The sequence below is a fragment of the Streptomyces sp. NPDC003379 genome, assembly GCF_053589195.1.
The window spans coordinates 150,321-206,805 of sequence record NZ_JBSFRK010000005.1; the positions used below are offsets into that span (position 1 = coordinate 150,321).

Sequence of the window (56,485 nt, forward strand, 5' to 3'; positions counted from 1 at the left end):
GCGGGGAACGGCGCGAGCAACCACGACGTGCCCGCGCCTGCGGGGGAGGTGGCCCGCCGCAGGCGAGTGGTGGGCGGGCGAAGCCGCCTAGGGGCGCGGGGAACGGCGCGAGCAACCGCGACGTGCCCGCGCTTGTGGGGGAGGTGGCCCGCCGCAGGCGAGTGGTGGGCGGGCGAAGCCGCCTAGGGGCGCGAGGAACGGCGCGAGCAACCCCGACGTACCCGCATCTACGGGGCGAGAAGGCCCGCCGCAGGCGAGGGAAGGGCGGGAGAAGCCCCCGCCGGGGAAGGCCGCCCCTCCACCCGGCCGGATACGGTCATGGCATGCACGACCAGCCCCCCGCACCGCCCCCCGCCGGATGCCCCTCACAGACGCCGCCCGAGGCCCAGGGGCCCGAACTCTTCACCTGGGAGTTCGCCACCGACCCCTACCCCGCCTACGCCTGGCTGCGCGAGAACTCCCCGGTGCACAGGACCACGCTGCCCAGCGGCGTCGAGGCGTGGCTCGTGACGCGGTACGCGGACGCGCGGCAGGCCCTCGCCGACCAGCGGCTCAGCAAGAATCCGGCCCATCACGACGAGCCCGCGCACGCCAAGGGCAAGACCGGCATCCCCGGCGAGCGCAAGGCCGAGCTGATGACGCATCTGCTCAACATCGACCCACCGGACCACACCCGCCTGCGGCGGCTCGTCTCGAAGGCGTTCACACCGCGCCGCGTCGCCGAGTTCGCGCCCCGCGTGCAGGAGCTGACGGACGCCCTGATCGACACGCTCGTCGACAAGCACGGCGCGGCCGAGGGCGAGGGCGAGGGCGAGGGCGAGGGCGAGGGCGAGGGCGAGGCCGACCTCATCCACGAGTTCGCCTTCCCGCTCCCCATCTACGCCATCTGCGACCTCCTCGGCGTCCCCCGCGAGGACCAGGACGACTTCCGCGACTGGGCGGGCATGATGATCCGCCACGGGGGAGGGCCGAGGGGCGGCGTGGCCCGCTCCGTGAAGAAGATGCGCGGCTACCTGGCCGAGCTGATCCACCGCAAGCGCCTCGACCCCGGCGACGACCTCATCTCCGGCCTCATCCGCGCCTCCGACCACGGCGAGCACCTCACGGAGAACGAGGCCGCCGCCATGGCCTTCATCCTGCTCTTCGCCGGTTTCGAGACCACCGTCAACCTCATCGGCAACGGCATGTACGCCCTTCTCACCCACCCCGAGCAGCGCGCCCGTCTACAGAAGGCGCTGGCGGAGGGCGACACGGGCCTCCTGGAGACCGGCGTCGAGGAACTGCTCCGCTTCGACGGGCCCGTGGAACTCGCCACGTGGCGGTTCGCCACCGAGGCGCTGACCGTCGGCGGGCAGCGCGTCGCCGCCGGCGACCCCGTTCTCGTCGTGCTCGCCGCCGCCGACCGCGACCCCGAACGCTTCGAGCGGCCCGACACCCTTGACCTCTCCCGAAGTGACAACCAGCACCTCGGATACGGGCACGGCATCCACTACTGCCTCGGCGCCCCACTCGCCCGCCTGGAGGGCCAGACCGCCCTCGCGACGCTGCTGCGGCGCCTTCCCGATCTGCAACTAGCGGCCGACCCCGAGGATTTGCGGTGGCGTGGCGGGCTGATCATGCGGGGACTGCGCACCCTGCCGGTGAAGTTCACAACCGCACAGAAAACGGCCGCCGCACGGGACTGAACTGACGGAGCGTCACGACTGTGATGTTCGCGTGATCTCCCCTGCATCGACTTGTGACAAGCGTTCGACTGCGGCTACGTTCACGTCGACTCGGGCACCCCGGTGCCCCTGTCGCCGCAATAGTCTCGTGAAAGGCAACCGCATGCTCTCCGGCAATGGTCGTCACCGACGCCCCCGCCAGGCCCCGGCCCTCATCGTCGCGGCAGGAGTCACCGGATCCGCCATCGCCATCCCGCTCCTCGGAGCCACCAGCGCGAGCGCCGCCGAGACGGCGACCTGGGACAAGCTCGCCGAGTGCGAGAGTGGCGGCGCGTGGAGCGCCAACCCCGGCAATGGTTACTACGGAGGGCTCCAGCTCTCCCAGGAGACCTGGGAGCGGCACGGCGGCCTCGACTACGCGCCGAGCGCGGACCAGGCCTCCAAGTCCCAGCAGATCGCCGTCGCCGAGAAGATCCTCGACGGCCAGGGCCCCGCCGCCTGGCCGAGCTGCGCCCCGATCGCCGGACTCACCAACGGCGGCGCCGCGGCCGACGTGGACCCGGGCGACCCGGTCGTCCCCGACTCGTCCGGTTCGACCGGCTCCGAGAAGTCCCCGGACAAGGGGAAGGGGACGGGCGAGGACGCGAACAAGGACGCGAGCAAGGACGCGAACAAGGACGCGGACAAGTCGGACGGCAAATCCTCCGGCTCCGCCGATCCGTCCGACGACGCGTCAAGCGCCCCCGGCTCCTCCAGCGGTGATGGCGACGGCGACGACGCGAGCGACACGCCCGGCTCGGACGGCGCCTCCCGAGACAAGAATCACGACAAGACGGGCAACAAGGGCAGCACGGGCAACAAGGGCACCGAGGGCGACCAGGGCAAGACGGACGGCAAGACGGACGGCAAGGGCGAGGCGGGCGACCCCGGCAAGTCCGGGCGGAAGGACAGCACTTCCCCCGGGTCCGAGGACCCGGCCACCCCCACCGACGACACCGCCTCCGGCCGCCACCGCGGCGACCGCGCGGACGAGACCGCCTCCGGCGACCGTCCCGGACGGCACGCCTCGCGCGGCGCCGACCGCACGGAGAAGCTCGCCGACGGGACGTACAAGGTCCGCTCCGGGGACAACCTTTCGGCGATCGCGGACGACCTCGACGTCGATGGCGGCTGGCGCGAGCTCTACACCGAGAACAAGAAGACCGTCGGCGGGGACCCGGACCTCATTCTCCCCGGTCAGAGCCTCGATTTGGGCGAAAAGTAAGGGAAGTTGACGAAGCGTCCGGTGGGGACTTCGCGCCGAATGTCCCTATTGGTGCAAGTGAGAGATGGGTCTCAGAAGCCCTGATCGCCTTTGAAATTCCGGCGATCCCCTGTCTACGGTCGTGACCGCTCGCCATTGGTGGGCCCCGCCGGTCGGTACGCCGAATCCTGCCAACGGCCGGACGGGAACAGTCGTCGCTTCGAGCGCCGTAGGCAGGAGCGGGGGACCCAAGGTAAGCGCCGTTGCGAAACGGCTAGGGGTGAAGGCGCCATACGAGTAGCTAGCAGTAGCTACGAGTAGCGCGCCCGGGCAACTTCACTGGCCCGAACCCGACAGCTCACCTCGCAGGCGTCGGTGAGGGGATCAACTCATGCTGTTTTCCAGCAAGGGCAAGCACCGCCGTCCGTCCAAGGCCACCCGTGTCGTCACGCTCGCCGGTGTCACCGGTGTCGCCGTGGCGGCCCCGCTGATGGCCGCCGGTTCGGCCTCCGCCGCCACCGGCGCCGAGTGGGACGCCGTGGCCCAGTGCGAGTCCGGCGGCAACTGGTCGATCAACACCGGCAACGGCTACCAGGGCGGTCTGCAGTTCTCGCCGTCCACCTGGGCCGCGTACGGCGGCACCAAGTACGCGCCGAGCGCCGACAAGGCCTCCAAGGCCCAGCAGATCGAGATCGCCGAGAAGGTCCTCGCCGGTCAGGGCAAGGGTGCCTGGCCGAGCTGTGGCGTCGGTCTCTCGGGCGCCGCGTACAACGGCGGCGGTGGCGGCTCGCAGCAGCAGGCCCCGCAGGAGCAGGCCAAGCCGAAGCCGCAGCCGCAGCAGACGCAGCAGCAGGCCGCCCCGCAGCAGACGCAGCAGGCTCCGAAGCCGCAGCCCGCGCCGCAGACCGAGTCCAAGAAGACCGTCGAGACCCCGACCGGCAAGACGGTCGAGAAGGGCGACGGCGAGTACAAGGTCAAGACCGGCGACACGCTCTCCAAGATCGCCGAGTCGCACGACGTCAAGGGCGGCTGGCAGAAGGTCTACAAGCTCAACGGCGACATCATCGACGACGCCGACTTCATCTACCCGGGCCAGCAGCTCCACCTCAGCTGACCCGCCCGCGGCCGTGCCTCGGCGGACGCACGGCCGCTCTCCCCGTCCCCACGGGCTCCCCGCCCCGGTGCGCGTATCCCCCGTACGCACCGGGGCGGGGCCATGTCCACCCGTGTCCGCCCGCCCTTCGCCCGCCGCCCGCCCTCCGGCCGCTGTTCGCTACCAGCGAGTAGAAAATGGGGGCTTACGCCCTGTTTCCCGGCCGTTTGGGCTTTCCTCCGTCCCAGGGGACGGGCGGTCGGCTGGCCGAAGGCTCCGGGCCGGTTAGGCTCAGGAGGCGCAGGGCCGAAGCGGCCCGGCGTAATCGTGTATACGCGTCACACTCCCAGAAGGAGATGCTCGTGCCGTCCATCGACGTCGTCGTAGCCCGGGAAATCCTGGACTCCCGAGGCAACCCCACGGTCGAGGTCGAGGTCGGCCTCGACGACGGCAGCACCGGTCGTGCCGCCGTCCCGTCCGGTGCCTCCACCGGTGCCTTCGAGGCCATCGAACTCCGCGACGGTGACCCCAACCGTTACCACGGCAAGGGCGTGGAGAAGGCCGTCCTCGCCGTCATCGAGCAGATCGGCCCGGAGCTCGTCGGCTACGACGCCACCGAGCAGCGCCTGATCGACCAGGCCATGTTCGACCTGGACGCCACCGACAACAAGGGCTCGCTCGGCGCCAACGCCATCCTCGGCGTCTCCCTCGCCGTCGCGCACGCCGCCTCCGAGGCCAGCGACCTGCCGCTCTTCCGCTACCTCGGCGGACCCAACGCGCACCTGCTGCCCGTCCCGATGATGAACATCCTGAACGGCGGGTCGCACGCCGACTCGAACGTCGACATCCAGGAGTTCATGATCGCGCCGATCGGCGCCGAGTCGTTCTCCGAGGCGCTGCGCTGGGGCACCGAGGTCTACCACACGCTGAAGAAGGTCCTGAAGAGCAAGGGCCTGGCCACCGGCCTCGGCGACGAGGGCGGCTTCGCCCCGAACCTCGACTCCAACCGCGCCGCCCTCGACCTCATCCTCGAGGCCATCAAGGAGGCCGGTTACATCCCCGGCGAGCAGATCGGCCTCGCGCTCGACGTCGCCGCGTCCGAGTTCTACAAGGACGGCAAGTACCAGTTCGAGGGCAAGGAGCGCTCGGCCGCCGAGATGACCGAGTACTACGAGGAGCTCGTCGCCTCGTACCCGCTCGTCTCCATCGAGGACCCGCTCTTCGAGGACGACTGGGCCGGCTGGAACGCCATCACCGAGAAGCTCGGCGACAAGGTGCAGCTCGTCGGCGACGACCTGTTCGTCACCAACCCGGAGCGCCTGGCGCGCGGCATCGAGGAGAACTCGGCCAACGCCCTGCTCGTCAAGGTCAACCAGATCGGTTCGCTGACCGAGACCCTGGACGCCGTCGAGATGGCCCAGCGCAGCGGCTTCAAGTGCATGATGTCCCACCGCTCCGGCGAGACCGAGGACGTCACCATCGCCGACCTCGCCGTCGCCACCAACTGCGGCCAGATCAAGACCGGCGCCCCGGCCCGCTCCGAGCGCGTCGCCAAGTACAACCAGCTCCTGCGCATCGAGGAGATCCTCGACGACGCCGCGGTCTACGCCGGCCGCAGCGCGTTCCCGCGCTTCCGCTCCGCGGAGTAGTGGGCACCACGTAGTCACCTACCTACGTCCCCGCACCCGGTCCCGTACCGTGTGCGGGGACGTACGTACGTATACGCGCTGCTCTGGGGAGGCGGAACCATGGCCAAGGCCGGGCCCAAGGACCGGTACTCCACCGCTACCCGCCTGCGGCTGCTGGGCGAGCAGACCGCCGAGCGTGTCTACCGCTCCCAGACCAAGCGCCAGGCGCGCCGCTCCCGGCTCACCGGCCGCGCGGCGCTCCTCGCGCTCGTGATCTGCTCCATGGTCGTCGCGCTCGCGTACCCGATAAGGCAGTACGTGTCGCAGCGCGCCGAGATCGACGACCTGCGCCGGCAGCAGGCCGAGCGCCAGGAGGACGTCGAGAAGCTGCGCGACGAGAAGGCCCGCTGGCAGGACGACGCGTACGCGGAGCAGCGCATCCGGGACCGCCTGCACTACGTGATGCCCGGCGAGACCGGGTTCACGGTGATCGACCCCGCGGCGGCGAAGAGCCGGCGCGCGGACCAGGAGGCGGCCCCGCGCCCCTGGTACTCGAACGTCTGGGACGGCGTGGACAAGGCCGACCGCCCCGCACACTGACTTACTGATCGACCCCGATGATGGAAAGACAGGCATGCAAACGCCCCCGCCGACCACTGACCGCACCGAGCCGACCGACGCCGACGTCGAGGCCTTCAAGCAGCAGCTCGGCCGCCCGCCGCGCGGCCTGCGGGCCATCGCGCACCGCTGCCCCTGCGGTCAGCCGGACGTCGTGGAGACGGCGCCGCGCCTGCCGGACGGTACGCCCTTCCCGACGACGTACTACCTCACCTGCCCGCGTGCCGCGTCCGCGATCGGCACCCTTGAGGCCAACGGCGTCATGAAGGAGATGTCGGAGCGGCTCAGGACCGACCCCGAGCTGGCCGCCGCCTACCGCGCCGCCCACGAGGACTACCTCGCGCGCCGCGACGCCATCGAGGTCCTGGAGGGCTTCCCGAGCGCGGGCGGCATGCCGGACCGCGTGAAGTGCCTGCACGTCCTGGTCGGCCACTCCCTGGCCGCGGGCCCCGGCGTGAACCCCCTCGGCGACGAGGCCATCGCGATGCTGCCCGAGTGGTGGGCCAAGGGCCCCTGCGTTACGCCGTGCGCGCCCGAGGGCGACGCGTGACCCGGGTCGCCGCCATCGACTGCGGCACGAACTCGATCCGCCTCCTGGTGGCGGACGCCGACCCGGCCACGGGCGAACTCGTCGACCTGGACCGCCGGATGACGATCGTCCGCCTCGGCCAGGACGTGGACAGGACGGGCCGCCTCGCCCCCGAGGCCCTGGAGCGCACCTTCGCGGCCTGCCGCGAGTACGCCGAGGCGATCAAGGCGCACGGCGCGGAGCGCGTCCGCTTCGTCGCCACGTCCGCCTCGCGCGACGCGGAGAACCGCGACGAGTTCGTCCAGGGCGTCCTGGACATCCTCGGCGTCGAGCCGGAGGTCATCACCGGCGCGCAGGAGGCGGAGTTCTCCTTCACGGGTGCGACCAAGGAGCTCACCGGCCGCGACGACCTGGCCAAGCCGTACCTGGTGGTGGACATCGGCGGCGGCTCGACGGAGTTCGTGGTCGGCACCGACTCCGTCCGGGCGGCCCGCTCGGTGGACATCGGCTGCGTCCGCATGACGGAACGTCACCTCGTACGCGACGGAGCCGTCGCCGATCCCCCGGCACGGGAGCGGTTCGCCGCGGTCCGCGCGGACATCGAGGCGGCCCTGGACCTCGCCGAGCGGACGGTCCCGCTCAAGGAGGCCCGCACGCTGGTCGGCCTCGCGGGTTCGGTGACGACGGTCGCCGCGATCGCGCTCGGCCTCGACACGTACGACTGGCGGGCGATCCACCACTCCCGGATCCCCTACGAGCAGGTCGCCGCCATCACGGAACGCCTGATGACCACCACGCACGCCGAGCGCGCCGCGATCCCGGTGATGCACCCGGGCCGCGTCGACGTCATCGCGTCGGGCGCCCTCGTCCTGCTCGCGATCATGGACAGGACCGACGCCCACGAGGTCGTCGTGAGCGAACACGACATCCTCGACGGCATCGGCTGGTCCATCGCCTGAGGCGCCGCCGGTCTCTGTCAAGCGGCCCGGCACAGGTCCGTAGGACCCGGCGGAGTCGCGGCGTGGGGCAGGAGTGCGGGGACGGGGTCGATGGGGCGGGCGGGGGCCGAGCGGGTTCCGGTGAAGACCATGAGCCGCAGCACCGCGAACCGGGCCACGCCGGCGAGCGCGGAGGCGGACAGGTAGACGGCCTGTTCGAGCACCGCGCCGGGCCCCGCCACCAGCTGCTGAAGGGCGAACATCGCCGCGCAGGTCACCGCGTACGCGGCCGCCGCCGAGCCGGCCGACTGGGCGTGCTGGCGCCAGGTCGCCCGGCCGCCCGCGCCGAAGGTGAAGCGGGCGTGCAGTTCGGTGGCCAGGAGCGTGGAGGCCGCGGTGATCACGGCGTTGGCCAGCGCCCAGGGGAGCCAGGAGGCGAGGGCCGCCACGGCGAAGCTGGAGGCGAGCCCCACCCCGCCGCCGCAGAGCACGAACCGGGCGAAGGCGGTGAAGGCGGTGGAGGGGCCGCCGGTGCGGGGGGTGCCCGAAGATGATGCCTGTTCCTGGCTCTGTGCTCTCTCCATGACCCCGGCCCCTTTGAATCGTCCACCCCGCGCTTTGCCCACCCTGGACTTGAAGGCCAGAGGGGCGCGCCGCCGATGGTGCCATCATGGCACACAAGTGGTGCCACTCATAGGTATTTGTGGCGCCACCGTCGTTTCTGGCGGGCTGCGGCGACAAAGTTCGTGAAGTTCTTCACAAGGAATTCGGCCCTGATGGGCAAGGTTCCGGGGCACCGAAGCCCCGAAAGAGTCATCCACGGGCCCCCCGGGGCGTCGCCGGAGTGTTCCAGGCCTGTGGTCCGCGGGCGGGGCGGTCCAGTGGTTCACTGGCGCCCGGGAATCAGAGCGGCAGCTCACAAGGGGTGGACAACGACTCGCGTGGTGCGGTGGTTCCCCTGGGGCGCCATGACCTCGGTCACGTGGGCGGCGAAGTGTAGCAGAGGCCCCCTCCATGCTTGTGAAGGGGCGCACGAGCGACCCCCGCCGGACGGGTGGATACTCGAGGCATGAGCACCACGGAGCGTCCCAGGATCCTCGTAGTAGGCGGTGGGTACGTAGGCCTGTACGCAGCTCGGCGCATCCTCAAGAAGATGCGCTACGGAGAGGCGACCGTCACGGTCGTCGACCCTCGGTCGTACATGACCTACCAGCCCTTCCTCCCCGAAGCCGCCGCCGGCAGCATCTCGCCGCGGCACGTCGTCGTCCCGCTGCGACGCGTGCTGCCCAAGGCCGAGGTTCTCACCGGCCGGGTCACCACCATCGACCAGGACCGGAAGGTAGCCACCATCGCCCCCCTCGTGGGCGAGGCGTACGAGCTGCCCTTCGACTACCTCGTCATCGCGATGGGCGCGGTCTCCCGCACCTTCCCGATCCCCGGCCTCGCCGAGCAGGGCATCGGCATGAAGGGCATCGAGGAGGCCATCGGCCTGCGCAACCACGTTCTCGAGCAGCTGGACAAGGCTGACTCCACGACCGACGAGGACGTCCGCCGCAAGGCGCTGACCTTCGTCTTCGTCGGCGGTGGCTTCGCGGGTGCGGAGACCATCGGCGAGGTCGAGGACATGGCCCGCGACGCGGCCAAGTACTACAACAACGTGAAGCGCGAGGACATGCGCTTCGTGCTGGTCGACGCCGCGGACAAGATCCTCCCCGAGGTCGGCCCGAAGCTCGGCCAGTACGGCAAGGAGCACCTGGAGAGCCGCGGGGTCGAGGTCTACCTCTCGACGTCGATGGACTCCTGCGTGGACGGCCACGTCGTCCTGAAGAACGGCCTGGAGGTCGACTCCAGCACCATCGTGTGGACCGCCGGCGTCAAGCCGAACCCGGCGCTCACCCGCTTCGGTCTGCCGCTCGGCCCCCGTGGCCACGTCGACACCCGGACGACCCTCCAGGTGCAGGGCACCGACTACATCTGGGCCGCGGGCGACAACGCGCAGGTGCCGGACCTCGTCGGCCGCAAGGCGGGCAACGAGAACGCCTGGTGCCCGCCCAACGCCCAGCACGCGCTGCGTCAGGCGAAGGTCCTCGGCGACAACGTGATCTCCGGCATGCGGGGCTTCCCGCAGAAGGAGTACAGCCACGCCAACAAGGGTGCGGTCGCCGGTCTCGGCCTGCACAAGGGCGTCGCGATGATCGTCATGGGCAAGATGAAGATCAAGCTCAAGGGCCGTCTCGCCTGGTACATGCACCGCGCGTACCACGGCATGGCGATGCCGACGTACAACCGCAAGATCCGCGTCTTCGCGGACTGGACGCTCGGCATGTTCCTCAAGCGTGAGGTCGTCTCCCTCGGTGCTCTGGAAGCGCCTCGCGAGGAGTTCTACGAGGCCGCCAAGCCGGCCCCGAAGCCGCAGGTCGCGGCCGAGCCCGCCCCGGCGGTCAAGGCCGAGGAGAAGGCCAAGGCCTCCTGACCTCGCGTCAGTGATCCACCCCGAAGGGGGCCGCCCGCCATCCGTGGTGCGGGCGGCCCCCTTCGGCGTACCCGGACAGCAAATAGGTGCCCCTGGCATCTGTTTTGCCGTTCCGTGACGCGCCGACGGGACTGCGCACGGGGTCCTGCGGTGTTTACGTGGTGTCGGACCACTCGGACCGTTCCGGGGTCGACCTCACGGAGGTGTGCGCCATGCAGAACGCCGCGCTGCGGCTGAAGGACCTTGCCGAGCAGCTCATGGGAGCTGAGCTACCGGTACGTATCCGCGCCTGGGACGGTTCGCAGGCCGGGCCCCCGGGCGCCCCCACCCTCGTCGTACGCAACCGCCGCGCCCTCCGTCACCTCCTGTGGAAGCCGGGCGAACTGGGCCTGGCCCGCGCCTGGGTCGCCGGTGACCTCGACGTCGACGGGGACCTCTACGAGATGCTCGACCGGATGGCCGAGTTCATCTGGGAGCGGGACGAGGACGCGAGGAGCGTGCCGCAGGCGCTGCGCGACCCGCGCATCCGCGCCGCCGCCCGCTCGCTGCTCGCCCTCTCCGCACCCTTCGTGCCGCCCGCGCCGCCGCCGGAGGAGATGCGCAGACGCGGCCGTCTCCATCTGCACACCAAGGGCAGCGACCGGCGGGCCATCAGCCACCACTACGACGTGGGCAACGACTTCTACGAACTGGTGCTCGGCCCTTCGATGGTCTACTCCTGCGCCTACTGGGCCTCGCCCGACTCCGCCCTGGAGGACGCCCAGCGCGACAAGCTCGCACTCATCTCCCGCAAGCTCGCCCTGAAGCCCGGCATGCGCCTGCTCGACGTCGGCTGCGGCTGGGGCTCCATGGCGATCCACGCGGCCCGCGAGCACGGCGTCACCGTCGTCGGCGTCACCCTCTCCCAGGAGCAGGCCGCCTACGCCAGGAAGCGCATCGCCGAGGAGGGCCTCACCGACCGGATCGAGATCCGCGTCCAGGACTACCGGGACGTGCGCGACGGCCCGTACGACGCGATCTCCTCCATCGGCATGGCCGAACACGTCGGCTCCGAGCGCTACTTGGAGTACGCGCACGACCTGCACGCCCTGCTGAAGCCGGGCGGGCGGCTGCTCAACCACCAGATCGCGCGCCGGCCGCAGGGCGACGAATCGGCGTACACGGTGGACGAGTTCATCGACGCGTACGTCTTCCCCGACGGGGAGCTGGCGCCCGTGGGCACCACGGTGGAGCTGCTGGAGCGCGCCGGGTTCGAGGTGCGCGACGTGGAGGCCATCCGGGAGCACTACGCCCTCACGCTGCGCCGCTGGGTCGCCAACCTGGAGGCGAAGTGGCCCGAGGCCCAGCGCCTCACCTCGCCCGGCCGCGCCCGCATCTGGCGGCTCTACATGGCCGCCTCCGCGCTCGCCTTCGAACGCAACCGCATCGGCGTCAACCAGGTCCTCGCGGTGAGAACCCCCGAGGGCGGCGCCTCGGGAATGCCGCTGCGGGCCCGGGAGTGGCGCGCGTAGTCCGTGCGTACGTACGTACGTGAAAGGGGCCCCGGACGGATCGCCGTCCGGGGCCCCTCTCCCCTCTCTCGTATCGCTACTCGCTCTTGATGGCCATCAGCGGGTTCAGCTTCGCCGCGCTGCGGGCCGGCCAGACCGCCGCGAGGACGCCGACCAGGGCCGCGATCCCGAGGAAGACCACGATCCGGCCGACCGGGACCTCCATGGCGTACGTGGTGACCGAGTTGGCGATGGTGCCGCCCGCGACCCAGCCCATGAAGAGGCCGAGGCCGACGCCGAGCACCGCGCCGAACAGGGAGATGATGACCGCCTCCAGGCGCACCATCTGCTTGACCTTCGCGCGGTCCAGGCCGATGGCCCGCAGCATGCCGATCTCGTGCTTGCGCTCGAAGACCGACATGGCCAGGGTGTTGATGACGCCGAGCACCGCGATCAGGACGGCCATGGCCAGGAGGCCGTAGAGCATGTTCAGCATCATGTTGATGGAGCCGGCCACCGCGTTGCTGATCGCGTCCTTGTCCTGGACGGTGATGGCGGGGTTGTCGCCGAGGGCATCCACGATGGCGTCCTCGGCCTTGTCGGAGGCGCCGCCCTTCATCTTCACGAGCACCTGCTTGTCGACGACCTTGGTCAGGTGCGGATCGACGACGGAGGTCGGCGCGAAGAGGCCGTTGAGCATCTCGTTGCCCTCGTAGACCCCGGCGACCTTCAGCCGGACCGTCTTGCCGTCGTCGTCGAACTTCACCGGGAAGGTGTCGCCCGTCTTGAGGCCCTCGTCCTTGGCGGTGTCCGTGTCGACGAGCGCGCCGCCGGACTTCAGGCCCGCCACCGAGCCGCTGGTGAAGTCCAGACCCACCAGCTTGCCGAAGGTCTTCGGGTCGACACCGGCGATGGAGGCGTAGGTGCCGTCGGTCTCGCCGTACGTGGTGCGCAGCGGGCTCGTCGCCTCGACGTCCGGGAGCCTGTCCAGCTTCTCGCGGACCTCGGGGGTCAGCGGCTCGAAGTTCGCCATGGAGATGCTGTAGTCGGCCTTCATGGAGCCCGCGGCCATCTTGTTGATGGCGCTGCTCATGGAGGTGGCGACCACCGTCATCGCGGTGATGAGGGTGAGGCCGATCATCAGGGCGGCGGCGGTGGACGCCGTACGGCGCGGGTTGCGCAGCGAGTTGAGGCGGGAGAGCTTGCCGGTGACGCCGAACGGCCTCAGGAGCGGGGCCGCGACGGCGATGAACGGGCGGGACAGCAGCGGCGTCAGGACGATGACGCCGACGAGCATGACGCCCGCGCCACCCGACTTCACGTAGTTGTCCTTCATGAAGAGCATCACCGCGCCGAGCGCGACGATGATCGAACCGATGGTGTTGCGGACCACCAGGCCGCGGGTGGTCGGCGTCGCGTGGACGCTGTTCATCGCGGCGACCGGCGGGATCTTCGCGGCGCGGCGGCCCGGCAGCCAGGCGGCCAGCATGGTCACGACCACGCCGATGAGCAGGGCCACGACGATCGTGGCCGGGGCGATGACGAGCGGCCCGGAGGGCAGCGAGGCACCGGCGGAGTTCATCAGGGACTCCAGGCCCACGGCCACGCCGATGCCGAGCGCGAAGCCGGTCGCGGCGGCGATCACACCGACGAGGAAGGCCTCGATCAGCACGGAGCGCGTCACCTGGCGGCGCGAGGCGCCGATGGCCCGCATGAGCGCGAGCTCCTTGGTGCGCTGGGCGACCAGCATGGTGAAGGTGTTGGCGATGATGAAGATGCCGACGAAGAGCGCGATGCCGGCGAAGATCAGCAGGACCTGGCTCATGGAGCTTGTCTGCTGCTCGATCATGTCGTCCTGCTGGGACTTGAGCTCGCCACCGGTCATCGTCGGGTGGTCCGCGGGCAGGATCTTCTCGACCGAGCGCTCCAGGGCCGCCTCGGAGGTGCCCGCGGCCGCCTTCACGTCGATCTCGTCGTACTGCGTCTTGTTGAGCTCCTTGAGCGCCGTCCGGTTGTCGAAGACGACCAGGCTGCCGCCCGCGACGACGCTGCCCTCGTCGGTGTCGAAGATGCCGCTGACCTTCGCGGTGCGGACCGGGCCGTCGGTGGAGTAGCGGACGGAGTCGCCCACCTGGTAGCCGGTGCGGTCGGCGGTACGGGAGTCGAGGGCGATGTCACCGGCGGACTTCGGGGCGGCGCCCTCGGTGAAGTCGTAGCGCGGGTCCTTGCCGTCCTTGCCCGGGTAGTAGTTGGCGCCGGTGGTGCCCCACTCGCCGCCGACCAGCTTGCCGTCCTTGTCGGCGAGCGCGGTGAAACCGGAGACGGAGCCGAGCACGGACTCGGCGCCGGGCAGCTCCCCGGCCTTCTTCAGGAGGGAGTCGGTGAGCCGGGGCTTCTGCTTCTTCTCCTCGTCCCCCGAGCCGCCGTCGGAGAGGACGGCGACGGAGACGTGGTCGAAGCTCTTCGCCGACTTGTTCTTGTAGGCGTTGCCGAAGGTGTCGGTGAAGACGAGGGTGCCGGAGACGAACGCGACGCCGAGCATGACGGCGAGCACGGTCATCAACAGCCTGGCCTTGTGCGCGAGCACGTTGCGCAGGGCGGTACGGAACATGGGAGTCAGTCCAAGTGAGGGGAGCGCCCGAAGGAGCGCGGGGAGCGCCCCTTCAGGGGCGCGGGGCTGTGACATTTGCGGCTCCGCCGCGTGGGCGCGACCAGCCACGGCGGACCCGCAGTCCGAGCGATTCAGCGAGCCGAAGTGACCGGTGAAGGCCAAGCGGCCCTAGCTCGTGCGGCCCTTCGCGTCGAAGTCCTTCATCCGGTCGAGCACGCCCTCGGCGCTCGGCCGCAGCATCTCGTCGACGATCCGCCCGTCCGCGAGGAAGATGACACGGTCCGCGTACGACGCGGCCACCGGGTCATGGGTGACCATGACGACGGTCTGCCCGAGGTCCCGCACGGAGTTCCGCAGGAAGCCGAGGACCTCGGCGCCCGAGCGCGAGTCGAGGTTTCCGGTCGGCTCGTCACCGAAGATGATCTCGGGCTGCGAGGCGAGCGCGCGGGCCACGGCGACGCGCTGCTGCTGGCCGCCGGAGAGTTCGGTGGGCCGGTGGCTGAGCCGCCCGGAGAGGCCGACCATCTCGATGACCTGCTCCAGCCACCGCTTGTCCGGCTTGCGGCCCGCGATGTCCATCGGGAGGGTGATGTTCTCCAGGGCCGTCAGGGTGGGCAGCAGGTTGAACGCCTGGAAGATGAAGCCGATCTTGTCCCGGCGGAGCTTGGTCAGCTGCTTGTCCTTGAGCGTGGACAGTTCGGTCTCGCCCAGCCGTACGGAGCCGGAGCTGAAGCTGTCCAGGCCGGCGACGCAGTGCATCAGGGTGGACTTGCCGGACCCCGAGGGGCCCATGATCGCGGTGAACTCGCCCTGCCCGAAGTCGACGGACACGTGGTCCAGGGCGACCACCTGGGTCTCACCCTGTCCGTACACCTTGGAGAGATCCGTGGCGCGTGCGGCCACGGAGGTGGCGCGGGCGGCGAAGGGGGTGGTGGTCACGGGACGGTGCTCCTGTCGGGACGACGAGTGGGGACGTACTCCATCGTGCTGGCCGATCAGGGCTCTGGAGTCAGCCGCTGTTCCGGTTCCTGGGGCCCTCTCCAGTCGGACCCGGGGGCGGCCTGTCATACCTGGGGATGACGTGCGTCCCTGAGACCCGGGGCCCGGCGCGGGAACGGACGGGAGGCTAAATTCCGTCATTCCGTGCAGAGGCCCATGAGACCGGCCGGGAGCGTGGAAAGGCCTCCGGCATGTACCAATGGACCGTACCGGCGGCTGATGCACCCTCAGGCGTCAATAAAATAAGACAACATCGGGCTCCCCGTCCGCTGATCGGGGGATGCCTCCCGATAGGGTCGAATCCTTGCTGCGGGGCCCATGGCCTGCCCGGATGGTGGAATGCAGACACGGCGAGCTTAAACCTCGCTGCCCCTCGGGGGCGTGCCGGTTCGAGTCCGGCTCCGGGCACCTCCGTCTCCTGTGACGGACCGGTGTCCAGAGGGCCGGGGCATACGCCTGTCGGCCAGTCAGCTCCCCCCGCCTCGCTAGGGAAACCGCACCGCGTTGAAGCGCGCGGCCGTGTGCAGGTCGGCCTCGATGGCCGCCGCCGTCGCGCGCAGCGCGGGCAGCAGGGTGTCCCGGGACTCCGACAGGGGGGCCGGGCCCGCGTGCTGGGCGATGTTCAGGGCGGCGATCACGTGCCCGGCCGCGTCCCTGATGGGTACGGCCACCGAGCGCAGCCCGTCCTCCAGCTCCTGGTCCGCGGTGGCGTGGCCCTCGGCGGCGGCGCGGTCCAGGACGCGGGCCAGCTCGGCGGGGTCCGTCACGGTGCGCGGGGTGAGGGCGCGTGGCTCCGAGGCCTTCAGCAGGCGCTCGCGCTCCGCCTCGGGGAGCCCGGCGAGCAGCACGCGGCCCATGGCGGTGGGGTACGCGGGGAAGCGGGTGCCGACCGTGATGTGCACGCTCATCACACGGACGGTGGCCGCCCGTGCGACGTACAGGATGTCCGTGCCGTCCAGCACGGTCACCGACGCCGACTGGTGCACCCGGTCGGCCAGTTCGCGCAGATGCGGCTCGGCGAGCTCGGCGAAGGTGAGCCGGGACAGGGCCGCGTGGCCGAGCTCCAGGATGCGGGGGAGCGGCCGGTAGAGGCGCCCGTCGTGGGCCGCGTACCCGGCGAGCTCCAGCGTGCGCAGGCAGCGCCGCGCGGTGGCCCTCGGCAGACCGGTGGCGGCGGCGAGCGCGGTGAGCGGCAGCCCGTCACCACGGGCGTCCCCCAGAGCACGCAGGACGGCGAGCCCACGGGCAAGGGACTGGAGAAACCCGGGACCCAGCTCCTCCTTGGCGGCCAGGGGGTCGGAGGGCTGCGGGGGATCGACGGCCGCCGGCGGATCGGTGAGCGGCAGCGGACGCCCGAGCGGCAGCGGATCGGCGGGCACCAGTGGACCCACCGGCGGCAGCCCACCAGTGGACGGCGCCTCAAAGGAGCCCGTTGGTTCCGATGCCGGCGGACCCGCTGGCGCTCGCGGATCGGTGAGCGGCAGCGGTCCCCCCGGCGGAAGCGGTCCCACCGGCGGCAGTGGACCCCCCGGCAGCAGCCCCTCAGTGGGCGGCGCCTCAAAGGAGCCCGGCGGTTTCGCGTCCCGTAGGGCTTCCAAGCACTCCGCCTCCGCCCGCAGTCGCGGCAGCATCGCCTCCGCCAGGCCCTGTGCGGTGTACCTGCTGGTGTGGCTGACCACCGACAGGGCGTACCGGATGTGCCCGGTGGTGTCGCGGACCGGGACCGCCACCGCGATCAGGCCCGGCTCGATCAGCTGGTCGTCCAGGGCCCACCCGGTCTGCCGGGCGTGCGCCACGCGGGCGGCGAGGTCCGGGGTGGTCGTGGGCGCGGGGCCCGGCGGCAGCGCGGGGAAGGCGTCCCGTGCGGGCCCGGCGGCCACGCGGGCCCGCCAGGCCGCCCAGCGCTCCTCGTCCCACGCGTCCGCGAACAGCGCGCCGGGAGCGCAGCGTTCGGGCGGCAGCAGGTCTCCGATGCGGAAGGCCACCGACATCGCGCGGCGCCGCGCGGCCTGCGTCACGAAGCGGACCCCGTCGCCGTCGGGCACCGCAAGCGACACCGACTCGTCCAGCTCGTCCGCGAGCCGCGCGGTCCGCGCGGCCACCTCGCCGGTCAGGCCGCTGGCCGCGAGGTAGGCGTTGCCCAGCTCCATGAGGCGCGGGGTGAGGTGGAGCTCCTGCCCACGCGCGCGTACATAGCCGAGCCGGGTCAGGGTCGCCACGATCCGGTCGATCGTCGAGCGGGCGAGGGCCGTGGCGCGTACGAGGTCGCCGGGCCGCACCTGGCCCGGTTCCGCCACGGCGAGCGCGCGCAGGACGGCCAGGCCCCGCTCCAGGGGGCGTACCGACTCTTCCGGCATGGCGCCGCTCCTTCTCCGTACCGCACGAAATCGGGTGCCGCACAACCGTTGACAGCGCACAGGCGTGGCCGGAGACTCCCGTCAGCACATTATGAACGAAAGTTCACCAGGCGAACAAGTCGGCCCGGGGTGGGCGTCGTTCGGAAGCGGAAAGCGGAGGGATCGATCGATGCGCACCACCGTCGGAATCATCGGGGCCGGACCGGCGGGGCTGCTCCTCGCCCGCCTCCTGCACAACGCCGGCGTCGAATCCGTCGTCCTGGAGAGCCGCGAGCGCGCCTACGTGGAGCGGCGCCAGCGCGCCGGCATCCTGGAGCAGGGCACCGTCGACGTGCTGCGCGAGGCGGGCGCCGGGGCCCGCCTGGACCGTGAGGGCATCCCGCACGACGGCATCGAGCTCCGCTTCGACCGCCGCAGGCACCGCGTCGACTTCCCCGCGCTCACCGGCGGCAGGTCCGTCACCGTCTACGCCCAGACCGAGGTCTGCAAGGACCTCATCGCCCTCCAGCTCGCGGACGGCGGCCCGCTGCTCTTCGAGGCCGAGGCGCTGGCGGTGGAGGGTGCCGAGACCGAGAACCCCCAAGTCCGCTTCCGCCACCAGGGGCGCGAAGACGTCCTGGAGTGCGACTACGTAGTGGGCTGCGACGGCTTCTGGGGCGTGGCCCGCAAGGCGGTGCCCGAGGCGCTCTCCCGGGTTTTCGAACGCACGTACCCCTTCGGTTGGCTCGGCATCCTCGCCGACGTACCGCCCTCCCACGACGAACTCGTCTACGCCCGCCACGACCGCGGCTTCGCCCTGCTCTCCATGCGGTCGCCGAGCGTCACGCGCGCGTACCTCCAGGTCCCCGACGGCACGGACGCCGCCGACTGGACCGACGAGGAGATCTGGGACGAGCTGGACCGCCGCCTGGAGACCGATGACCCCACATGGAAGCTGCGGCGCGGGACCGTCACCGCCAAGTCCGTCACCCCCATGCGCAGCTACGTCCACGAGCCCATGCGCCACGGACGGCTCTTCCTCGCGGGTGACGCCGCGCACATCGTGCCGCCGACCGGCGCCAAGGGCCTCAACCTCGCCGTCGGGGACGTCGTCACGTTCGCCCGCGCCCTGCTCCTCCTGCGCGAGAAGGGCGACCCGAGCCGCCTGGACGCCTACTCCGAGGACTGCCTGCGCCGCGTCTGGCAGGCCGAGCGCTTCTCGTACGCGATGACGACCCTGCTCCACCGCGCCCCCGACGCCACCCCCTTCGACGACCGCGTCCAGCTCGCCGGACTCGACCGGATCGCCACCACACGCTCCGCCGAGACCGACCTGGCGGAGGCCTACACGGGTTTCCCCTTCGACGCGCGCGACCCCGACGAGCGCGACCAGGACCAGTGAGGACGTACGTACCGTGAACTCGACTCCCCCTGAGCGGACCTTCAGATCCGTCGCTCCCGTCCTGGCCCTGTGCTGGCTCGTCGTCTTCTTCGACGGCATGGACGTCAACATCTACGGCGCCGTCATGCCGCACCTCATCGACGACGAGGGCTTCGGCTTCAGCGCCTCCACCGCCGGGACCATCGGCTCCTGGACCACCTTCGGCATGCTGATCGGCGCCCTCGGCTGCGGCACCCTCACCGACTGGGCCGGGCGCAAGCCGATGGTGACGGGCAGCGTCGTCCTCTTCTCGCTGGGCTCCGCGCTGTGCGCGCTCGCGCCGAGCGCCGCGTTCTTCGGCGCCGGACGCTTCGTCTCCGGGCTCGGGCTCGGCGGGCTCATGCCGATCGGGCTCGCGATCGTCGCCGAGTTCGCGCCGCCGGGCAGGGCCGCGCTCACCACCGGCCTGATGATGACCTCGTACCACGCGGGCGGCATGACGGCCACGGGCCTCGGGCTCGCGCTCGGGCCCGACCACGGCTGGCGCGTCGTGTTCTGGACCGGCGTGATCCCCGCGCTCGTCGCCGTCCCGCTCGTCGTCAAGTGGCTGCCCGAGTCGCCCGGCGTGCTGCTCGCCAAGGGCCGCACGCGCGAGGCCGAGGCCGTCGCCGCCCGCTACCGGCTGCCGTCCCCGACCCTCGCCGAAGCGCCCGAGGCCGGGGCGAGGGGCCGCTTCTCCGCCGTCGCCGCGCTCTTCGCACCCGGGCGGCGCCTGACCACCCCGCTCCTGTGGACCGCGTCCTTCGCCGGGCTCCTCCTCGTCTACGGGGTCTCCACCTGGCTCCCAGAGCTGATGCGCGCCTCCGGCTACTCCCTCTCCTCCTCCGTCACCTTCCTGATGGTGATCAACGCGGGCGGCATCGTCGGCATGTTCATCGCCGGGCGCACCGCCGACCGCTTCGGCGCCGTCAGGACCTCCGCGGTCTGGTTCCTGCTCACCGCCTGCGGCGCCTTCCTGCTCAAGGCCCAGCTGCCGCTCGGCGTCGCCTACGCCCTCGTCTTCGTCACCGGCATCTGGCTCTTCTCCGCGCAGGTGATGGTGTACGCGGCCACGTCCTCCGTCTACGGTCCCGCGGAGCGCGCCACGGGGCTCGGCTGGGTGGCCGGCATCGGGCGCACCGGCGCGGTCGTCGGGCCCTGGCTGGGCGGCGCGGTGATCGCGGGCGGCAACGCCTCACTCGGCTTCACGACCTTCGCGGTCGCCGCCGTCCTCGGCGCCGCCGCCATCTCGCTGGTGCCACTCGTGCGGGGGAACGGTTCCGATCCGGGAACAGTACGGGCCGCCCCGGGCGTTCTCGGGCAAGGAGAGGGAAAGATCCTCCCCAAGCACTAGGTCCATCCTTTTGCCTACGCATTACTCTTGAAGGCAAAGCCACGCACGGTGGCCATGGAGGAGTGAAATGAGGAGCAGCAACCCGGTCTTCTCGCGACGGGGGTTCAGCCGCGACAACGGCCACGCCGGCTTCGGCGCGCAGCCGCAGGCCGGGGGACCCGCAGCCGCGACCCAGACCCAGGGCAACCCGTACGCGCAGGGCAGTCCGTACGCAGGCGGCCAGCAGGCCCCCACGGCCAACCCCTACGCCACCAATCCGTACGCCCAGCAGGACGTGCAGTACGGCGCGCCCCAGGCACCCGTAAGCACCACGGGCCGCATGACGATGGACGACGTCGTCATGCGCACCGCGACCACGCTCGGCACGCTGCTGGTCACGGCGGCGCTCGCCTGGGCCCTGCTGCCGGTCGACGACGCCAACATCAGCAAGTCGTACGGCATCGCCATCGGCGCCGGTCTCGTCGCGATGGTGCTCGGCCTCGTCCAGGCGTTCAAGCGCAAGGCCTCGCCCGCGCTGATCCTGACGTACGCCGCGCTGGAAGGCGTCTTCCTCGGGGTCGTCTCCAGCGTCGTCGACAACCGCATCGCGGACGGCGCGGCCATGCAGGCCGTGCTCGGCACGATGGCGGTCTTCGTCGGCGTCCTCGTGGCGTACAAGGCGGGCTGGATCCGCGTCAACCGTCGCTTCTACGGCTTCGTGATGGCCGCGGCGATGGGCTTCCTGCTGCTGACCGCCGTGAACCTCCTGTTCGCGGTCATCGGCGGCGGCGACGGCCTCGGCTTCCGCAGCGGCGGCCTCGGCATCGTCTTCGGCATCGTCGGCATCCTGCTCGGCGCCTGCTTCCTCGCCCTTGACTTCAAGCAGGTCGAGGACGGCATCGCGTACGGCGCGCCGAAGGAAGAGGCATGGCTCGCGGCGTTCGGTCTGACGATGACGCTCGTCTGGATCTATCTTGAGTTCCTGCGCCTCATCGCGATCCTCCAGGGGAACGACTGAGGCAGGCCGCCCGGCGGCTGAGCCGCCACTGACGGCCGAAGGGCCCGCGGACCGATTCCGGTCCGCGGGCCCTTCGTCGTGTACGGGTGAGGGTGGTCGGTCGGGTCGGGGGTGTGCCGGTCGGAGGTCTGGTGGGTCTGGTCGGTCTGAGGGTCTGGGGGGTCACAGGAGTTTGCGGGCGGCCCGCCTCATGTCGTACTCGTGGATGATCGCTTTCGCGTGGCCGTACGCGAGGTTGTGTTCGGCGCGGAGCCAGCTCACCTTCTCCTCGAAGCGGAAGAGAGAGGGGCCTTCGTCCACGGCGCGCAGCCAGTCGGCGACTTCACGACCGGTGCAGTGGGGGATGCGGGCGAGCAGGTTGCGGTGGGTCTCCTCGGAGAAGACTTGGGACATCGGCGCCTCCGGACGCGTCGCGATGTGTTCCGTCCTTCACGACACCGTGCCCGAGCGTGGGGGCGTTGGCAACAGTCCCGCAAAGGCACATAAGGTCGCGGGGTGCTCGATACGACGCCTTTGACGGCCGCAGTGGACCATTTCGCCGACCGCCTGCGGGCCGCGCCGCAGAGCCGCCTGCAGCGCGGCGCCGCGACCGAGGCGCTGGCTCTGGCCAGGGAGTTGGCGGCGCGCGCGCAAGCCATCGAGGAGCCGGCCGCCCCGCCGCGCGAGATGCCGGACGCGGGGATGTTCGCCGCCGCCGACCAGATCACCGTCGCGGGGCGCGATCTGGCCCTTGTGCTCAAGGACCCGGAGGAGTTGGCGCGGACGCTGAGGCTCGTGGCGGAGGCGCAGAAGCGGGCCGGGGTCTAGGAGACCGAGGCGATGACGCGGTCGGCGAGGATGTAGACGTTCTCGGTGCCGCACTCGAAGGTCAGGGCGTACGCGCCCGAGATGCCGGAGCCGCCGAGCAGGACCGGGGCGTGGCCCTCGCGCAGGGCGTTGGCGAGGACCTCCGCGGTCTCGCGGTGGCCCGGGGTCATGCAGAGCGTGGTGCCGTCCGTGAAGACGTACACGTCCAGGGTGCCCAGCGGGCCGGGGCGGACGTCGGCGAGGGCGGTGCGGGCGACGGCCAGCTCTTCGAGGCAGGCCACCGTGCGCTCGTGGTCGCCGTACCCCTCCGGGGCGGGGGTCCGCACCGGTACGAAGTCCGGGTGCGAGGGGTGGCGGCGGCGGGCCGCGGCCAACTCCGGCGAATCCCCGGCGATCTCCTCGGCGGCCGGGTCGGCGAAGGGTTCGATCACCGGCTCAAGGCTCTCCGCCTCAAGACCGGTGAAGTCGGCCTGGCGCGGCAGGAACAGCTCGTCGGCGATGCCGTCGGGAATGCCCGGCAGGCCGTGCAGCAGGGACGGCGCGTCCGAGCCCTCGTGAGCCTCCTGGGCGGCCCAGAAGGCGCGGGCCTCGGCCAGTTCCCGCTCGCGCTCCTCGGCGAGCGCCTCGGCCACGGCCGCGCGTATCTCGTCGGCGTCCACGGCGGCACGGGCGCCCGGCACCGTGGGGTGTGACCGGCGGTCGGTGGCACGGCTGTCGGCCGGCTCGGTGCACAGGGCTGCTGTGATCTCGGCGAGCTGCTTGCGCAGGCCGCGCACTGCGTGCAGGACGGCGGCGCCCACGACCGTGGCGGCGGCCGTGGAGAGCAGCAAGGCAAGAGGCATGGCGCTCACTGACGTACTCCCGGTTTCAAGTCGACCCCCGACTTCCTACATCAGCTTGAAGCCTGCACGATCCACCTGTCAGTGCATAACGTCACGAAAAGGACAGGTCTTTGGGCCCTGTGTATCTCCGCAGATGCGCTCTGAGCTGGGCATATGCATCTCCCCCAGGAGATAGGTCACATCCTGGGGGAGATTGGGTCACGAAAAGGTGCAGGGAAAGGAGGCCGGAACTGAGCGTCGATCCCCACCGACTCTGCGTCAGCTCAGGCGCTCGATGACCATCGCCATGCCCTGGCCGCCGCCGACGCACATCGTCTCCAGACCGAACTGCTTGTCGTGGAACTGGAGGGAGTTGATGAGCGTGCCGGTGATGCGGGCGCCCGTCATGCCGAAGGGGTGGCCGACCGCGATGGCGCCGCCGTTGACGTTCAGCTTCTCCAGCGGGATGTCCAGGTCGCGGTAGCTCGGGATCACCTGGGCGGCGAAGGCCTCGTTGATCTCGACCAGGTCGATGTCGTCGATGGTCAGCCCGGCACGCCGCAGGGCCTGCTTGGACGCCTCGACCGGGCCCAGGCCCATGATCTCGGGGGAGAGGCCGGTGACGCCGGTGGAGACGATGCGGGCGAGCGGGGTCAGACCGAGCTCGCGGGCCTTGGTGTCGCTCATGATCACGAGGGCGGCGGCGCCGTCGTTCAGCGGGCAGCAGTTGCCGGCGGTGACCAGGCCGTCGGGGCGGAAGACGGGCTTGAGGCCCTGGACGCCCTCGTACGTGACGCCGGCGCGCGGGCCGTCGTCCTTGCTGACGACCGTGCCGTCGGGGGTGGTGACCGGGGTGATCTCGCGCTCCCAGAAGCCGTTCTTGATGGCTTCCTCGGCGAGGTTCTGGGAGCGGACGCCGAACTCGTCCATGTCCTGGCGGGTGACGCCCTTGGCGCGGGCGAGGTTCTCCGCGGTCTGCCCCATCGCGATATACGCGTCCGGGATCAGGCCGTCCTCGCGCGGGTCGTGCCAGTCCGTGCCGGTCTGCTCGGCGCGGGCCGCGGTGCGGGCCTCCGCGTCGGCGAAGAGGGGGTTGTGGGTGTCGGGCAGGCCGTCGCTCGATCCCTTGACGCTGCGGGACACCATCTCGACGCCCGCCGAGATGAAGACGTCGCCCTCGCCGGCCTTGATGGCGTGCAGGGCCATGCGGCTCGTCTGGAGGGACGAGGAACAGTAGCGGGTGATGGTGCAGCCGGGCAGGTGGTCCATGCCCATCTGTACGGCCACGATGCGGCCGAGGTTGTGCCCCTGCTCGCCGCCCGGCAGCCCGCAGCCGAGCATCAGGTCGTCGATGTCCTTCGGGTCCAGCTCGGGGACCTTGGCGAGGGCGGCCCCGATGATCGTGGCGGTCAGGTCGTCCGGGCGCAGATCCTTGAGCGAGCCCTTGAAGGCGCGGCCGATCGGGGTACGGGCGGCAGAGACGATCACGGCTTCGGGCATCAGGACGCTCCTGCTGGCGGGGGCGCCCCAGGCTGCGGGGCGCGGGATGGGCGGACTCCTGGGAAGTTACCTGTACGTAGGGATGGGCGTCAGGGGGCAGGGGCTGTGATGAGGGACGCATTTCTAAGCGGACGCTCAGGCTGGCGGGGCGCCGGGCAGGGGGGTGCGTTTTCTGGTGCGGGTGCGTCGTGGTTGCTCGCGCAGTTCCCCGCGCCCCTTGAGCGGCCTTCGCGTCGTTCTTCGCTGCGGGTGCGTCGTGGTTGCTCGCGCAGTTCCCCGCGCCCCTGACGGGGTGTTTCGCCTGGCGCCCTAGCGGGAGCGCTCCGTCAGGGGTGCGGGGAACTGTGCGGCCAGCCACCGGCGGGCCGCACGTGGCCGCGGAGCTCACCGCGGCAGCGGGGACGGCTCCGGGGCGTGGATGCGTCGGCGCCGGCGGCGTTTGATGAGGGCCCACGGCCCCCGGGGGCCCGCCGGCATCGCCGCGGTGACCTCCGTGCCGCCCTCCGCCGCGGCCTGCGCGGCCGCCCGCGCCACCGGCAGGAAGCCCTCGCGCCGCGAGATGTCGGGCCGCTCCTCCTCGGGCCACAGGCCGAGCGCCGCGCACAGCGTGGGAAGGACCGCCATGGCCGCGGTCGCGTACCCCTCCGCCGAGGGGTGGTAGTTGTCGGGACCGAACAGCTCCCGCGGGTTCGCCAGGAACTCGGGGCCGAGCAGGTCGCCGAGCGACACCGTCCGCCCGCCCTGTTCGACCGCGCCGATCGTCTGCGCCGCGGCCAGCTGCCGCGAGACCCGGCGGGCCAGCCACCGCAGGGGCTGGTAGACGTTCTCGACGGTGCCGAGGTCGGGGCACGTGCCGACGACGACCTCCGCCCCGGCGGTACGCAGCCTCCGCACCGCCGCCGAGAGGTGCCGCACCGACCGCGTCGGCGGCATCCGGTGCGTCACGTCGTTCGCGCCGATCATGACGACGCAGACGTCAGGCACCCAGGACGGGTCCGAGAGGATCAGCGTCACCTGCCGGTCCAGGTCGTCCGACTGGGCGCCCGGCAGCGCCACGTTCCGCAGGTCCACGGGCCGCTCCGCGACCGCCGCGAGCCCGGAGGCGAGCAGCGCCCCCGGGGTCTGCCCGGCCCGGTGCACGCCCTGTCCCGCGGCCGTGGAGTCGCCGAGCATCGCGAACCGCACCGGTTCGGAGCAGTCGGGACGGCCGGAGTTCTCGACGTACGCCCTGCCGTAGCGGCCGTCGGCCCGCGGTGGATCCGCGTGGGACCCGCCCACGGACCGCTTCGCCAACTGCACCTCGGCGAGCACCACGCCGACCGTCGCGGCCCCGATCAGCCCGATGCCTCCGCCGCCGTACGCCGCGCCCGCGGCGATCCGCCGTGCCACCCTCGCCCTCGACATGCCCCGCAGCCACCTCCTCGTTGCCGAATCGCGGTACATCCACTCATTGCCCCGTAAGCACGGTCGGCCAATCGCAAGCGGAGGTGAACGGATGAGGGGCCCCTTGGACACCCTGGACACCCTTAGGCTGACGGCACCCATTCATAATTCGTCGCACTACATCGCAGCCCGGAGACAACGGTGCAATTCCACGACTCGATGATCAGCCTCGTCGGCAATACCCCGCTGGTAAGGCTCAACAACGTGACCGCGGGCATCCAGGCGACCGTCCTGGCCAAGGTCGAGTACTTCAACCCCGGCGGATCCGTGAAGGACCGCATCGCGCTGCGCATGATCGAGGCTGCCGAGCAGAGCGGGGAGCTGAAGCCCGGCGGGACGATCGTCGAGCCGACGTCCGGCAACACCGGGGTCGGGCTCGCCATCGTGGCCCAGCAGAAGGGCTACAAGTGCATCTTCGTCTGCCCGGACAAGGTGTCCCTCGACAAGATCAATGTGCTGCGCGCGTACGGCGCCGATGTGGTCGTCTGCCCGACCGCCGTCGACCCCGAGCACCCGGATTCGTACTACAACGTCTCCGACCGGCTCGTACGCGAGACGCCCGGCGCGTGGAAGCCCGACCAGTACAGCAACCCGAACAACCCGCTCTCCCACTACCACTCCACCGGCCCCGAGCTGTGGGAGCAGACGGAGGGGAAGATCACCCACTTCGTCACGGGCATCGGGACCGGCGGCACCATCTCCGGGACCGGCGGCTATCTGAAGGAGATCTCGGAGGGGAAGGTCAGGGTCGTCGGCGCCGACCCCGAGGGGTCCGTGTACTCCGGCGGGTCCGGGCGGCCCTACCTCGTCGAGGGCGTCGGCGAGGACTTCTGGCCGACGGCGTACGACCGTGACGTCACCGACGAGATCATCGCGGTGTCCGACAAGGACTCCTTCCAGATGACGCGGCGCCTCGCCAAGGAGGAGGGGCTGCTCGTGGGCGGCTCCTGCGGCATGGCGGTCGTCGCGGCGCTGCGGGTCGCGGAGCGGCTGGGCCCGGACGATGTCGTCGTCGTCCTCCTGCCCGACTCCGGGCGCGGCTACATGAGCAAGATCTTCAGCGACGAGTGGATGAACGACTACGGCTTCCTGGAGGAGCCCGGCGACCAGCCGCGCGTCGGCGACGTGCTGGGCCGCAAGGAGGGCGGCGCGCTGCCGTCGCTGGTGCACATGCACCCCGAGGAGACGGTGGGCGAGGCCATCGACGTGCTGCGCGAGTACGGCGTCTCGCAGATGCCGATCGTGAAGCCGGGCGCCGGTCACCCCGACGTGATGGCCGCGGAGGTCATCGGCTCCGTCGTCGAACGCGAGCTGCTCGACGCCCTGTTCACCCAGCGCGCCTCGCTCGGCGACCCGCTGGAGAAGCACATGTCGGACCCGCTGCCGCAGGTCGGCTCCGGTGAGCCGGTGGCCGACCTGATGTCGGTGCTCGGCCGCGCCGACGCGGCGATCGTCCTCGTCGAGGGCAAGCCGACGGGTGTCGTGAGCCGGCAGGACCTGCTCGCGTTCCTCGCGGAGCAGCAGGGGCAGTGACCGTCGGAGCCGTGGGGTGGACTTCGCGGAAGTGGTACGAGCGTGTCATGTCCGCGCAGCACCCGCTTAACACTGCTCCGGCACATTGGTGGTTGTCGGCGTCAGGAACTCCGGAGCGGCTCCCGGACCTCCATGGACGCCTGGACGTGACCCGGCTTTGACCTGGCCTACGTCCCTCGCGGGGACCGCCGTCGTCCCGCCCCCCGGGTGACCGGGGGTGTGCGGCGGTCCCCGCGACTGCTTACGGGGCGCTCAGCGCCCAACTGCCCAGCAGCGCGAGGCGGTCCGCTGCCTCGCTTGCCGGTTCCGCCATGTAGACGATCAGCATCTGCTCGGGGTCGCCGGGCAGTGTCAGTGTCTCGTACGGCAGGGCCAGTTCGCCGACGAGCGGGTGGATGATCCGCTTCACGCCGTGGGTCTTCTCCTTGACCTGGTGGTCCGCCCACAGGCGGCGGAAGGCCTCGCTCTTGACGGACAGCTCGCCCACCAGGGCGCTGAGTCGCGTGTCCGCGGGGCAGCGCGCTGCGTCCAGGCGCAGATACGCGACGGTCTCCGCCGCGACCGCCTCCCACTCCGGGTAGCAGGCGCGTGCCGGGGCGTGCAGGAAGACCTGGCGGGGGACGTTGCGTTCGGCGGGCGACAGCCGGGACCAGCCGTTGAGGGCGTCGCCGAGGGCGTTCCAGGCGAGGACGTCCATGCGGCGGCCGACGATGAACGCGGGCGCCCGGTCGATGGTGTCGAGCAGCAGCCGCAGACCGGGGCGGACCTTCTGCGCGGCGGACTTGTCCTTGCGGGGGCGCGGCCGCGGGCGGGCCACCGTGCGCAGATAGGCGTGCTCGGTCTCGTCCAGGCGCAGCACGCGCGCGATGGCGTCGAGCACGGCGTCGGAGACCGAGGGGCCGCGGCCCTGTTCGAGCCGGATGTAGTAGTCGACGCTGACGCCCGCCAACTGCGCGACCTCCTCGCGGCGCAGGCCGGGCACGCGGCGGCGGCCGTGCGAGGCGAGGCCCACGTCGGCGGGTTGTATGCGGGCGCGCCGTGAGCGCAGGAAGTCTCCGAGGTCGCCGTCCATGTGTTCGATCCTAGGCGGCGGGGACGGATCGAGCCTGGTACTGGCAGACCTAGGAAAAGCGCATCCCTGGGTGGCGGGACGTGCGCCCCGCAGAGTTGGCACCGGCGCCGCCAGGGAACAAGCCCGGCGGCCGGGACCAACAGGGAGAACCCCCATGACGTACACGACACTTGAGGGCCGTACCGCCATCGTCACCGGAGCCGCCAGCGGCATCGGCGAGGCGACGGCCCGGCTGCTCGCCGGGCAGGGCGCGCGGGTCGTGCTGCTCGCCCGGCGCGCGGAGCGCCTGGCGGAGCTGGCCGGGAAGATCGAGGCGGACGGCGGCACGGCGCTCGCCGTCGCCGCCGACGTCACGGACCAGGCGTCGGTGGACGCCGCCGCCGAGCGGGTCCGGGCGGCCTTCGGGCGGGTGGACCTGGTGGTGAACGCGGCGGGCGTGATGTTCCCGAACCCGGTCGCCGAGGGCCGCGCCGACGAGTGGCAGCGCATGCTGGACACGAACGTGGCGGGCGCGCTGCGGATCATCCGCGCCTTCACGCCGGACCTGATCGCGGTGGCCGAGGAGGGCGGCACGGCGGACCTGGTCAACATCTCGTCGGTCGCCGCGCATCTCGCCTTCCCGCACTACGCGGTGTACGGGGCGACGAAGGCGGCGCTGACCTACCTCTCCGAGTCGCTGCGTACGGAGTTCGGCCCGCGCGACGTCCGCGTCACCAACGTGGAGCCCGGACTGACGGAGACGGAGCTGCGCGGGCACATCGACAACGAGGAGTTGAGCGGTCAGCTGGACGGCATGTTCGGCGCCATCGGGTCGCTCGCCTCCGACGACGTCGCGGACCTCATCGCCTACGCGGCCAGCCGCCCCCGGCACGTCAACCTGCGTCAGCTGATCGTGCTGCCCACGCGTCAGGCGTAAGCCCAGGACAGCAGTGGATTACTCGTCGTCCCACTCCGAAGTGCGGCCCTTGCGCCGCTGCCCGAAGCCCGCGCCGCGGACCGCGTGCACCGCGTTCACGCCGAAGATGCCCGCCCAGGTCACGAAGAGCCCGGTCAGGCCCGCGTTGGCCACGCCGATCGCGGAGAGCGGGACCGCGAGGATCAGCGAGATCACGCCGAAACCGAACCGCTCGCTCCACGAGTCCAGGGCGCTGCCGCCGGACGGGCGGGCGCCGCGGGCGACGACCATCTGCTGTTCGGCCAGGTGGCGGCGCATACGGCGGTCGACCGTACCGTCGAGGCGTTGCTCGATCTTGCCGAGGAACGAGTCGACCAAGGCGGAGTCGTACTCTTCGCCGAGCTCTCTGCGGGCGTGCAGAGTGGCGTCGAGTTCCTTCTTGAGTTCGGCGTCACGGGCTTCCATACGGGCTACGTTACGGCGCCTGGGCCCCGGAGGCGGTGGGGGTAACCCCCCTTTCCACCCGGGGCCCAGCCCCCGGCCGCACGGCATCGCGCCCGGCCGGGGCCCGGTACAGCACCCTGTCGCTAGCTCCGCTCGGTGATTCCGTGCCGCGCAGCCCACTCGTCGGCGACGAGCGGGACGACGTGCTGGCCGGGGATGCGGCCCCAGCTGGGCAGCAGACGAGAACGGTCACGCCCCCTTCCGGCATCGACGCGGTGTCCGGAGCTGAGCGACCGGCCGCTGACGGATGATGTGACCGTGGCGGCCGGGCTGCTCGACCCGTTCACCCGCCTCTGGGCGGAACCCGGCGCCGGAACGACCGGGGATACGACCGGGGATAGGACCATGAGTACGACCGTGGGTACAGACATCCTGAGGGGGACGACGGCATGACGGACAGCCCTGCCGCGCGACTGCAAGTGCTCTTCGAGGGGCACCGGCTCACGCCCACGCAGCGCCGCATCGCGCACTGCATGGTGCGGCGGGCGGCGGACGTCCCCTTCCTCTCCAGCGTCGAACTGGCGGAGCTGGCCGGGGTGAGCCAGCCCTCGGTCACCCGCTTCGCGGTGGCGCTGGGCTTCGACGGCTACCCCGCCCTCCGCAGACACCTCCGGGACGTGGCGCCCGCCGAGGCGGCCGGCGGGGACGACCTCAACGAGTACCAGCAGGCGGTCGAGGCGGAGATCGAGAACCTCCGGCACCTGGCGGAGGCCCTCGCGGACCCGAGCCCGGTGGAGCGGGCGGGCCGGCTCCTCGCCGCCTCCCGCCCCCTCCCCGTCCTCGGCCTGCGCGCCGCCGCCTCCCAGGCGTACGGCTTCTCCTACTTCGCCGCCAAGGTCCACCCCGACGTACGCCTCCTCGACGAGGGCGGCACGATGCTGACGGACCGCATCGACGCGGCGGTCCGCGCGGGCGCGACGGCCCTCCTCTGCTTCGCGCTCCCGCGCCACCCCCGCGAGGTCGTCGACGCGCTGGCCCACGCCAGGGAGGCGGGCCTCACGGTGATCACGGTGGCGGACTCCCCGTTCGCCCCGGTGGCGACGTACTCCCACCTCCTGCTCCCGGCAGCCGTGGGCACGGGCCTGGCCTTCGACACGGCGTGTGCCCCGATGCTGCTGGGCCGGGTCCTCCTGGAGGCCATGTGCGACGGCCTTCCGGACGCGCAGGCGCGCCTGGAGGAGTTCGACGCGGGGGCGGCGGCGCGGGGGTTGTTCGTGGAGTGAGGGGCGCTTATCCGGGCCCACCCACCAGGGTGAGGCAGCCGACGCCCCGGTCCGGCGGGGTGCCGGGCCGAGGTGCCGGGACGGGCCGGGGCTGTTACACGTACTCGATCAGCCAGCCGGCCGGGTTGTCGTCCATCGAGTCGCCCGCGTTCTTCTTCATGCGCCCGATGGCGATCTTCATGGATCCCTGGGCGAGCTTCTCGGCGAGGCGGGGAGCGTTGTCCTGCACGTCCCGCACCTTGACGCCGCCCCAGGGCCTTGCCGTCATACACGCTCACACCCAGCTTGACGTCCCCCCAGGCACAGAGCGGCGCCAGGCAGCGGAGGCTTGGCAGTACGCCTGCGTTCAGCGGGCACCCCATGCTCCATCCGTCAGCATCCCTTCCCGGACTACGGTGGCGTTGTTCAGGCGGGGCCGCAGGAGGCCTGCGGGGCACCGGCTGAGGCGCCTCTACGCCTTCGGTACCGAGAAGCGGAAGAGCTTGCCGGACCAGGTGGCGTACAGGTGGTCGCCGATGGCCTGCGCCGACCAGGAGCCGGAGCCGCCCGTGGCCCGGTGGTGCCACACCTGTTCGCCGGTGTCGGCGTGGAAGGCGTACAGGCCCTTCTCGCCCGCGGCGAGGAAGAGTCCGCGCAGGGCGCCCAGGAGGTCGAGGTCGCCCAGGGCCGTCCCCGCCGTCCAGCGTTTCGTGCCGGTCTTGGCGTCGATCCCGTACAGGACCTTCTTGTCGAGGTAGCAGACGGTCGCGCCGGCGCGGGCGTAGCCGCGGTTGCCGCGCGCGGCGGTCTGCACCGTCCACAGGGTCTTGCCCGACTCCGGGTCGAAGGCGGCGAGCAAGCCGCGGGTCGAGCCGCTGAAGCCGGTGCCCGGGTAGCAGAACAGGGTGCCGTCGAGCAGGCTCATGCACCCTGCGTAGCCGAGGATCTCGCTGTTCGTGGGCGGGAGTTCGGTGGCTTCGCTCCAGAGCGTCTCGCCGTTGTCGGGGTCGAGGGCGAGCAGCTTCATGTCGGCGTCGATGCCGTAGAGCACCTTGCCCTTGTCCGGTGGGTAGAGCGTGACGAGGTCCTTCGCCCATACGCGCTTGCCCGTGTCCCGGTCCAGGGCGGAGTAGCCCCTGAGCATCGCGCCCGGTTTCGTCTTCGACGCGCCGCCCCAGGCGAGCGGCGCGCCCGCCGGAGTGACGCCGAGGACCATGCTCACGTCCTTCACGTCGCGCGAGGTCCACCGCACCTCGCCGCTCGACGCCTCCAGCGCCTGGAAGCGTCCACCGCTTGTGATCATGACCAACTTGCCGTCCGAGAGGTCCAGTTTGGGCGCGCTGCCCCCGGCCGGGGACGCGTCCCACAGCTCCTTGCCGGACCGGCCGTCGAACGCGTGCACCTTGCCGTCGGTACGTACGGTGTAGACGCGCTTGTCGTCGGGGAGGGCGTCGGTGTTCTGGCCGCCCAGGTCCTTCCACAGGAGCTTGCCGGTGGCCCGGTCGAAGCAGGCGCCGGAGGCCTGCTGGGTGCACAGCAGCGTGGACCGGGTCACCGCGCGCAGGGACATGCCGGGCTGTGGAAGTTCCTTGGTCCAGTCGAGTACGGGGGTGGCGGCTGTGCCCTTGCCGTTCTCGCCGTCCTCGCCCCGTGAGCGCAGGAACCACGTGGTGCCGCCGGCCGCCGCGGTCACGGCGAGCGCGACGCCGCCGGTCAGCAGCCGGCGGCGGCTGAGCAGCGGGGCGCGTACCGCGTCCTGAAGTGTGCGCTGGTCCTCGGTCACCTGGAGCTCGACCGCGCCGAGCCAGCCGGCGGTGGTCTCCGGGCGCAGCCAGGCCTGGAGTTGCTCGACGGTGGGGCGGCGGGCGGGGTCCTTGTCGAGGCACGCGGCGACGATGCCGAGCAGGCCGTGGGGGACGCCGGTCAGCTGTGGCTCTTCGTAGGCGGCCCGGTAGAGCAGGGCGTGGACCGCGCCGGTGCCGAAGGGCGGAATGCCGGTGGCGGCGAAGGCGAGTACGGCGCCGAAGGCGAACACGTCGGACGCGGGCGTCAGTTCGAGGCCCCGCGACTGCTCGGGCGACATGTAGCCGGGCGACCCCGCGACCTGGCCCTCGGCGGTGAGCACGGTTCCGTCGACGGCCCTGCTGATGCCGAAGTCGATGACCCGGGGGCCGTCCAGGGTGAGCAGGATGTTGGACGGTTTGAGGTCGCGGTGGATGAGCCCGGCGCGGTGGATCGCGGCCAGCGCCTCGGCCAGGCCGCCGCCGAGTACGCGCAAGGTGGGCTCGGGCATCGGCCCGTGGGCTTCCAGGGCGTCCGTGAGGGAAGGGCCGGGGATGTACGCGGTGGCCAGCCACGGCTGCGGCCCCTCGGGGTCGGCGTCCACGACCGGCGCGGTGAAGGCGCCGGAGACCGCGCGGGCTGCGTCGACCTCGGCCTTGAAGCGGCGGCGGAAGTCGGGGTCGGCGGCCAGTTCGGGACGTACGACCTTGACGGCCACCGCACGGCCACTGCGCGACGCGGCGAGGTGGACGCGGCCCATGCCGCCCGCGCCGAGCTCCCGGATCACCCGGTAGGGGCCGATGTACGAGGCGGGGGAGGCGGCGGGGGAGGCGGCTTGCGGGGGCGGCGCGGACGGCGGCATGGGCGGTGTGGTCATGAGGTGTCGCTCCGGAAGGCGTAAAGGGTGGTCTCGGACGCGGCGAAGAGCGTGCTGCCGGAGATCTGGAGCAGCCATTCGCTCTTGCCCCCGTTCTTGCCGGACGGCTGGTGCGCCCAGAGCGGCTTGCCGTCGGAGGCGCGCAGGACGATGAACCCCGGGACGTCACCGGTGGCGAACGAGGCGATGGCCACCACGGACGCGGAGACGGTCGGCCCCTGGCTGTCCGCGCCGCCGGTGGTCGTCAGGTGCACCGGGCTCGCGGTGTGCCACACCTGCTCGCCGCTGCGCATGTCCAGGGCGAACACGGTGCCCGGACCGTCGTGGAGATAGGCCCGCTTGCCGCGGACCCTCGCCGCGCTGATGGTGGTCGTCTCGTTGACGGCGGTCCACAGCTTCTTGCCGTCGGTGACGCGGAAGGCCTGCGCCTTCGTACTGGTGACGAGGAGCGTCTTGCCGTCGGTGGAAAGGTGCGGATAGGCGCCGGGCTTGATGACGTCAGGGACCTTCCACCGTTCGGCGCCCGAGCGCAGGCCCAGGCCACGGAGCGTGCCGTTGTCCTGGAGGAAGCAGAGGTTCCCGTCGGCGTACGCCTGGAAGTCGCTGCCCTTGACCGTGCGCGACCACAGCACCTCGCCCGAGCGGAGATCGACCGCGAGCGCCCCGTAACCCTTGTGACCACTGGTGCCGACGACCGCGACCGGACCGGCGACGGACAGGACGCTGTCGACGAAGTCGGCGGACTGGGCGTCGGCGCCCTGCTCGGTGAGCGCGTGGGTGAACTTCTGTCTGCCTGTGGCGTCGACACCGGACAGATAACCGCGCTCGCCGCTCCACGCCGAGGCGAACAGCGTCGATCCGCGCACGCCCAGCCATTTCGGGTCGGTGGAGACGTCGGAGGGCAGGCGCAGCGAGCCCGTCCAGCGTTTCTTCCCGGTGGTGCTGTCGTAGGCGGTCGCGCGTCTCTGCTCCCAGTGCACCAACGTGTCGCCCAAGAGCTGTAGTTGTGCGCTCGCCAGCTTCTTCAGCGGGACCGACCACCGCGGCTTCGGCCCGGCCGGAACCTTGGGCTCGGGTCGGCCGGTGGTGCCCGCGCTGCCGCTGCCGTTGCCGCCGCTCCGGGCCGGGGTCGTGCCGGGCTTCGACCGCCACCCGGCCAGCGCCGCGGCCCCTCCGCCCGCCGCGACCGTGGTGCCCGCCGCGGCGATCCACAGGAACCTGCGGCGGCTCGGCCCCCTTGGGCCGTCGGCGGCGAACGGGTCGACGGGCGGTGCGAGGGACGTCAGGGGCACGGGCGGCGCGGCCACCAGAACGGCGGCGTGCGCCTCCCGCCGCGCCAGGTCCTCCCGCACGCCATCGATGAGCAGCGCGCCAGGATCGGCGGCCCCCAGCGCGCCCAGCACCGACGCGGAGGGCGGCCTGCGGACGGGGTCCTTCTCCAGGCAGGCACTGATCAGCGGGCTCAAGGCCGCGGGTACGCCATCCAGTTCGGGCGGCTCGTGGACGGCCCGGTAGAGGATCTCGGCCGTCCCTCCGGTGCCGAAGGGGCCCCGCCCGGTCGCCGCGAAGACCAGGACGCAGCCCAGGGAGAAGATGTCGGCCGCCGGTCCCGCCTCGCGGCTCGACATGATCTGCTCGGGCGCCATGAACCCGGGCGTCCCCATCACGGCACCCGTCCGGGTCACCTGGGTGGCGTCCACCGCGCTGCTGATGCCGAAGTCGATGACGCGGGGCCCGTCCTCGGCGATGAGTACGTTGCCGGGCTTGAGGTCGCGGTGGACGATGCCGGCGTCATGGATGGCGAGCAGCGCCTCCGCGAGGCCGGTGCCCAGGGCCCGCAGCCCGGCCTCGGGCAGCACACCGAAGCCGCGTACGACATCGTGCAGCGACGGCGCGGGGACGTAGGCCGTGGCCAGCCAGGGCTGTGGGGCCTCCGCGTCCGCGTCGAGCACCGGCGGGGTGAAGAAGCCGCTCACGCGGCGGGCGGATTCGGCCTCGCGCCGGAAGCGCCCGCGGAAGTTCGGCGCCTCGGCGTACTCGGGCCGGATGACCTTCAGGGCGACCAGCCGCGAACCCGGCGACCTGGCCAGGAACACCCTGCCCATGCCGCCCTCGCCGAGGAGCTGGAAGACCTCGTAGGGGCCGATACGGGCGGGGCTCTGCGGGCTCTGCTGCCGGGGGCCGCCCCGGCCCGGCGGCTGCGGCACTGTGGGGTGCACGGGCTGCACGGGCCGTACGACCGTGGGGTCGCTGCCTTCGTAGGGATGTGTGTGCACGTCGTCGCCGCGGCGGTCAGCTCAGCGAGGCGAGCACGTCACGGGCGGCGGTGATGGCGGCGTCCTCGGCCTGCTTCTGCGTGGTGTCGGACGTACTCCGGCTGTAGGTGAAGTCCACGCTGAGCGAGGCGTTGCCCTCACGGACGACCACCTCGGACTGTGCCAGCGTCCCGTCCCTGGCGTCGACGGTGCTGACGACGAGAGCCTCCTCGCCGAGCCCGCTGACCGGCCGGGAGCCCTCCGCCTTGCGCAAACCATTGAGGTCACTGAGAGCGGTTCTCTTCTTGAGGTCGTACTGGCCCTTGGCACTCGCGGCGACCGTGAGGCTCACGCTCAGGCTCTGATAGCGACCGTAGTCGGCGGGCTCCCACCTCGGCATCCTGGTGATCATCGTGGCCAGGTCCTTGTCGTCCATCAGGCCGGGTGTGCATTCACCTCCGGGCGCGATCTTCTCGATGGTGGACGCCTTGATCAGCTCGCACCCCTTGGGCACCTTGGTGAACGCCTTGCCCGACGACGGCGCCTTCGGCTTGGCGGCGTCTCCCGGTGCGCCGGAGGGCTTGCCCGACGCGGTGCCGCCCTTGTCGTCGTCCCCCGACGTGGCGATGACCACGCCGACGACCACGGCCACGGCGAGTGCCGCGGCGCCGCCGATCAGCCATATGCGCGAACGGCCGCCGCGCGGGGCGGAGTTGCCGGGGCCGCCCGCCGGAACCGGCTGCGACCAGGCCGAAGGCCCGCCCGGCGCCTGCGGCGGGACGGGCGGCGGCGCCTGGCCGGGCATCGGGGGCGGCGCCTGGCCGGGGCCGCCGAAGCCCTGCCGGGGATCCGCCTGCGGGTTCTCACTCACGGAACAGCTCGCTTTCCTACGGTTCACGCCCTCGGGAGCGGACACAACGCGCCGTACCCTCTCGCGAGACACTGCAATGCCGATGAAATCCTGCTGAAGCAGAGGACGCGGACGCCGCTGGGAAGCGGGGAACCGCGGGTGACTACGGGGAGCACGGGGGACTTTGGCGTGGAGACGAGCACAGCGGACACGACCGGCTCAGGCGGGACGACAGGTGCGAAGGACACGAAGGGCACGGAGGGCACGGAGGGTATGGGGGACACGGACGCCGCGGCGGACCGCCTGCGCCTCGCCCTGCTCGGCCCGGTCGGCGCCCATCGCGGGGAGGTGCCGCTCGACCTGGGGCCCGTACGACGTCAGGCCGTGCTGGCCGCACTGATCCTGCGTACGGAGACACTCGTCACCCATCAGCGACTGCTGGACGACGTATGGGGACTGGAGCCCCCGGGCACGGGCCGCCGCGTCCTGCCCAGCTACGTCTACCCCCTGCGCAAGGCACTGGACGTACCCGGCACCGGGCCCGCCGCATCCGTGATCCGCGGTGAGCGAGGCGGCTACCGCTTCGTACCGGGACAAGCCCGCACGGACATAGGCGAGTTGGCCGGACAGGCCGCCGCGGCACGCCGCGCGAAGGCCGCGGGCGACCTCGGCACCGCCCTCGACAGCTGTACGCGGGCACTGGACCTGTTCCGCGGGGAGCCGCTGTCCGGTCTGCCCGGCCCGTTCGCCGACGCGGAGCGGCAGCGCCTCGCCCGGCAGCGGCGCACCCTCCACCAGGAGCGGGCGGAGTGCCTGGTGCTCCTGGGCCGGTACGCGGAGGCTCTGGACGAACTCCTGGCCGCGCCCACGGCACAGCCGCACGACGAACCGCTCGCCGCCCTGCGGATGCGCGCGCTGTACGGCAGCGGTCGGCAGGCCGAAGCGCTCGCCGCCTACCAGGAGACCCGGGACCGGCTCCGCGGCGAGCTGGGCGTGGAGCCCGGCGAGGAGCTGCGCCGGGTGCACCAGGGCGTACTGCGCCGGGACGACCTGATGCTGCTCGGCCGGACGCCGCTGCGCCACGCCACGGGCCCCGTCGCCGCACAGGCACCACCTCCACCCCCACCCGCGCCCTCGTCCTCGCCGCCACGATCGTCACGCCCCCACCGCAACGAACTCCCCGGCGACACCCCCTGGCTCGTAGGCCGCGAACCGGAACTCGCCCTGCTCACCGCACCGGCGCCCCAAGGCTCCGTCTCCGTGGCCGCCATCGACGGCACGGCGGGCGTCGGCAAGACCGCGCTGATGGTCCGCGCCGCCTGGACGCTGCATGACCAGTACCCGGACGGCTGCCTGTTTGTGGACCTGCACACGCACGGCGCCCCCCACGAGAGCCCGCGTCCGCAGCGCGCACTGCACCGGCTGCTCCGTGCCGTCAACGGCGCCGACGACGAAGTGCCGGACGAGCTGGACGAGTTGGTCACCGCCTGGCGCGCGGCCACCAGCTCCCTGCGGCTGCTGCTGGTCGTGGACGACGCCCGCAGCGCGGAACAGGTACGCCCCTTGCTGCCCGCGGGCCCGGGAAGCCGCGTCCTTGTGGCCGGCCGCCAGCGTCTGCCCGGCCTCGACGCCGACCGGCGGCTCACCGTGGAGCCGCTGGACACGGGCGAGGCGGTGACGCTGCTCACGCGCCTCCTCGGCGCAACCCGCGCCGAACAGGAACCGGAGGCCGCGCGGGAACTCGCCCGCCGCTGCGGCGGTCTCCCGCTGGCGCTGCGGATCACCGGGGCCCGGCTGCAGAACCGCCCGTCCTGGACACTGGCCCACCTGGTCGGCCGGATGTCGGACGACGAGCGCCGCCTGGGCGAGCTGCGGGCGGAGGACCGCAGCGTGGAGGCCGCCTTCCGGATGTCCTACGACCTGCTCACCCCCGAACTACAGCGCGCGTTCCGGGCGTTGGGGCAGGCCCCGACCGCCGAGTTCGACGGGCTCGCCCCCGCCGTCATGCTGGGCCGCTCGCTCCAGGACACCGAGGACCTCCTGGAGCGCCTGGTCGACGCGAGCCTGCTCCAGCAGCCACGGGCAAGCCGCTACCGGCTGCATGATCTCGTACGCGACCACACGCGCCGCCTCGCCGCCGCCGTGCCCGAGGAGGCCGCCGCGGACCGCGCCGCCGTGCTGCACCTCTACACAGCGGCCGGGCGCATCGCCAGCGACTGGGGCCCCGAGGGCTTCCCGACCGGCCCCGACATCTCCGACTCCCCCTTCTCGAACTGGCGGGAGGCCGACGCGTGGCTGGACGCCGCGGGCGGCCAACTGCTCGACGTGGTCGCCTTCGCGGCGGCCACCGGGCAGCACGACCACGCCTGCTGGATCGCCGAGGCACTGGTCGACCCGCTGGTCCGCCAGGGCCGCTACCACGAGTGCCGCGCCGCCCTGGAGCTCGCGCTGCCCAGCGCCGACCTGGCCGACGACCGGCGGATGCCCTCCTCCCTGCGCAACTGCTCGGCCATCGCGGACATCTACCAGGGGCGCTTCCAGCAGGCCCACGCCTGGTGCGCCGACGCGCTGCGTCTCGCCCGCCACCAGGGCGACCTGCGTGAACAGGCGCGGGCCACCGCCGGTCTTGGCGCCGCTGAGCGCGCGCTGGGCCGCTTCCCGGAGGCGGTCGCCCATCTGAGCGAGGTCATGGGGCTGGCGGCCCGGCTCGACGACGACTGGCTGGCCGGGATGTCGAGCTGCAACCTCGGCGCCCTCCACGACCAGCAGGGACGGCACGAGGAGGCACTCACGTACTACGCCACCTCCCTCACCTTCGCCGAGAAGATCGGCCGCCCCCGAATGATCAGCAAGACCCTGTGCTTCACCGCCGAGGCCCACCTGGCACTCGGCCGGCACACCGAGGTCAAAGACCTGGCGAGGCGCGCGGCGGAGCTGGCCCGGGAGGTCGGCGACCTGCAACTGCGCGCGACGAGCCTGTCGCTGCTCGGCGCCGCGGAACACGGACACGGCGACCTGCCGTTGGCCATCACTCTCCAGCGCGAGGCCCTGGCCACGCTCACCGAGCACACCAGCAGGCATCTGGAGATGGAGGTCCGCCGCCGACTCGGACGCACGTACGCGGCAGCGGGCCGCCAGGCCGAGGCAGAGCAGCAGTTCCATATCGCCCGGTCCCTGGCCGGGGCGGAGGAGGGGGGTCAGGAAGAGGAGAGCCGGTTCTCACCCTCTCCTCAGATTCCGCCGCTAACCTCCTCCGCCGAAGCAGCGGAGGCATAGCGGCGGTACAGCGGCGGCACAGGAGGCGACGACGTGGGACGCGGCGGACATGGTCTGGTGAGGGTGCCGGTGGTGGTGCGGGCCGGGGCGGCGCCCCTGTGGTGGCTCGGGGTGGCCGCCGCCGGTGTCGGGGCGCTGCCGGACGGGCTCACCGGGCGGCGCATCGGCGCGCTCGCCGGGGCCGCGCTGTTCATCGTGACGGCCGCCGTCATCGCGTACGCCCGTAGGAAGCGCTACACCGCCCTCGCCCGCGAGGCGACCCGCGCCGGGAAGTACGACGTGCTCCAGAGCCGGTCGGTGACCGTACGCAACTGGCGGCGCGGGCACCGCTGGTGGCTCGTGGCCGCCTTCCTCGCCGCGCTCGGCAGCGCCTTCGCCCTGCCCGTGGCGGGCGGCGCGGTGCTGGCGGGCGCGGGAGTCGGCCTGTGGGCGAAGGCCGCCTGGCTCGGCCGCCGGGAGGGGGACGGCGATGTGCTCCTGTGGGTACGCGTCGACTGGCTCGGACGCGGGGCGGGCGCCCCTGTGGGCAAGACGGTCAAGGCGTACCGCATCACGGGCCCGGCGGCGGGTGACGCCCTGCCGGGCGGGGCGCGGCGCCGCACCGCCGCCGTGTGACGCCCGGGGTCACTCCTCGCCCCGCGCCTTCAGCACCATCTTGTTGACCACCCACAGCGCCACCCCGATGACGATCAGGATGCCCGCGCGGATGTAGACCTCCGCGGGACGGTCGGCGAGCGGGCTCGCCAGGATCACCGCCGTGATCGCGCCGAGCACCGGAAGGACGGTCGGCGTGCGGAAGTGCGTGTGGTCGACGGGGTCGCGGCGCAGGACCAGTACCGCCACGTTGACCACCGCGAACACGCAGAGCAGCAGGAACGCCGTCGTGTCCCCGAGCCCCTCGATCTCGCCCGTCGAGACCAGGCCGACCGCGAGGAGCGAGACGAAGACGATGCCGACGACCGGGGTACGGCGCTTGGCGAGGACGCGGCCCATGGCGCGCGGCAGGATGCGTTCGTTGGCCATGCCGTAGCAGAGCCGCGAGGCCATCATGATGTTGATCAGCGCCGAGTTGGTGACCGCGAAGAGGGCGATCAGCGCGAAGAGCTTGTGCGGGAAGTCGACGCCACCGGCCTTCACCACCTCCAGCAGAGGCCCACTGGAACCCTCCAGCGTCTTGTAGTCGACCAGGAGGGACGAGACCAGCGCCACCAGGACGTAGATCGTGCCCGTCACCGCGACCCCGATGAAGATCGCGCGCGGGAAGGTGCGCACCGGGTCCTTGGTCTCCTCGGCCATGTTGACCGAGTCCTCGAAGCCCACGAAGGCGAAGAAGCCGAGCGCGGTCGCCCCCAGCACCCCGGTCATCAGGGCGTAGCCCGTGCCGCCCCCGCCGGCCTCGAAGTCGGTGAGGCGGGAGGGTTCGCCGTCCCCGCTCAGTACGGCGTACGCGCCGATGGCGAGGATGATCGCGAGACCGGTCAGTTCTACGAGGGTCAGGACCACGTTCGTCTTCACGGACTCCGAGACGCCCCGCATGTTCAGCGCCGCGAGCAGGACGATGAAGGTGATCGCGATCAGGGTCGGCGGCAGCGCGTCGCCCGTCAGCTCACCGAGGTAGTCACCGCTGAAGGCGCGGGCCGCCGCGCTCGCCGACGAGAGCCCCGAGCACATCACCATGAAGGCGATGATGAAGGTGAGGAACGGCGTCTTGAACGCCTTCTGGGTGTAGAGCGCGGCCCCGGCCGCCTTCGGATACTTGCCGACCAGTTCGACGTACGACGCCGCCGTCAGGATCGCCACGACGAAACCGATCGCGAACGGCAGCCACAGCGCGCCGCCGACCTTCCCCGCGACCTTGCCGGTGGTGGCGTAGATGCCCGTGCCGAGGATGTCGCCGATCACGAAGAGGATCAGCAGCTTGGGGCCGATGGCGCGGTGCAGCGCGCCGTCGTCGGCGGGCGGTGGTGGTGCGGCGGTGGGCGTGCCGGATGTCGTCACAGGAGCCTCCCCCGAGAACGTGGCCTGGGAGGGAGGGTCTGCCCGTGATCCAGGTCACTATGCGCGAGTTGAGGAACCTCAGAGGTACCGCGTTGAGGAACCTCAGAGGTACCGCAGCGCGTCCCGTTCCGAGCCGCCGCCCGCCTCCGCCACGATCTCGTCGAGCGTCTGCGGCTCACGCGCGGCGGCGAACCGCACCTCGTCGGCGTACGTCGCGAAGCCGTGGATGCCGGGCCGGGCAAGGCTGTTGTAGGCGTAGTGGGCCGTGAAGTAGTAGGCGCCGGTGTCCAGGACCGCCACGTGATCCCCCTGTTCGAGCAGCGGCAGCGGGCGGTTCTCGGCGAGCAGGTCGCCCGCGAAGCAGGCCGGGCCCGCGATGTCCTGGCCGACGGCGGGCCCGCTCTTGGGCCGCCCCTTCGCGTCGTACGCGGCGATCCGCAGCGGCCACGAGAGCGGCGCGTACACCGTCCGCGTCGCCACCTGCACGCCCGCGTGCGTCACCGCGATGGGCCTGCCGCCCGCCTTCTTCGCGTACTCGACGCGGGCGAGGACCGTGCCGTGCTTGGCGAGCAGCGACCGGCCGAACTCGGTGACCAGGCCGTACCGCCCGTCGAGCAGCCCCGGCACCCTCGCCTTGAGGCGGCGCGCGTACTGCGCGTGCGTCGGGCTCTCCTCGTCCGAGCCGAAGTTGACGGGCAGGCCGCCGCCGATGTCGATGGTGTCGATCTGCCGCCGCCCGGCGCGTTCGTTGATCTCCTCGGCCAGTTCGTACGTCGCTCCGACACCGCGCACCATCATCTCCAGGGGCATGCCCTGCGAACCGGAGTGCGCGTGCAGCCGGGTCAGCCACGGCCGGTCGAGGCAGGCCTGGACCACCCACTCCCGGGCGCCCTCGTCCAGCAGCGGGATGCCGAACTTGGAGGTGGCCGTGGCCGTCGACAGGGCGCCGATCGAGCCGCCGCCGATCTGCGGGTTCACGCGCAGCCCGACGGGGGAGTCGGTCGGCGCCGACTGGACCAGGGCGTCGACGCGGGCCAGCTCCTGCGGGTTGTCGGCGTTGACGGCGATGCCGAGGGCGAGCGCCTGGCGCAGTTCGGCGGGCGTCTTGGCGGGGGAGTCCAGGACCGTGTCGGCGGGCGCCACACCGGCGGCCCGCGCCAGGGCCAGCTCGCCGGGGCTCGCCACCTCGGCGCCGATCCCCGCCGAGCGCAGCAGCCGCAGCACCGGGACGAGCGGGGTGGCCTTCACCGCGAAGGCGTGCAGGACGGGCGTGCCGGGCGGGGTGACCGCCTCGAAGGCGGCGCGCAGGGCGGCGGCGCTCGCGCGGATGCCGGCGGTGTCGAGGAGGCAGGTGAGGGGGGTGGCGGGGCCGACGATGCCTTGCTCGACGGCGGCACGGATGGCTTGGTCGCGGCGGGTGGGGGCATCGGCGCCCGGGGTGGGGGCACCGGCGCCCGGGGTGGGGGCGGCGCCCGCGTGGAAGTCCTGCGTCCGGTCGTTGTCCTCGTCGTGGCCCATGTGATCCAGCCAATCATCCGGGCCGCGGACGCCGCTGGTGTACTCGCGCATTCGTTCGCTATTGACTAGCCCTATTCAGCCCATCAGGATGTGAATAATAAGGCCCCAGGTGACAGGTGACAGGTCACAGCAGTCTCATCCGAGGAGGCACCGCCCCATGTCAGGACCCCGCCCCGTACGAGCGCCGCGCGGCACGGAACTCAGCGCCCTGGGATGGCAGCAGGAAGCCGCCCTCCGGATGCTCCAGAACAACCTCGACCCCGAGGTCGCCGAACACCCCGACAAGCTCGTCGTCTACGGCGGCACGGGAAAGGCCGCCCGCGACTGGCGGTCGTTCGACGCCATGGTGCGCACGCTCCGGACCCTCAAGCAGGACGAGACGATGCTCGTCCAGTCGGGCCGCCCCGTCGGCGTGATGCAGACCCACGAGTGGGCGCCGCGCGTCCTGATCGCCAACTCCAACCTCGTCGGGGACTGGGCGAACTGGGAGGAGTTCCGCCGCCTGGAGCAGCTGGGCCTCACCATGTACGGCCAGATGACCGCGGGCTCCTGGATCTACATCGGCACGCAGGGCATCCTCCAGGGCACCTACGAGACATTCGCCGCGGTCGCCGCGAAGAAGTTCAACGGCACCCTCGCCGGGACGATCACCCTCACCGCCGGCCTCGGCGGCATGGGCGGCGCCCAGCCGCTCGCCGTCACCATGAACGACGGCGTCGCGATCTGTATCGACGTCGACCCGCGCGCGATCGAGCGCCGCATCGAGCACAAGTTCCTCGATGTGCGGGCCGACTCCCTGGAGCACGCCCTCCAGCTCGCCGTCGAGGCGCGTGACGCCCGTCGCCCCCTCTCCATCGGCCTGCTCGGCAACGCCGCCGACCTCCTGCCCCGCATGCTCGCCGAGTCCGCGCCCATCGACATCGTGACGGACCAGACCTCCGCCCACGACCCGCTCGCGTACCTCCCGACCGGCGTCGACTTCGACGAGATGCAGTCGTACGCCACGAAGGACCCGGCGGGCTTCACGACGCGGGCCCGCGAGTCGATGGCCAGGCACGTCGAGGCGATGGTCGGCTTCATGGACGCGGGCGCCGAGGTCTTCGACTACGGCAACTCGATCCGCGGCGAGGCCCAGCTCGCGGGCTACGACCGCGCCTTCGCCTTCCCCGGCTTCGTCCCCGCGTACATCCGCCCCCTCTTCTGCGAGGGCAAGGGCCCCTTCCGCTGGGCGGCGCTGTCGGGCGAGGCGTCCGACATCCACAAGACCGACAAGGCGATCCTGGACCTCTTCCCGGAGAACGAATCGCTCCACCGCTGGATCAGGATGGCCGGCGAGCGCGTCCACTTCCAGGGCCTCCCGGCCCGCATCTGCTGGCTCGGCTACGGCGAGCGCGACAAGGCGGGCGAGCGCTTCAACGACATGGTCGCGAGCGGCGAACTCCAGGCCCCCCTCGCCATCGGCCGCGACCACCTGGACTGCGGCTCGGTGGCATCCCCGTACCGCGAGACGGAGGCCATGCTCGACGGCTCCGACGCGATCGCCGACTGGCCGCTCCTGAACGCGATGGTGAACGTGGCGTCGGGCGCGAGCTGGGTCTCCCTCCACCACGGCGGCGGCGTCGGCATGGGCCGCTCCATCCACGCGGGCCAGGTCTCGGTCGCCGACGGCACGAAGCTGGCGGGCGAGAAGATCCGCCGCGTCCTGACGAACGACCCCGGGATGGGCGTCATCCGGCATGTGGACGCCGGTTACGACATCGCGGAGTCGGTGGCGGACGAGAAGGGCGTACGGGTTCCGATGCGGGAGGGTGAAGGCGAGTGACGGGAAGTTCAGCCCCTCCGGCGTTCGAGGAGCGGGGTCCGGGGCAGAACCCCGTGGCCTCCGCCCCTTCCTTCCAGGAGATGTGGCGGGACCTGAGCCCCATCGGCCGCGACGCCGGTACAGGCGGCTACCGCCGCTACGCCTGGACGGGGGCCGACACCGACTGCCGAGCCTGGTTCAGGCAACAGGCGGAGTCGAGGGGCCTGACCCACGAGCTGGACCGCAACGGAAACCAGTGGGCCTGGCTGGGCGACCCCGCGGCCGGGGACGCCATCGTCACGGGCTCCCACCTGGACTCCGTCCCCGACGGCGGCGCCTTCGACGGCCCCCTGGGAGTCGTCTCCTCCTTCGCCGCCCTGGACGAACTGCGCGCCCGAAATGCGCAGTTCGCGAAGCCTCTGGCGATCGTCAACTTCGGCGACGAGGAGGGCGCCCGCTTCGGCCTGGCCTGCGTGGGCTCCCGCCTCACCGCCGGACAGCTCACCGCCGAGGCCGCGCGCGAGCTGCGGGACGGCGACGGAGTGACGCTCCCCCAGGCGATGGAGGCCGCCGGATACGACCCGTCGACGATCGGCCCGGACCCCGAACGCCTCGCCCGGATCGGCGCGTTCGTGGAGCTGCACGTCGAACAGGGCCGCGCCCTGGACCTGTCGGACGACCCCGTGGGCATCGCGTCCGCCATCTGGCCGCACGGCCGCTGGCGCTTCGACTTCCGGGGCGAGGCCAACCACGCGGGCACGACCCGCCTGGCCGACCGCAGGGACCCCATGCTGACGTACGCGGAGACGGTCCTCGCCGCCCGCCGCGAAGCGGAACTGGCGGGCGCGGTGGCGACGTTCGGCAAGATCTCCGTAGAGCCGAACGGCGTCAACGCCATCCCCTCCCTCGTGCGCGGCTGGCTGGACTCACGCGCCGCCGACCAGCCGACGCTCGACACGGTCGTGACGGGCATCGAGAAGGCCGCCCGGGAGTACGCGGAGCGCCACGGCATCGACCTCGACGTCGTACGCGAGTCCTTCACGCCGATCGTCGAGTTCGGGCACGCCCTGCGCGACGAACTCGGCACGATCCTGCGCGCGAGAACCGGGGAGGCGGCCCACCCGATCCCCGTCCTCGGCACGGGCGCGGGCCACGACGCGGGTATTTTGTCCGCCTCCATCCCCACCGCCATGCTGTTCGTACGGAACCCCACGGGCGTCTCGCACTCCCCGGCCGAGTACGCCGCCGAGGACGACTGCCTGGCCGGGGTGACCGCACTCGCCGACGTACTGGAAGGGCTGGCGTGCACGTGACGACGGAGCGGACGGAGACGGACACGTACTGGCTGGAGCACGCCTGGCTCGGCACCCACGTCGAGCCGGGCGTGGCGGTGGAGGTGACGGCCGACCGGATCACGGCCGTCCGCAAGGACGTCGAGGCGCCCCCGCCCGGCGCGACGATCCTGCGCGGCCTCACCCTCCCCGGCCTGGCGAACGCCCACTCGCACGCCTTCCACCGCGCGCTGCGCGGCACCGTCCAGGTCGGCTCCGGCACCTTCTGGACCTGGCGCGAGGTCATGTACGGGGTGGCGGACCGCCTGACCCCCGAGAAGTACCACGCGCTCGCGCGCGCGGTGTACGCGGAGATGGCGCTGGCGGGCATCACGACGGTCGGCGAATTCCACTACCTCCACCACGGGCCCGGCGGCACCCCGTACGCCGATCCCAACGCGATGGGCGAGGCGCTGATCCAGGCGGCGTCGGACGCGGGCGTGCGCATCACGCTCCTGGACACGGCGTACGTGGCCTCAGGACTGCTCTCCGAGACGCGGGGCGAGCCCCCGAACCGCCACCAGCTGCGCTTCTCCGACGGCACGACCGAGGCGTGGGCCGAGCGGGCCTCGGCGCTGAAGGAGCGTCCGCACGCCCGCGTCGGAGCGGCGATCCACTCCGTACGTGCGGTCCCGTCCCGCCAGTTGGGCGTGGTCGCACAGTGGGCGTCGGAGCGAGGCGCCCCGCTCCACGTCCACCTCTCCGAACAGACGGCGGAGAACGACGCCTGCCAGGCGGTGCACGGCTGCACGCCCACGCGGCTGCTGGCGGACCACGGAGTCCTCGGTCCCCGCACGACAGGCGTCCACAACACGCACCTCACCGACGAGGACATCGCACTGCTCGGCCGCACCACGACGGGCACGTGCATGTGTCCGACGACGGAACGCGACCTGGCGGACGGCATCGGCCCGGCGGTCCGCCTCCAACAGGCGGGCAGCCCCCTCTCCCTCGGCAGCGACAGCCACGCCGTCATCGACCTCCTCGAAGAAGCACGGGCAATGGAGCTGAACGAACGTCTCCGCTCGCACACGCGGGGCCACTGGACGGCGGCGGCGCTGCTACGGGCGGCCACGGCCGACGGCCACGCGGCACTCGGCTGGCCCGACGCGGGCGTCATCGAGCGGGGCGCTCTGGCGGACCTCACGACGATCACCCTGGACTCGGTCCGTACGGCGGGCCCCGTCCCCCGCCTGGCCGCCGAGACGGCGGTCTTCGCGGCGACGGCGGCGGACGTGCGGCACACGGTGGTGGGGGGCCGTCATGTCGTACGCGACGGGTCCCATGCGCTGGTGCCCGATGTGCCGGGGGCGTTGACGGAGGCGGTGGCGGCGCTGAGAGATTGACACATTCTCCAAACTCGCCCCTACCCGAATGTTCCATCCCTCCGGCGTTTGAGGAGCGGGGTCCGGGGCGGAGCCCCGGTTTCGAACCCCAGCCCCCACCCCCCACCTCGGAGACGCCATGCCCACCACCCTCATCACCAACATCGCGAGCCTCGTCACCAACGACCCCACACAGGGCGACGGAAGCCCCCTGGGCCTGCTGACGGACGCCGCCGTAGTCCTGGACGGCGAGAAGATCGCCTGGGTAGGCCCCGCCACGAAGGCACCGCCCACGGACACCACGTACGACGCGGACGGCCGCGCCGTGATCCCCGGCTTCGTCGACTCCCACTCGCACCTCGTCTTCGCGGGCGACCGCACCCAGGAGTTCAACGCCCGTATGTCGGGCCGCCCCTACTCCGCCGGCGGCATCCGCACCACGGTCGCGGCGACCCGCGAGGCCACGGACGCGGAGCTGGAGGCGAACCTCACCCACTACCTCCGCGAGGCCCTCCGCCAGGGCACGACCACGTTCGAGACGAAGTCGGGCTACGGCCTGGCCACGGAGCACGAGGCCCGCGCCCTGCGCATCGCGGCGCGGCACACGGACGAGGTGACGTTCCTGGGCGCGCACATCGTCTCGCCGGACTACGCGGAGGACCCGGCGGCGTACGTGGAGCTCGTCACCGGCGAGATGCTGGACGCCTGCGCGCCGCACGCCCGCTGGATCGACGTCTTCTGCGAGAAGGGCGCGTTCGACAGCGACCAGGCCCGAGCGATCCTGACGGCGGGCAAGGCGAAGGGCCTGCACCCCCGCATCCACGCCAACCAGCTCTCCTACGGCCCCGGCGTCCAGTTGGCCGTGGAGCTGGACGCCGCCTCGGCCGACCACTGCACCCACCTCACGGACGCGGACGTCGAGGCCCTGGCCCAGGGCAACACGGTGGCGACCCTCCTCCCCGGCGCCGAGTTCTCCACCCGCGCCGAGTGGCCGGACGCCCGCCGCCTCCTCGACGCGGGCGCGACGGTGGCCCTCTCCACGGACTGCAACCCCGGCTCGTCCTTCACGTCCTCGGTCCCGTTCTGCATCGCCCTCGCCGTACGGGACATGGGCATGACCCCCGACGAGGCACTCTGGTCGGCCACGGCAGGCGGCGCGAAGGCCCTGCGCCGCACGGACATCGGCACCCTCCGCGAGGGCGCGCGTGCGGACCTGTCCCTCCTGGACGCCCCGAGCCACGTACACCTGGCGTACCGCCCGGGCGTACCGCTGGTCTCGGCGGTCTGGCAGCGGGGTGTCCTCACCCGCTGACGGCCCTCGCCGGGCAGGCGAGTTCGGGCCGGGAGCGATTCGGTGAGCAGCACACGAGCGCAACGGACAGGAGCGAGGGCCGTTCCAGATAGCAACCGTGGGCCACATCCCCGCCCCAGCCGAGCCGTCCGGCGGCGGAGTCGACCAACATCGCGAGGCGCGCAGGGTCCCGGTAGGGCATGGAGTCGAACCGGGGCGCGTACTCGGCCAGCCGCTCCCCGAGCCAGTCCGCGGCCTCCTTCGGCTCCTCCCACGTACCTCGGATCAGCTTTTCCGGCTTGATCAGCCAATACGCCGTTTCCATCGGCGGCAGGTCCACGACAGGGAACTCCGCCTTCACCTCCCGGTGGCGTTGGGCCGGCTCGGGCCGGCTGCCCTCCGGGGGCGGGTGCGGGGGTGGGGGTCGGCGCAGAGCGTCCTCGTCGAACCGTTGTTTGGAGCCGATCCACAGATAGCCATGGTGGTGCACTGTCGTCCCGTTCGGGGGAGTACGGAGTGGAGGAGTCCGGCCGGTCCCCGCCCTGCGGAGTGAGCGGGGCCCGGCCGGAGGCACTTGCGTGGTCAGGCGGAAAGCCCGAACCTCGCCGGGTCGATACCGGCCGCGTCCAGCTCGGCCGTGGTGAAGCGCAGCGGCGTGACGTCGGGCCGCTTGCTGTCACCCATCGCCCAGGCGTCCTCGCCGATCTTTGCGAGAGTCACGCATGATTCGCCGTCCGGGTGCGTGTTGCCACCGCACGCCTTGCTGAACACGGCTGCCTCGGAGAGGGGGAGGCCGTACAGATCGGTTCCGGGCATGGTTCACCTTCCGTTGGGATCAGATGGGAACGGTGGACTCAGAGTCAGTGAAATCATCAGCCACCCAGAACAAACAAGCCAGACTTATCCGTGTTGCGGGATAGAAAATCATGACCGGTAGATGGTGGCCCATTCTTGGAGCAGGGCACGGGCCTCTTCGCCGAACACTGCGTGACGCTCGTACAGGTCGAACACATCAAGGTGTTCCGCGATGTCTCTGGCGTCCTGAAAAACTATGCGCGCCGTGAAAGTCTCGACGGTTGTCAACCGTTGGTCGTAGATGGTGAAGGTGTTCATCGGCCCGCGCCCGACCACGGTTCCCAGCGGGACGACTCCGATACGCACGTGAGGGAGACGTGAAACCGAGACGAGGTGGTCGATCTGCACGGCCATAGCCGGAGGTTGGACCACGGCCCACCTCACGGCTTGCTCCGTCAGCAGGAAGGTGAACCGCTTCGCACTGTCGTAGAGGAGCGCTTGCCGTTCCAGCTTCCTGGCCACCGTCTTGGTGACATCCACCGGTGAGTGGCCAAGGCCGGCCCTGATGTACTCGGGTGTGGCCAAGAGGCCCGTCACCATGGCCGGCAGGAAGTAGCGGAGTTCCGCGGACTCCGCTTCGAGGCCGGCCAGCTCTGCTTGCCGCTTTTCCAGTCCTCGGCGCCACGATGCCCGCTTGCCCTGCCACTCCGTATTGGCGAGCCGGGCGAGAGCAGCCACTTCTACTACGAGTTCCGGGGGCGCTCCAAGGGCTCTGAGAATCAATTCCACATCGACAAGTCCCGGCGTGACCCGGCCTGTCTCAATGTTGCTGAGCTTTGTCTGGGACACGTTGCAGCGCCGAGCGAGCCAGACCTGCGTACGGCCGGCTCGCTTGCGCATGGTGCGGAGTATTTCCGCCAGTTCGGCCTTTGACTGGCCCATCTGCCCCGGGTCAAACGTCAAGGCCCTTCACATACTCCTCGAAGGGCACGGCGTGCTCCAGAGCTATGCGCTTCCACTCCCGGTAGGGGGCCGCGTCACCCTCGTACGCCTCGCGATTGATCTGAGTTCCGTCCGGCCGGAAATTCAGATGGGCGATGCGGGACTCGTCGAACATCCACCAGTCACGCCCGGAGAGCGGCAGGCCGTAGTCCTCCCGCGTCACATCCAGGACCCGGACGTCCTCACCGGCCGCGATGTTGGCCGGGATTCCCCAGGCGAATTGGTACCGCTGGTAATCGGTGAGCGGTCGGCGCACGATGCGGACGCGGCCTATGCGTCTGCCGGATTCGACGTAGCCGCGTACCCGCTCATGCCAGCGGGCATTGTGCTCGGCGGGCCTGTCCTCGCCCCTCAAGAAGCGGGTGACGTTCTCCTGCTCCCTGGGCATGGTGTAGGTCGGCTGGGCCTCGAACCGCCACGCTTCCCGCTCGAAGGAGTCGAAGAACCGACGCCAGTCCTCACCATCCAAGAGCACGGAACGCCTCCTTCAGGACGTGTTCGGGAATCTCCACCAGACCCTCGCCGGCAGGCGGAGCAAAGGTGTCGGACAGGGCGCCTTGGACGACGAATGAACCACTTTCGGTCCGGTAGACGTTCGGGCAATCGTCGTCGTCACAGTCGGGTCCGCCGACACTGCCGGTAAGGCGGGTCAGTTCCTCACGCGCCATAGTCGCCTCCTTTGACGCAGGGCCGGGCCGTTCCTTCCCTGCCGCACGAGGACGGTAGGGCGACCAGAGGCGCCTGGTCCATGGCGCATCGCCAATATTCGCGTTGTCGGGTAGACGATCACGGCTGGCAGCGGGGCGTCCGTACGAGCTGACGCTTCCATGTCAGCGCCTTGCCAGCGGGCCACCCACACGAGTGACGGTGATTCGCGTCTTCTGATGGCCCTGTGCGTCGGCATCAGCGCAGTGGGAGCGGGTGGGGCACCCCGTAAACGTGTACTTATGGACAACAATCCTGTTCTTTCCTTACATCCGATGATGGAAAGAACCGTTCTGCTGGGCAGCGTTGCCGTGCAGCACTTCCCAGTGGAGAGGAGTCGGCACATGGCCGACTGGAAGCAGATCAGTGGGGCGCTCGTGCGGATCGCGGCGGGGTCCAGGACCAACGTGTGGGGTGTCAACGCAGCCGGGAACATCTACCGCTACACCGGTGACCTGCCCGCCTGAGCCACCCCGCCTCATGAGGTCACCCGTGCGCCACGCAACGCCCCCTGTGGCACCGCGGCGCACGACGTGATCGGCCGCCCGTCGCCCGGCCCGCAGCATCCGACCGCCGAGGGGCAGCGGGTTCTCGCCGCGAGCTGGTGCCGGCCCCACTGTCCCCCGCCGACCAGCGAGCCCTGTCCCGCATCGCGGCCCGTGGACTTGGCCTAGCGGCCGGCCCTGCGACGCGCCTTCCTCCTACGGGGTCAGCTGGCCGTTCGCAACAGCCGCGATGAACGGTGACCATGCGGTCGCGGGGATCACCAGGGTCGGGCCGTGCGGGGCCTTGGAGTCACGGACGGGGACGATGCCGGGGTGGCCGTCGGAGACCTCCAGGCAGAGCCCTTCGGTGCCGTTGCTGTAGTTGCTCTTGCGCCACTCGCCGATGTGCAAGTCAGCGCCCAGGTTTGCCATTTCCGTAATCCTCCGCTGCTTTCGCGATCATCTTCAAGGACTCCTCGGGCGGCAGAGCCGCAGCTTTGAGGCGACCGTACGCCCTCGTGTACTGCTCCACGAGATCAGGCTCATCGATGATCTGCCCGCTGTACATGCTCTCCGTGTACATGAGCGGCGGGGCATCCGCGAAGGTCATGAGCCAAGTCGCGCCCATCATGAAGGGGTGCGCCCCGGCGTTCCACGGGAGGATCTGTGGAATGAAGCGGCGGTGTCGGGCGACAGCGACGATGTGGGCGAGCTGCTCCGCCATCGCTTCCTCGCCGATGATCGGCTGTCGGAGGATCGACTCGTGCATGACGAGCCAGCACTCGGGCCCCCTCGCTTCTTCGAAGAGCCACGCCCGCTCGCGTCGCGCCTCTACCTTGGCCTTGACTGCTTCCTCGGTCTCACGGGGGAGGGCGGCGTGAACAACCGTCCGGATGTACGGCTCCAATTGGAGCGGTCCCGGGATGAGGGTGGGGTTCCACTCCTCGATCTCCTTCGCGCGCCCCTCCAGGTCTACGACGTGGGCGAAGTACTCGGCGTGCTTGCTTCGCCGGGCCTTGTGGACATCTCCACACCGCCGTTCGAAGAAGCCGTCAGTCTGCAGGAACTGGTCCACATGGCTGGCCAGTTCGATCGGCATGCGCCGCTGGCCCCGCTCGATCTCACTCAGGTACGACGCCCCGAAGTAGCTGCCCTCCACAGTCTCCTGGAGCGTGCGCCCCGCCGCCTCCCGTTTCCAGCGCAGCTCCTTGCCGTAGAAGGCGGGGACGCTCGCCGAGCCGTCGATGTCCTTGCGTGACGCCACAGTTGACCGCCTCCACACTTCGCGCTGTGGAACCCAAACCCCTGTCACGCTACGCCACCCCACGTCACTGTGTGACCGAAGCGTCACAGAGCGCACGGAAGGGCGTACCCCCATGCAAGACCCCAACACCAACCCTGCCCCCACCCCCACCCTCGACTTCGAAGTCGGCATGCTCGCCGTCCCCAAGGCGGTCCCCGAACTCCGCCGCGTCCTGAGCGGACACCCGTACGGCCCCCACCCCGACGTGCAGCTCTGCGTCAGCGAGCTGCTCAGCAACGTGATCCGACACCTCGGCGAGGGCACCCCCGTGACGGTGAGAGTCACCGGCGGCGCCGGACGGATCCGCGTGGCGGTCACGGACCCCGAACCGCGCGCCTGGCCCGTGCTGAGCCGTGCCGCCGGGGACGACGAGACGGGGCGCGGTCTGGCCCTGCTGGACGCGGTCTCGTTGCGGTGGGGCGTCGAGCAGGGGGCGAGCAGCAAGACGGTCTGGTGTGAGCTGGGGGAGGGGTGGTGACTGCCGTGGCCACCGGCTGCCCGGGCAGAAAAAGTGGGGCCCGCCCCTTCAAGAGGCGGGCCCCGTCGAGCCGTTCGAGCGGAGCGCGACGCCGCTCACTCCTCGACCGTCAGTCCCTTGCGGAGCTTGACGAGAGTGCGTGACAGCAGTCGCGACACGTGCATCTGCGAGATGCCGAGCTCCTCGCCGATCTCGGACTGCGTCATGTTGGCGACGAAGCGGAGGGAGAGGATCTTCCGGTCGCGCGGCGGGAGTTCGGCGATCAGCGGCTTCAGCGACTCCACGTACTCGATGCCTTCGAGGCCGTGGTCCTCGTAGCCGATGCGGTCCGCGAGCGCGCCCTCGGAGTCGTCCTCCTCGGGCTGGGCGTCCAGGGAGCTCGCCGTGTAGGCGTTGGACGCGGCCATGCCCTCGACGACCTCGTCGTTGGAGATGCCCAGGCGCTCGGCGAGCTCGCCCACCGTGGGGGCGCGATCGAACTGCTGGGCGAGTTCGTCGCCCGCCTTGGCGAGGTCCAGACGGAGTTCCTGGAGGCGGCGCGGGACGCGCACCGACCAGCTCGTGTCGCGGAAGAAGCGCTTGATCTCACCGACGATCGTCGGCATCGCGAAGGTGGGGAACTCGACGCCCCGGCTGAGTTCGAAACGGTCGATCGCCTTGATGAGGCCGATCGTGCCGACCTGGATGATGTCCTCCATCGGCTCGCTGCGGGAGCGGAACCGGGAGGCCGCGAACTTCACCAGAGCGAGGTTCAGTTCGACCAGGGTGTTACGGACGTACGCGTATTCGTGGGTGCCTTCCTCAAGCGATTCGAGGCGCTCGAAGAGGGTCTTGGACAGGGCCCTCGCGTCCAGCGGCCCCACCTCGGCGTACGGCGGGATCTCCGGAAGGTCGTGGAGCCCTTCCAGGGCTGCTTCCTGAACCGGCTGCGGCTGCGGCTGCGGCTGCGGCTCGTGGGAGGGGCCCGGGATCGTGGTGGCGGAGTGCGGCGGGAGTGTCGACGTCGCTTGGTCAGTATGCGATTCGTCGAGCCGGGGTGACATGGTGTCCTCCATCGTTCTCGGCATATGGCTGCCGATGCCAATACGTGCACTGCGGTGTGCGGCGCCTCCAAAGCCGTCCGTGTCGATTGGTGTCTCTTCTACCCCTACCCGCTTCCGCGCTCCGGTCGCAAGTGCGTTTGTGTGTGAAATGTCCGAATTCGGGGGGATGTTCGGGTACCCCGAAGCCCGTGGAGGGCGTAATGTTCAGGGGCGTCATCAACAGCTACGACGGTCGGAAGAGAGAGACGGCATGGACCGCGGCACGGTCGGCAGTGCGCACAGGGGCCGGCTTCTGGTCGAAGTGCGGAAGGCGGATACGAGCGCCGTCGTGACTCCGGCGGGTGAGCTCGATCACCACACCGCCGATCTCCTGCGAGAACCGCTGGAAAGCTGCCTCGCGGACGGCTATGCGCGGCTCGTGGTCGATTGTTCACGTCTTGAGTTCTGTGATTCCACGGGGCTCAATGTGCTGCTCGGGGCCCGGCTGAAGGCCGAGGCCGCGGGGGGCGGAGTCCATCTGGCCGGGATGCTGCCGGTGGTCGCCCGGGTCTTCGAGATCACCGGTGCGGAGGCCGTCTTCACTGTCCACGAGACGCTCGAAGCAGCCCTGACCGACTGAGTCCATGACGGTCGCGACGGTCGCGGATGAGAGTGCGGACGAGAGTTACGCGTCAGTTGTCTCTCTGTGATCATGGCGTTACCAGCGTCACACGGACCGGCACGAAGAAGTGGGTGTTCTCACGGTTCGGCCGGGCAGGAGAGACCTGGATCCGTCATCTTCAGAACGGCAAAGCAGCCGATGTCCCCTACTCGTCCACAGTCCCCTACTTGTCCAGAGTCCTCTGCGTGTCCAGAGTGCTCAGTCATCTTGTCGGTGAGGTGAAGCGCTGATGAGCACCACCCGGCCTTACTCGCCGGGCGACCGTGGCCCGGACTCCGAGGCCGCCGTCGCGGACGCTCCCGCAGATCTGGGTTCCGGGGCACCCGCGGCTCGCCAGGTCCGCCGGCTGAGCCTGAACGGCGCGAGCGGCATCGTCCCGCTCGCCCGGGACTACACGCGCCAGGCGCTGCACGCGTGGGGCTGGCTTCCCGCGGAGGGCGCCGACCGGCGCGCCGCCGCCGAGGACGTTCTGCTCGTCGTCTCCGAACTCGTCACCAACGCCTGCCTGCACGCCGAAGGCCCGGACGAGCTCTGGCTCT

At 71.2% G+C, this 56,485-nt stretch carries 50 protein-coding genes, 1 tRNA gene and 1 riboswitch (1 of these 52 running past the window's edge); of the genes, 27 read left to right on the plus strand and 24 right to left on the minus strand.

Translation table 11 applies throughout. The annotated features are described in order from the left end of the window. Window positions 1-323 precede the first annotated feature (323 nt). From ACWDVB_RS06860 to ACWDVB_RS06890, 7 genes are all read left to right on the plus strand, one after another. Entirely contained in the window at window positions 324-1,685 is a 1,362-nt protein-coding gene (locus ACWDVB_RS06860; protein ID WP_451518017.1) for a cytochrome P450 family protein, read from the plus strand. A gap of 142 nt (window positions 1,686-1,827) precedes the next feature. Continuing rightward, window positions 1,828-2,928, plus strand: a complete 1,101-nt coding sequence (locus ACWDVB_RS06865) for a transglycosylase family protein (protein ID WP_451518030.1) — start codon at window positions 1,828-1,830, stop codon at window positions 2,926-2,928. Window positions 2,929-3,122: 194 nt separating this feature from the next. Continuing rightward, window positions 3,123-3,294, plus strand: a riboswitch (cyclic di-AMP (ydaO/yuaA leader). Window positions 3,295-3,298: 4 nt separating this feature from the next. Next, window positions 3,299-4,021, plus strand: a complete 723-nt coding sequence (locus ACWDVB_RS06870; protein ID WP_451518018.1) for a transglycosylase family protein — start codon at window positions 3,299-3,301, stop codon at window positions 4,019-4,021. A gap of 341 nt (window positions 4,022-4,362) precedes the next feature. Further along, the gene (eno, locus tag ACWDVB_RS06875; RefSeq protein ID WP_451518019.1) at window positions 4,363-5,649 is read left to right on the plus strand and encodes a phosphopyruvate hydratase; all 1,287 of its coding nucleotides are present in this window, start codon (window positions 4,363-4,365) and stop codon (window positions 5,647-5,649) included. 99 nt (window positions 5,650-5,748) lie between these two features. After that, entirely contained in the window at window positions 5,749-6,228 is a 480-nt protein-coding gene (locus ACWDVB_RS06880; RefSeq protein WP_451518020.1) for an FtsB family cell division protein, read from the plus strand. A gap of 34 nt (window positions 6,229-6,262) precedes the next feature. Beyond that, on the plus strand, window positions 6,263-6,796 hold the full coding sequence (locus tag ACWDVB_RS06885) for a DUF501 domain-containing protein (protein WP_451518021.1): 534 nt from the start codon (window positions 6,263-6,265) through the stop codon (window positions 6,794-6,796). Next, window positions 6,793-7,734 (plus strand): Ppx/GppA phosphatase family protein, encoded by a 942-nt coding sequence (locus tag ACWDVB_RS06890; RefSeq protein ID WP_451518022.1) that lies wholly within the window; start codon window positions 6,793-6,795, stop codon window positions 7,732-7,734. Before ACWDVB_RS06885 ends, ACWDVB_RS06890 begins: the two co-directional genes overlap by 4 nt. A 17-nt stretch (window positions 7,735-7,751) precedes the next feature. Here ACWDVB_RS06890 and ACWDVB_RS06895 read toward each other — a convergent pair whose 3' ends face one another. After that, on the minus strand, window positions 7,752-8,297 hold the full coding sequence (locus ACWDVB_RS06895; RefSeq protein ID WP_451518023.1) for a hypothetical protein: 546 nt from the start codon (window positions 8,295-8,297) through the stop codon (window positions 7,752-7,754). Between the two features lie 485 nt (window positions 8,298-8,782). Between ACWDVB_RS06895 and ACWDVB_RS06900 the strand changes: the two genes are divergently transcribed. Next, complete coding sequence (locus ACWDVB_RS06900; protein ID WP_451518024.1) at window positions 8,783-10,186, plus strand: NAD(P)/FAD-dependent oxidoreductase; 1,404 nt, start codon at window positions 8,783-8,785, stop codon at window positions 10,184-10,186. Between the two features lie 212 nt (window positions 10,187-10,398). After that, the gene (locus tag ACWDVB_RS06905; RefSeq protein ID WP_451518031.1) at window positions 10,399-11,697 is read left to right on the plus strand and encodes a class I SAM-dependent methyltransferase; all 1,299 of its coding nucleotides are present in this window, start codon (window positions 10,399-10,401) and stop codon (window positions 11,695-11,697) included. A gap of 76 nt (window positions 11,698-11,773) precedes the next feature. Here the strand turns inward: ACWDVB_RS06905 and ACWDVB_RS06910 are convergent, their stop codons facing one another. Together ACWDVB_RS06910 and ACWDVB_RS06915 are read right to left on the minus strand one after the other, a co-directional pair. Further along, window positions 11,774-14,287: an ABC transporter permease gene (locus tag ACWDVB_RS06910; protein WP_451518025.1), complete on the minus strand. Its 2,514-nt coding sequence runs from the start codon at window positions 14,285-14,287 to the stop codon at window positions 11,774-11,776. 168 nt (window positions 14,288-14,455) lie between these two features. Further along, window positions 14,456-15,226 carry an ABC transporter ATP-binding protein gene (locus tag ACWDVB_RS06915; RefSeq protein WP_451518026.1) on the minus strand — a complete coding sequence of 257 codons (771 nt, stop codon included), beginning with the start codon at window positions 15,224-15,226 and terminating at the stop codon, window positions 14,456-14,458. 385 nt (window positions 15,227-15,611) lie between these two features. On the opposite strand from ACWDVB_RS06915, the gene ACWDVB_RS06920 reads away from it, so the two are divergent. After that, window positions 15,612-15,694, plus strand: a tRNA-Leu gene (locus ACWDVB_RS06920). A gap of 77 nt (window positions 15,695-15,771) precedes the next feature. On the opposite strand, the gene ACWDVB_RS06925 is transcribed toward ACWDVB_RS06920, so the two are convergent. Beyond that, on the minus strand, window positions 15,772-17,643 hold the full coding sequence (locus ACWDVB_RS06925) for an IclR family transcriptional regulator domain-containing protein (RefSeq protein ID WP_451611948.1): 1,872 nt from the start codon (window positions 17,641-17,643) through the stop codon (window positions 15,772-15,774). A 169-nt stretch (window positions 17,644-17,812) separates the two neighbouring features. Here ACWDVB_RS06925 and ACWDVB_RS06930 point away from each other — a divergent pair, with 169 nt between their 5' ends. The 3 genes from ACWDVB_RS06930 (at window position 17,813) to ACWDVB_RS06940 (ending at window position 21,393) form a co-directional block, all read left to right on the plus strand. After that, the gene (locus ACWDVB_RS06930; protein WP_451518755.1) at window positions 17,813-19,024 is read left to right on the plus strand and encodes a 4-hydroxybenzoate 3-monooxygenase; all 1,212 of its coding nucleotides are present in this window, start codon (window positions 17,813-17,815) and stop codon (window positions 19,022-19,024) included. Between the two features lie 13 nt (window positions 19,025-19,037). Then, window positions 19,038-20,396: an MFS transporter gene (locus ACWDVB_RS06935; RefSeq protein ID WP_451518756.1), complete on the plus strand. Its 1,359-nt coding sequence runs from the start codon at window positions 19,038-19,040 to the stop codon at window positions 20,394-20,396. A gap of 67 nt (window positions 20,397-20,463) precedes the next feature. Then, complete coding sequence (locus tag ACWDVB_RS06940; protein WP_451518757.1) at window positions 20,464-21,393, plus strand: Bax inhibitor-1/YccA family protein; 930 nt, start codon at window positions 20,464-20,466, stop codon at window positions 21,391-21,393. 162 nt (window positions 21,394-21,555) lie between these two features. On the opposite strand, the gene ACWDVB_RS06945 is transcribed toward ACWDVB_RS06940, so the two are convergent. Continuing rightward, window positions 21,556-21,786 carry a DUF4287 domain-containing protein gene (locus ACWDVB_RS06945; protein WP_451518758.1) on the minus strand — a complete coding sequence of 77 codons (231 nt, stop codon included), beginning with the start codon at window positions 21,784-21,786 and terminating at the stop codon, window positions 21,556-21,558. 102 nt (window positions 21,787-21,888) lie between these two features. On the opposite strand from ACWDVB_RS06945, the gene ACWDVB_RS06950 reads away from it, so the two are divergent. Beyond that, window positions 21,889-22,200 (plus strand): hypothetical protein, encoded by a 312-nt coding sequence (locus ACWDVB_RS06950; protein ID WP_451518759.1) that lies wholly within the window; start codon window positions 21,889-21,891, stop codon window positions 22,198-22,200. On the opposite strand, the gene ACWDVB_RS06955 is transcribed toward ACWDVB_RS06950, so the two are convergent. The 3 genes from ACWDVB_RS06955 to ACWDVB_RS06965 form a co-directional block, all read right to left on the minus strand. Continuing rightward, window positions 22,197-23,042, minus strand: a complete 846-nt coding sequence (locus tag ACWDVB_RS06955; protein WP_451518795.1) for a hypothetical protein — start codon at window positions 23,040-23,042, stop codon at window positions 22,197-22,199. The two genes, ACWDVB_RS06950 and ACWDVB_RS06955, sit on opposite strands and share 4 nt — an antisense overlap. Before the next feature lie 258 nt (window positions 23,043-23,300). Further along, on the minus strand, window positions 23,301-24,521 hold the full coding sequence (locus ACWDVB_RS06960) for an acetyl-CoA C-acetyltransferase (protein WP_451518760.1): 1,221 nt from the start codon (window positions 24,519-24,521) through the stop codon (window positions 23,301-23,303). Window positions 24,522-24,905: 384 nt separating this feature from the next. Next, window positions 24,906-25,925, minus strand: a complete 1,020-nt coding sequence (locus ACWDVB_RS06965; protein ID WP_451518761.1) for an SGNH/GDSL hydrolase family protein — start codon at window positions 25,923-25,925, stop codon at window positions 24,906-24,908. Window positions 25,926-26,105: 180 nt separating this feature from the next. Here ACWDVB_RS06965 and ACWDVB_RS06970 point away from each other — a divergent pair, with 180 nt between their 5' ends. Then, window positions 26,106-27,497 (plus strand): cystathionine beta-synthase, encoded by a 1,392-nt coding sequence (locus ACWDVB_RS06970; RefSeq protein WP_451518762.1) that lies wholly within the window; start codon window positions 26,106-26,108, stop codon window positions 27,495-27,497. A 241-nt stretch (window positions 27,498-27,738) separates the two neighbouring features. On the opposite strand, the gene ACWDVB_RS06975 is transcribed toward ACWDVB_RS06970, so the two are convergent. Beyond that, window positions 27,739-28,569: a helix-turn-helix transcriptional regulator gene (locus ACWDVB_RS06975; RefSeq protein ID WP_451518763.1), complete on the minus strand. Its 831-nt coding sequence runs from the start codon at window positions 28,567-28,569 to the stop codon at window positions 27,739-27,741. A 154-nt stretch (window positions 28,570-28,723) separates the two neighbouring features. On the opposite strand from ACWDVB_RS06975, the gene ACWDVB_RS06980 reads away from it, so the two are divergent. Beyond that, a complete protein-coding gene (locus tag ACWDVB_RS06980; protein ID WP_451518764.1) occupies window positions 28,724-29,485 on the plus strand; it encodes an SDR family oxidoreductase in 762 nt (253 codons plus the stop codon). An 18-nt stretch (window positions 29,486-29,503) separates the two neighbouring features. On the opposite strand, the gene ACWDVB_RS06985 is transcribed toward ACWDVB_RS06980, so the two are convergent. Beyond that, window positions 29,504-29,929, minus strand: coding sequence for a hypothetical protein (locus ACWDVB_RS06985; protein ID WP_451518765.1), 426 nt, complete (start codon window positions 29,927-29,929; stop codon window positions 29,504-29,506). A gap of 428 nt (window positions 29,930-30,357) precedes the next feature. Here ACWDVB_RS06985 and ACWDVB_RS06990 point away from each other — a divergent pair, with 428 nt between their 5' ends. Beyond that, window positions 30,358-31,191, plus strand: coding sequence for a MurR/RpiR family transcriptional regulator (locus ACWDVB_RS06990; RefSeq protein WP_451518766.1), 834 nt, complete (start codon window positions 30,358-30,360; stop codon window positions 31,189-31,191). A 94-nt stretch (window positions 31,192-31,285) separates the two neighbouring features. On the opposite strand, the gene ACWDVB_RS06995 is transcribed toward ACWDVB_RS06990, so the two are convergent. The 4 genes from ACWDVB_RS06995 to ACWDVB_RS07010 form a co-directional block, all read right to left on the minus strand. Next, window positions 31,286-31,459 (minus strand): hypothetical protein, encoded by a 174-nt coding sequence (locus ACWDVB_RS06995; RefSeq protein WP_451518767.1) that lies wholly within the window; start codon window positions 31,457-31,459, stop codon window positions 31,286-31,288. Between the two features lie 183 nt (window positions 31,460-31,642). Further along, complete coding sequence (locus ACWDVB_RS07000) at window positions 31,643-33,829, minus strand: protein kinase domain-containing protein (RefSeq protein WP_451518768.1); 2,187 nt, start codon at window positions 33,827-33,829, stop codon at window positions 31,643-31,645. Beyond that, window positions 33,826-36,105 carry a protein kinase domain-containing protein gene (locus ACWDVB_RS07005; protein ID WP_451518769.1) on the minus strand — a complete coding sequence of 760 codons (2,280 nt, stop codon included), beginning with the start codon at window positions 36,103-36,105 and terminating at the stop codon, window positions 33,826-33,828. The genes ACWDVB_RS07000 and ACWDVB_RS07005 overlap by 4 nt, the downstream gene beginning before the upstream one ends. 16 nt (window positions 36,106-36,121) lie before the next feature. Further along, entirely contained in the window at window positions 36,122-36,955 is an 834-nt protein-coding gene (locus tag ACWDVB_RS07010; RefSeq protein WP_451518770.1) for a hypothetical protein, read from the minus strand. A 168-nt stretch (window positions 36,956-37,123) separates the two neighbouring features. On the opposite strand from ACWDVB_RS07010, the gene ACWDVB_RS07015 reads away from it, so the two are divergent. Continuing rightward, on the plus strand, window positions 37,124-40,210 hold the full coding sequence (locus tag ACWDVB_RS07015; protein WP_451518771.1) for an AfsR/SARP family transcriptional regulator: 3,087 nt from the start codon (window positions 37,124-37,126) through the stop codon (window positions 40,208-40,210). Window positions 40,211-40,243: 33 nt separating this feature from the next. Continuing rightward, window positions 40,244-40,825: a hypothetical protein gene (locus tag ACWDVB_RS07020; RefSeq protein ID WP_451518772.1), complete on the plus strand. Its 582-nt coding sequence runs from the start codon at window positions 40,244-40,246 to the stop codon at window positions 40,823-40,825. 9 nt (window positions 40,826-40,834) lie between these two features. On the opposite strand, the gene ACWDVB_RS07025 is transcribed toward ACWDVB_RS07020, so the two are convergent. Next, a complete protein-coding gene (locus tag ACWDVB_RS07025; protein ID WP_451518773.1) occupies window positions 40,835-42,208 on the minus strand; it encodes an APC family permease in 1,374 nt (457 codons plus the stop codon). A 102-nt stretch (window positions 42,209-42,310) separates the two neighbouring features. Next, window positions 42,311-43,726, minus strand: coding sequence for a diaminopimelate decarboxylase (locus tag ACWDVB_RS07030; RefSeq protein ID WP_451518774.1), 1,416 nt, complete (start codon window positions 43,724-43,726; stop codon window positions 42,311-42,313). 157 nt (window positions 43,727-43,883) lie between these two features. Between ACWDVB_RS07030 and hutU the strand changes: the two genes are divergently transcribed. From hutU to hutI, 4 genes are all read left to right on the plus strand, one after another. After that, window positions 43,884-45,548 carry a urocanate hydratase gene (hutU, locus tag ACWDVB_RS07035; protein ID WP_451518775.1) on the plus strand — a complete coding sequence of 555 codons (1,665 nt, stop codon included), beginning with the start codon at window positions 43,884-43,886 and terminating at the stop codon, window positions 45,546-45,548. An 80-nt stretch (window positions 45,549-45,628) separates the two neighbouring features. Continuing rightward, window positions 45,629-46,840 (plus strand): allantoate amidohydrolase, encoded by a 1,212-nt coding sequence (locus ACWDVB_RS07040; RefSeq protein ID WP_451518796.1) that lies wholly within the window; start codon window positions 45,629-45,631, stop codon window positions 46,838-46,840. Then, the gene (locus ACWDVB_RS07045) at window positions 46,837-48,204 is read left to right on the plus strand and encodes a formimidoylglutamate deiminase (protein ID WP_451518797.1); all 1,368 of its coding nucleotides are present in this window, start codon (window positions 46,837-46,839) and stop codon (window positions 48,202-48,204) included. Before ACWDVB_RS07040 ends, ACWDVB_RS07045 begins: the two co-directional genes overlap by 4 nt. Before the next feature lie 118 nt (window positions 48,205-48,322). After that, window positions 48,323-49,495 (plus strand): imidazolonepropionase, encoded by a 1,173-nt coding sequence (gene hutI, locus ACWDVB_RS07050; protein WP_451518776.1) that lies wholly within the window; start codon window positions 48,323-48,325, stop codon window positions 49,493-49,495. Here the strand turns inward: hutI and ACWDVB_RS07055 are convergent. From ACWDVB_RS07055 to ACWDVB_RS07075, 5 genes are all read right to left on the minus strand, one after another. Further along, window positions 49,485-49,964 (minus strand): hypothetical protein, encoded by a 480-nt coding sequence (locus ACWDVB_RS07055; protein ID WP_451518777.1) that lies wholly within the window; start codon window positions 49,962-49,964, stop codon window positions 49,485-49,487. The two genes, hutI and ACWDVB_RS07055, sit on opposite strands and share 11 nt — an antisense overlap. Before the next feature lie 92 nt (window positions 49,965-50,056). After that, window positions 50,057-50,290, minus strand: coding sequence for a DUF397 domain-containing protein (locus ACWDVB_RS07060; protein ID WP_451518778.1), 234 nt, complete (start codon window positions 50,288-50,290; stop codon window positions 50,057-50,059). A gap of 108 nt (window positions 50,291-50,398) precedes the next feature. After that, window positions 50,399-51,232 (minus strand): helix-turn-helix domain-containing protein, encoded by an 834-nt coding sequence (locus ACWDVB_RS07065; protein ID WP_451518779.1) that lies wholly within the window; start codon window positions 51,230-51,232, stop codon window positions 50,399-50,401. Then, the gene (locus ACWDVB_RS07070) at window positions 51,222-51,746 is read right to left on the minus strand and encodes a DUF6879 family protein (RefSeq protein WP_451518780.1); all 525 of its coding nucleotides are present in this window, start codon (window positions 51,744-51,746) and stop codon (window positions 51,222-51,224) included. The genes ACWDVB_RS07065 and ACWDVB_RS07070 overlap by 11 nt, the downstream gene beginning before the upstream one ends. After that, complete coding sequence (locus tag ACWDVB_RS07075) at window positions 51,730-51,939, minus strand: hypothetical protein (RefSeq protein ID WP_451518781.1); 210 nt, start codon at window positions 51,937-51,939, stop codon at window positions 51,730-51,732. The genes ACWDVB_RS07070 and ACWDVB_RS07075 overlap by 17 nt, the downstream gene beginning before the upstream one ends. Window positions 51,940-52,320: 381 nt before the next feature. On the opposite strand from ACWDVB_RS07075, the gene ACWDVB_RS07080 reads away from it, so the two are divergent. Continuing rightward, complete coding sequence (locus ACWDVB_RS07080) at window positions 52,321-52,443, plus strand: tectonin domain-containing protein (protein WP_451518782.1); 123 nt, start codon at window positions 52,321-52,323, stop codon at window positions 52,441-52,443. A 234-nt stretch (window positions 52,444-52,677) separates the two neighbouring features. Here the strand turns inward: ACWDVB_RS07080 and ACWDVB_RS07085 are convergent, their stop codons facing one another. After that, entirely contained in the window at window positions 52,678-52,893 is a 216-nt protein-coding gene (locus ACWDVB_RS07085) for a DUF397 domain-containing protein (RefSeq protein WP_451518783.1), read from the minus strand. Then, the gene (locus tag ACWDVB_RS07090) at window positions 52,874-53,725 is read right to left on the minus strand and encodes a helix-turn-helix domain-containing protein (RefSeq protein WP_451518784.1); all 852 of its coding nucleotides are present in this window, start codon (window positions 53,723-53,725) and stop codon (window positions 52,874-52,876) included. Before ACWDVB_RS07090 ends, ACWDVB_RS07085 begins: the two co-directional genes overlap by 20 nt. A 112-nt stretch (window positions 53,726-53,837) precedes the next feature. On the opposite strand from ACWDVB_RS07090, the gene ACWDVB_RS07095 reads away from it, so the two are divergent. Next, window positions 53,838-54,242 (plus strand): ATP-binding protein, encoded by a 405-nt coding sequence (locus ACWDVB_RS07095; RefSeq protein ID WP_451518785.1) that lies wholly within the window; start codon window positions 53,838-53,840, stop codon window positions 54,240-54,242. A gap of 95 nt (window positions 54,243-54,337) precedes the next feature. Here ACWDVB_RS07095 and ACWDVB_RS07100 read toward each other — a convergent pair whose 3' ends face one another. Continuing rightward, window positions 54,338-55,285 (minus strand): RNA polymerase sigma factor SigF, encoded by a 948-nt coding sequence (locus tag ACWDVB_RS07100; RefSeq protein ID WP_451518786.1) that lies wholly within the window; start codon window positions 55,283-55,285, stop codon window positions 54,338-54,340. A gap of 250 nt (window positions 55,286-55,535) precedes the next feature. Between ACWDVB_RS07100 and ACWDVB_RS07105 the strand changes: the two genes are divergently transcribed. After that, window positions 55,536-55,904, plus strand: a complete 369-nt coding sequence (locus ACWDVB_RS07105) for an STAS domain-containing protein (RefSeq protein ID WP_451518787.1) — start codon at window positions 55,536-55,538, stop codon at window positions 55,902-55,904. A gap of 271 nt (window positions 55,905-56,175) precedes the next feature. Further along, window positions 56,176-56,485, plus strand: the 5' portion of a protein-coding gene (locus ACWDVB_RS07110) for an ATP-binding protein (protein WP_451518788.1). 203 nt of this gene lie beyond the right edge of the window; only the first 310 of its 513 coding nucleotides appear in the window; its start codon is at window positions 56,176-56,178; its stop codon lies off the right edge, out of view.

What these genes read in the sequence shown, in the direction of transcription:
- ACWDVB_RS06860 (WP_451518017.1), top strand. Translation starts at nt 324, where the DNA reads ATGCACGACCAGCCCCCCGCACCGCCCCCCGCCGGATGCCCCTCACAG.
- ACWDVB_RS06865 (WP_451518030.1), top strand. Translation starts at nt 1,828, where the DNA reads ATGCTCTCCGGCAATGGTCGTCACCGACGCCCCCGCCAGGCCCCGGCC.
- ACWDVB_RS06870 (WP_451518018.1), top strand. Translation starts at nt 3,299, where the DNA reads ATGCTGTTTTCCAGCAAGGGCAAGCACCGCCGTCCGTCCAAGGCCACC.
- ACWDVB_RS06880 (WP_451518020.1), top strand. Translation starts at nt 5,749, where the DNA reads ATGGCCAAGGCCGGGCCCAAGGACCGGTACTCCACCGCTACCCGCCTG.
- ACWDVB_RS06885 (WP_451518021.1), top strand. Translation starts at nt 6,263, where the DNA reads ATGCAAACGCCCCCGCCGACCACTGACCGCACCGAGCCGACCGACGCC.
- ACWDVB_RS06895 (WP_451518023.1), bottom strand. Translation starts at nt 8,297, where the DNA reads ATGGAGAGAGCACAGAGCCAGGAACAGGCATCATCTTCGGGCACCCCC.
- ACWDVB_RS06900 (WP_451518024.1), top strand. Translation starts at nt 8,783, where the DNA reads ATGAGCACCACGGAGCGTCCCAGGATCCTCGTAGTAGGCGGTGGGTAC.
- ACWDVB_RS06905 (WP_451518031.1), top strand. Translation starts at nt 10,399, where the DNA reads ATGCAGAACGCCGCGCTGCGGCTGAAGGACCTTGCCGAGCAGCTCATG.
- ACWDVB_RS06910 (WP_451518025.1), bottom strand. Translation starts at nt 14,287, where the DNA reads ATGTTCCGTACCGCCCTGCGCAACGTGCTCGCGCACAAGGCCAGGCTG.
- ACWDVB_RS06925 (WP_451611948.1), bottom strand. Translation starts at nt 17,643, where the DNA reads ATGCCGGAAGAGTCGGTACGCCCCCTGGAGCGGGGCCTGGCCGTCCTG.
- ACWDVB_RS06930 (WP_451518755.1), top strand. Translation starts at nt 17,813, where the DNA reads ATGCGCACCACCGTCGGAATCATCGGGGCCGGACCGGCGGGGCTGCTC.
- ACWDVB_RS06940 (WP_451518757.1), top strand. Translation starts at nt 20,464, where the DNA reads ATGAGGAGCAGCAACCCGGTCTTCTCGCGACGGGGGTTCAGCCGCGAC.
- ACWDVB_RS06945 (WP_451518758.1), bottom strand. Translation starts at nt 21,786, where the DNA reads ATGTCCCAAGTCTTCTCCGAGGAGACCCACCGCAACCTGCTCGCCCGC.
- ACWDVB_RS06955 (WP_451518795.1), bottom strand. Translation starts at nt 23,042, where the DNA reads ATGCCTCTTGCCTTGCTGCTCTCCACGGCCGCCGCCACGGTCGTGGGC.
- ACWDVB_RS06960 (WP_451518760.1), bottom strand. Translation starts at nt 24,521, where the DNA reads ATGCCCGAAGCCGTGATCGTCTCTGCCGCCCGTACCCCGATCGGCCGC.
- ACWDVB_RS06965 (WP_451518761.1), bottom strand. Translation starts at nt 25,925, where the DNA reads ATGTCGAGGGCGAGGGTGGCACGGCGGATCGCCGCGGGCGCGGCGTAC.
- ACWDVB_RS06975 (WP_451518763.1), bottom strand. Translation starts at nt 28,569, where the DNA reads ATGGACGGCGACCTCGGAGACTTCCTGCGCTCACGGCGCGCCCGCATA.
- ACWDVB_RS06980 (WP_451518764.1), top strand. Translation starts at nt 28,724, where the DNA reads ATGACGTACACGACACTTGAGGGCCGTACCGCCATCGTCACCGGAGCC.
- ACWDVB_RS06985 (WP_451518765.1), bottom strand. Translation starts at nt 29,929, where the DNA reads ATGGAAGCCCGTGACGCCGAACTCAAGAAGGAACTCGACGCCACTCTG.
- ACWDVB_RS06990 (WP_451518766.1), top strand. Translation starts at nt 30,358, where the DNA reads ATGACGGACAGCCCTGCCGCGCGACTGCAAGTGCTCTTCGAGGGGCAC.
- ACWDVB_RS06995 (WP_451518767.1), bottom strand. Translation starts at nt 31,459, where the DNA reads ATGACGGCAAGGCCCTGGGGCGGCGTCAAGGTGCGGGACGTGCAGGAC.
- ACWDVB_RS07000 (WP_451518768.1), bottom strand. Translation starts at nt 33,829, where the DNA reads ATGACCACACCGCCCATGCCGCCGTCCGCGCCGCCCCCGCAAGCCGCC.
- ACWDVB_RS07030 (WP_451518774.1), bottom strand. Translation starts at nt 43,726, where the DNA reads ATGGGCCACGACGAGGACAACGACCGGACGCAGGACTTCCACGCGGGC.
- hutU (WP_451518775.1), top strand. Translation starts at nt 43,884, where the DNA reads ATGTCAGGACCCCGCCCCGTACGAGCGCCGCGCGGCACGGAACTCAGC.
- ACWDVB_RS07040 (WP_451518796.1), top strand. Translation starts at nt 45,629, where the DNA reads ATGTGGCGGGACCTGAGCCCCATCGGCCGCGACGCCGGTACAGGCGGC.
- hutI (WP_451518776.1), top strand. Translation starts at nt 48,323, where the DNA reads ATGCCCACCACCCTCATCACCAACATCGCGAGCCTCGTCACCAACGAC.
- ACWDVB_RS07060 (WP_451518778.1), bottom strand. Translation starts at nt 50,290, where the DNA reads ATGCCCGGAACCGATCTGTACGGCCTCCCCCTCTCCGAGGCAGCCGTG.
- ACWDVB_RS07075 (WP_451518781.1), bottom strand. Translation starts at nt 51,939, where the DNA reads ATGGCGCGTGAGGAACTGACCCGCCTTACCGGCAGTGTCGGCGGACCC.
- ACWDVB_RS07080 (WP_451518782.1), top strand. Translation starts at nt 52,321, where the DNA reads ATGGCCGACTGGAAGCAGATCAGTGGGGCGCTCGTGCGGATCGCGGCG.
- ACWDVB_RS07085 (WP_451518783.1), bottom strand. Translation starts at nt 52,893, where the DNA reads ATGGCAAACCTGGGCGCTGACTTGCACATCGGCGAGTGGCGCAAGAGC.
- ACWDVB_RS07095 (WP_451518785.1), top strand. Translation starts at nt 53,838, where the DNA reads ATGCAAGACCCCAACACCAACCCTGCCCCCACCCCCACCCTCGACTTC.
- ACWDVB_RS07100 (WP_451518786.1), bottom strand. Translation starts at nt 55,285, where the DNA reads ATGTCACCCCGGCTCGACGAATCGCATACTGACCAAGCGACGTCGACA.
- ACWDVB_RS07105 (WP_451518787.1), top strand. Translation starts at nt 55,536, where the DNA reads ATGGACCGCGGCACGGTCGGCAGTGCGCACAGGGGCCGGCTTCTGGTC.